Here is a 45,413-nt window from a genome sequence, read left to right as displayed (position 1 = left end):
AATCTGATCAACCACCGCCAATTTAAAAGACAGTGAGTAATCACGCTGTGTGCGCTTTACACCTTGCTCCATCTGACTCTCCGGAAATTCGGGATGGGAGGTGTAAACCTTATTCAGGACGGGACACCGGCCACAAAAAAGCCCGCAGCGATGCGGGCTTTTTTGTGGCCGGTTGAAACCGGCTCCTACGGGGCCTCAGGTCTTGATCTGGCGCTCGTGCATCCGTGCCAGCTGGCGCTCCAGCATCGACGGATACGGCTCCATCAGGCGCTCCACACAGCACGCCCCTTCAGGGCTGGCAATCGGGCGGATGCGGGCACGCTGGCGAATCAGCGCATCATCACTGACCTTGCGCTCCACCAGCAGCAGGTTGCGGCTGTGTTGCGACAACGCCAGGGCATCCTGGGCCTTGTCGGTCAGCAGCAGGTCGATCTGGCTCAGGCCGTGCAGGTCTTCACCCAGCGCCAGGCCCAGCTGCAATTGCAGGGTAATCCCGCTGTCGGCCACTTCCACCTGCAACGCATGCCCCAGGGCACGCAGCAGTTCGCCACAGCAGATGGCGTTGGTCAGGTAGTCCTCGCCGCTTTCCGAGCTGTGGAACAACAGCAGCGTGCTGCCATCGTTGAGTGTGTGCACTTCGCTTTCATACAGCGACGCGGCCTGGTCGAGGCAGTCGCGGTAGCGGTCCAGCAGTTCGGTCAGACGTGCCCGAGGCAGGCGGCGCAGTTGCTCCTGGGAGCCCAGTTGCACCGCCAGCACCGCACTGGCCTGCGGCTCGCGTGGCGCAGCGGGTATTACAGCCTGCGGCGCGGCATCGCTGTCGTCGCGCAGGTCGGCAAACGCCTCGTCGTCGTCTTCATCATGCGCTACTGGCCTGGGCAGCGCCGGCTTGGGCTCCAGCGCCGGCTCGCGCAGGTTGCGCACCTGCAAGGCCGGCTGCGCTTCATGTTCGTCGTAGTCGTCTTCTTCCTCGGGCTCTGCTTCAGGCTCCGGCGGTGGCGGGGCAAAGCGCGAATGCAGCTGGCGCGCCAGGTCGCCGATCTCGTCCTGGCGGTCGGTGGCCGGGGTGTAGGCATCCAGGTCGCGCAGCCACACCCGCAGTTGCAGCAGCGGCGTCGAAATGAAGCGCCCCAGGCGCAGGCTCAAGGCCAGAGCAAGAGCCAGCAGGATCGCCGCCAGAATGCCCATGCTCTGCAGGCTGATGGTCAGCGGCTGCTGGAACTGGCTCATGTCCAGGCTGATGCGCAGTTGCCCGGCCGTCACGTCCTGGAAGGTGATCTTGGTCTGGTACAGGCCCTCGACCTCGCCCAGCAGGCCGTTTTTCGGGCGCTGGCCGGCTTCGGCGAGGATCCGGTTGTCGACGCTGTAGATGGCGGCATGGGCCACCAGCGGGTTCTTCACCAGGTTGCCGAGCAGCACGTTGAGGCTGAGGATGTCGTTGGACACCAGCAGTTCGGTGGCAGACGTGGCGGTCTGCGTGGTCAGGCTCTGACCCAGGGCGTCGGCCTGCTCGTGCATGGCCTGCTTGAACTGCAGGCCCATGACCCCGGCGTAGATGACCAGCGCCAGCGCTACCAGAAACACGTTGTGGCAGGCGATCCGCAAGGCCAACGGCACACGGCGCTGGCGCAGGGCACGGAAGATCAGCAGGAAGAAATTGTCGGTTTTAACTGGCGTGGGCCGGTTCACAGAGCGCGGCTCTTTATGTCGGAGAAGGTGCTGCGCAGTATAGCGACAGGGCATGGGCCGGCAAAGTATCGACTGCGCCCGATGGTCTGCGAAAGTGGGTAGAATGCGCGTTTTGTCACTGTGTCGGAGCCCGTTTTGCGCGAAATCGTTCTGATTAACATCACCGGCGAGGACCGTCCGGGTCTCACCGCGGCCATTACCGGCGTGCTCGCCCAGGGCGGGGTGAACATCCTCGACATCGGCCAGGCGGTCATCCACGACACGCTGTCGTTCGGCATCCTGGTGGAAATCCCCAGCACCGAGCAGGCCAGCGCCGTGCTCAAGGACATCCTCTTCACCGGGTACAAGCTGGACCAGCAGGTGCGCTTCACCCCGGTTTCCGAGCAGGACTACCAGCAGTGGGTCGACGGCCAGGGCAAGGCCCGCCACATCGTGACCCTGCTGACGCGCAAGGTCACTGCCGAGCAGTTGCAGCGGGTGAGCTCCATCACCGCCCAGTACGGGTTGAACATCGACCATATCGACCGTCTGTCGGGTCGTATCGCGTTGGACACCCCGGCCGACCAGGGCAAGGGCTGCATCGAGTTCTCCGTGCGTGGCGAGCCGGCCGACCCGCAGGCCCTGCGTGCCGAGTTCCTCAGCGTGGCGCAGGAGCTCAACGTCGACATCGCCTTCCAGCAGGACTCGCTGTTCCGCCGCAACCGTCGCCTGGCGGTGTTCGACATGGACTCCACCCTGATCGAGGCCGAGGTCATCGACGAGCTGGCCAAGGCGGCAGGCGTGGGCGAGCAGGTGTCGGAAATCACCGAGCGTGCCATGCGTGGCGAGCTGGATTTTCGTGCCAGCTTCAAGGAACGCCTTGCGCTGCTCAAGGGCCTGGACGTCAACGTGCTGGACGAGATCGGTGCTTCGCTGCGCCTGACCGAGGGCGCCGAGGTGCTGTTCGCCGAGCTCAAGCGCCTGGGCTACAAGACCGCGATCCTGTCGGGTGGCTTCACCTACTTTGCCAAGCAGCTGCAGGCCAAGCTGGGCATCGACTATGTGTTCGCCAACGAGCTGGAAGTGGTGGACGGCAAGGTGACCGGCGTAGCCGTGGAGCCGATTGTCGACGCGCAGCGCAAGGCTGACCTGTTGACCGAGCTGGCACGCAAGGAAGGCTTGCAGATGGAGCAGACGATTGCCGTGGGCGACGGTGCGAACGACCTGCCGATGCTGGCGATTGCCGGCCTGGGCGTGGCGTTCCGGGCCAAGCCGCTGGTCAAGCAGTCGGCCAAGCAGGCGATTTCGACGCTGGGGCTGGATGGGGTGCTGTATCTGCTGGGCTTCAGGGATCGCGACGGTCGCGACTGAGAAAGCGCGGCCGCTGCGCGGGTCAAGCCCGCTCCCACAGGTTTGCCATCGCTCCAGAAGGCCGTGCAGCCCCTGTGGGAGCGGGCTTGACCCGCGATGAGGCCCGACAGCCAGGCACAAAAAAGCCCGCATCGCTGCGGGCTTTTTGTTGGGTCAGGCGTGCTGCGCCGGCAACCCCAGGCATTCGCCCATGTTCACCACCGACCCCGCACCCAGCGATTCGGCCCACTTCACCTGCTCTGGCCCGAACAGCACCACAGCCGTCGAACCCAGCTTGAAGCGGCCCAGCTCGGCGCCTTTTTCCAGGTGGATCGGTGCACGCGCTGCCTCGTCGTAGCGGAAGGTCTTCAGCTCGCGCTTGGGCGGCGTGACCAGCCCGGCCCATACCGTCTCGACCGACGCCACGATCATCGCGCCCACCAGCACCACGGCCATCGGCCCGCGCTCGGTATCGAACAGGCACACCACGCGCTCGTTGCGCGCAAACAGCTCCGGCACGTTTTCGGCGGTGGTCTGGTTGACCGAGAACAGCCGCCCCGGCACGTAGATCATCTCGCGCAGGGTACCGGCCAGCGGCATGTGCACGCGGTGGTAGTCCTTGGGCGACAGGTAGATGGTGGCGAATTCGCCGCCCATGAACGGCGCAGCATTGGCCGGGTCGCCGCCCAGCAGCTCAAGGGTGCTGAAGCTGTGGCCCTTGGCCTGGAAGATGCGGCCATGCTCGATCGGGCCCAGCTGGCTGACAGCGCCGTCGGCCGGGCACAGGATCGCCCCCGGGGTCTGGTCCAGCGGGCGTGCATCCGGCTTGAGCGCGCGGGTGAAGAATGCGTTGAAGTGCTCGTAGGCGGTCAGGTCTTCGACCTGGGCCTGGGACATGTCGACCTGGTAGCGCTTGGCGAACCACGCGGTGAAGGCATTCTTGAACCATTTCACGCGGCATTCGGCCACGCAGCCGGCCAGGCGCGACAGCAGGTGGTGGGGCAGCAGGTACTGGCTGATGATGAACAAGCGGGATTTCATTGAATTTCCTTAAACTTCTACAGGCGTGTCGGGGTGGTTGCCCCATTCGCCCCATGAGCCGGCATAGGCCTTGACCCGTGGGTAGCCCAGGTGTTTGGCCACAAGATAGGTGAAGCCGGAGCGGTGGTGGGTCTGGCAGTGGGTAATCACTTCCTTGTCGCGGGTGATGCCCAGCTGCTCGAGGATCTGGGGCATGTCCTTGCGGATGCGCAGGTGATCGTTCTGGTCCATGCCGGCCGTCCACTCGAAGTTGACCGCGCCCGGGACGTGTCCGCCCTTGGCGGCCAGCACTTTCTCACCCCGGTATTCCTGCGGGCTGCGCGCATCCCAGACCGCCAGGTCGGCAGCGCCCAGGCGGCTTTGCAGGTATTCGCGGGTGGCGGTGGGGGATTCGTGCAGGGTCAGGCTGACGCTGCCGGCAGCGGGCGCGGGCACATCGGTCGAGAGCTCGCCGGTCCAGCCCAGCGCGCCACCGTCGAGGTAGTGGTAGCGGGTATGGCCGATCACATCCAGCAACCAGATGAAGCGCCCGGCCCAGCCGCCGCCTTCGTCGTCATACACCACATACACGGCGTCCGGGTTGTGCCCCAGCTCGCCGAACAGCTTTTCCAGGTCGCCTTGGCTCGGCAGCAGCCCGGGCGCCGGTGGCTGGCCCAGCTGGGTGCGCTTGGGGTCGACGAAGCGCGCACCGGGAATGTGCCCGCTGCCATAGCGTTTCGTGCTGGTCAGGTCGACCAGGATCAGCCCCGGCGCATCCAGGCGGGCTTGCAGGTCGGCGGGTTCAATCACCAGGGGCAAGCCGGAAAAGTCAGTCATCCAGAGTCTCCAGATCGGAACAGAGTGGGCGATTGTAGCGCATGGGTCAGGTGCTGCGGTTGCTGAAGGCGGTGAGGGCGCGCTCGATGCACTGGGCGGTCTTGCCGAACGCCTGCACGCTGATCTCCGAGAACGGGCCGCCGCCCTGGTCGGCCAGCACCACCATCACCACCTTGCCGTTGCTCGACAGCGAGCGCAGCAGCAGGTGCTGGCCACGGAACAGCACGCGCAAGGTGCCGGGCAGCAGGGCACCGAACTGGGCATAGTTGTCCGGGGTCAGGCGCAGTTGTGCCGACTGGGTCAGCAGGCGTTGCAGCAGCTTGCTCTGGGCGAGCGGCACCACCAGGCCGCCGGCCTCGGCGGGCAGCCCGGCGATCTGGTGCACGCGCAGGTGGGTCATGCCCTTGTCGGCCATCAGCATCATCACCCGCTGCATGCCGCAGGCCACCAGGGCATCGCGGGCGTAGGTGGTCAGGTGCATGGCGTTGGTGAATGCACTGGGCTCTACCAGCAGGTCGGCGCAGTACTTGCGCCAGGCCCCCAGCGATTCGGTCGAGGGCACGTCGGCAGGCCGCAGGCGGCGGTGCACGTAGTGCGAGCCGGTCGGCCAGATCAGCGATTCGGCGGGGTGGTAGAGGTCGTCGTCGGCGTGCAGGCGCGCACTGTTGGCGGCCTGCTGGTGCACCTGTTGCTGCACGTCGCTCAGCGGCACCTGCAGGTACAGGCTGGTCAGGCGTTGCCAGCGCTGGCTGTGCGGGCAGTCCCAGGCGTGCTGCGCCGCCAGGGCCAGGCCGTTGGCCAGCAGCACGGTGTTGGCCGGCTGGTTGAGCCAGCGGCGCAGGGCCGGGTCGGCGTCCAGCAGCTGTTGCTGGCGCAGCGGGTTGTCGTGCAGGCGGGCGATGTGCATGACCTTGACCAGCAGGCGGCGTTCTTCGCTGAGCACGTGATAGCCCTGGGTGACCCAGTTGGGCAGGCGCCAGTAGTCGGCCAGGGCGCGGCACAGCGCCAGCAGGGGCACACCGAACAGTTCGCGCTCCACGCGCAGCGCCGGCTCGCCGCGGTGCACCACGCGCACTTCCCATTCCTCGATCAGCTTGGGGTGCGCCAGGGCCAGGGTCCACAACGGCGAGAGGAACAGCAGGCTGCCCCAGTGGATCTCCTGCCACAGCCGCGCCAGTTGGCTGGCGAACAGGCCGCTGGCCTGCTGGCTGGCATGCAGGCTGATCATCTGCAGGTGGCGCAGGGCCTTGGGGATCTGCGCCGGCGGCGCGGTGGGCAGGCGCAGCAGCAGTTCTTCGGCGCGCTTGAGGCCAAGCCGGTTGAGGGCGATTTCCAGGCTTTCGGCCGGCTCGGCCATGCTGGCGTGGGTATGCCGGTTGGCTTCGCGCATCACGCTGAGCACCAGCGCGGGGCTGTCCTGCATCAGATCGGCGATGTCACGCAGCGAGCGGCGGCTGTCGCCGATGGCGGCTTTTACCCGCTCGTGACTGTCCAGCGGCACCGGCAGTTGCACGCTGTCGAGCAGTTTGATCCAGGCGTCTAGGGTCTTTGGAATTTGAGTTGGCACGTGAGTTCACTAGGCATGCTGGGAGGTGGCCGAACTGGCTTTTCGCCTTGACTGGCTATAGTCTGGCGCAGAACTGCCGATAAGTAGAAGAAGAGTTTTACGAACTTCCGCCCCCGACCCTGACCACGACAGTAAGTGCTTCCAATCTATGGCTAAAATTATCGGCATCATTGTCGTATTCGCGAGCGTGCTTGGCGGATACGTTCTTTCTCACGGCAAGATCGCGGCCCTGATTCAGCCTTTCGAGGTGCTGATCATCGGCGGTGCCGCCTTTGGTGCGTTCCTGCAGGCCAACCCCGGCTACATGACCATGCACGTGATCAAGAAGTCGCTGAGCATGTTCGGCTCGCGCTTCTCGCACACCTTCTATATAGAAGTGCTGGGCCTGATCTACGAGATCCTCAACAAGAGCCGGCGCGAAGGCATGATGGCGATCGAGGGCGATATCGAAGACGCCACGGCTAGCCCGATCTTCGCCAAGTACCCGGCGGTACTCAAGGATGAGCGCATGACCGCGTACATCTGCGACTACCTGCGCATCATGTCCACCGGCAACATGGCCCCGCACGAGCTCGAAGGCCTGTTCGACATGGAACTGCTGAGCATGAAGGAAGAGCTCGACCACCCGTCCCATGCCGTGACCGGCATCGCCGACGGCATGCCCGGCTTCGGTATCGTGGCGGCGGTACTGGGTATCGTGGTGACCATGGCCTCGCTGGGCGAGGGCGACCAGAAGTCCATCGGCCTGCACGTGGGTGCGGCGCTGGTGGGTACCTTCTTCGGTATTCTGGCGGCCTACGGCTTCTTCGGCCCGCTGGCCACCTCCCTGGCCCACGACGCCAAGGAAGAGGTCAACGTGTACGAGGCGATCAAGGCCGCACTGGTGGCGTCGGCCTCCGGCATGCCGCCATCGCTGGCGGTGGAGTTCGGTCGCAAGGTGCTGTTCCCCAAGCACCGTCCAAGCTTTGCCGAGCTGGAACAAGCAGTTCGCGGTCGCTGATCCATGGAAAACAATCAGCCGATCATCATCAAGCGCGTAAAGCGCTTCGGCGGCGGCCATCACGGCGGCGCCTGGAAAATCGCGTTCGCCGACTTCGCCACGGCGATGATGGCGTTCTTCCTTGTGCTGTGGCTGCTGTCCACCGCCACGCCCGAGCAGAAGATCGCGATTGCCGGCTACTTCAAGGACCCGATCGGGTTCTCCGAGAGCGGCACCCCGTACATCATCGACCTGGGCGGCTCGCCAGAGCTGGCCCCGGAAAAGACCATCAACCCTGAAGTGCAGTCCGAGCCGACGCCTGACACCAGCATCCAGCTGGACAAGGACGCGGTCGAGAGCATGGCCGAGCAGGTCGAGAAAGACCGCTTGAACCTGGTGCTGCAGGAGCTGCAGAACAAGGTCGAAGAGAACCCGCAACTGCAGAAGTTCAAGGACCAGATCCTGTTCGAGATCACCCAGGACGGCCTGCGCATCCAGATCATGGACGCCGAGAACCGGCCGATGTTCGACCTGGGCAGTGCGCGCCTGCAGCCGTACTTCGAGGACATCCTGCTGGCCATGGCCGACACCATCAAGGCGGTGCCGAACAAGATCAGCATCAGCGGCCACACCGATGCCAAGCCCTACGCCGGCACCGGTGATTACGGTAACTGGGAGCTGTCGGCCAACCGTGCCAACGCGGCGCGTCGGGCGCTGGTGGCCGGTGGCTATCCGGATGCCCAGGTGGCGCGGGTGGTGGGGTATGCATCGTCGTCGCTGTTCGACCGCGAGAACCCGCTCAACCCGGTGAACCGTCGTATCGACATCATCGTGCTGACCAAGAAGGCCCAGCGCACTATCGAGGGCGAGCAGACCTCGCCGACGCCGCCGGACGCAGCCCAGCCGGGCGCGGCACCTGCGCCGGGCGCTGCGGCACCGACGCCCGAGCCCGAGCCGATGCAGCCGCGTGAACTGCGCGAGAAGCTGAACATCTTCGAGGATGGCGTGTTGAAGATGGACGAGCCCAACAAGCCGCAGTGAGCCGGCAGCCGACAACGCCCGCATGGAGTGATCCGTGCGGGCGTTGTGCTGTGTGGGGTTCGGCATTTCAGTAGCCGCGACCGATGCTGGCCTTGAGCTCGGCCTGGAAGTGCTGGGCATTGCAGCGATTGTCGCCAGGTGCGGCCTGCGTGGGCAGGTTGAGGGCACGGCCAAGGGTGTGTTCCAGGCGGTACGCGCTGACGAACAGGTCCAGGTCGGCGGCTTGCGCCATGGTCGGCAGTTCGCCCAGGTAGGTGGGGCTGGCCGGCTCGCCCAGCTGGAACGTGGCGACCCGTCGGTCGGCCAGCGCTGCGGCGCCCAGGGCGAAGGGCACCCACCAGGCGCCGCAGGTGTTGCCCGACACCAGCACGATCAGGTGGGTGCAGCCGTGCAGGCTGCGGCTGATGAGGGTGGTGAGGGTGCAGGCATCGTCGGCCTGGGGGTCGATGGCCTCCAGGCAGGTGGCCAGGCCCTCGAGGCGCAGGTGCTCGCCGATGGCCATGGCGGCGGCCAGGTCGTTGCGGCAGTAGAGGAGTGAGACTGGCATCCGGAGGTCCCTGGTGGGCGCAAATCTGGTGCGGGATACCTTTGATGATTACGACGCGTGGTGCAAGGCGTGGGATTGAATCAGGAGGTGGACTACATGCCTGGGTGAAAAGGCCTACAAATGTGTTGCGACAACTGACGCCTTCGCCGGCGAGGCCGGCTCCTACAGGTGTCCGCGTAAGGCGAATCTTCGGAATTTCCCTATTCCCTGTAGGCCCCTTCCCAATCATACTTTTGCCGCTTTCCCGCCATTGCGGTGGTCACGGTAGCGCTCTAGTCTGCGTCGCGTCGTTGGTGTTCAACGACCGGTTTTGACAGGCCGTTACTGATTTCGGACCACATGTGCATCGCTTTATGGCGGCTGTGCGTGGGGCACTTCGTGTGCGCCGAGTTCCGGTATCCTCGGTCTGTCAACCCGCGTACAGCTGCCACCTATTTGTTTGACAGCAAAGCGTGGTAGCTCCACTGATACTGGAGTTGGTCATGTTGAAAATCGTCCCCGATCCACCGCATTACGCCAATCTGCCCCTCGAAGACATCCTCTCGTGCACTGATCGCGAGCGCTGTGCGCTCGTTCGCCGGCAAGGCCGGCTCCTACAAAGGCTCGCAGTACCTGTAGGAGCCGGCCTTGCCGGCGAAGACGCCCGTAGAGCCAATTAAGAAAGTCGTCGGGAGATAACAGATGGAAAACAGCTCAGTCTTCAAGACACTAGGCGTCGGCACTTTCGGCGAAGGCGAGGGCGGCCCCACCGCCGAGCGCCTGTTTCGCGTGCAAGCCGGCCACAACGCCGACTTCGCCCTGGAACAATCAGCCCTGCTGCTCAGTTGCGCCTACAAGCTCACCTTGCAAGCCGGCATCGAGCCGGATGGCACGCTTGTCTGGGCGGCACATTACCTGAGCGGCATGTCCAAGGCCCTGGTCGAGGATGTGGCGCACGCGATGTTCATCGAACAAACGCCTGCGCCATGACGGTCAGTAGCTGTCCTGCGGCAGGCTGGCAATGATCGAGCGATAGCTGTTCATGCGCTGCTGCTGCACGCGCCCGTCTTCCAGCGCCTTGAGCAGCGCACAGCCCGGCTCGCGGTCGTGCTTGCAGTCGCGGAAGCGGCAGGTGCCGATCAGGTCGTTGAACTCGATGAAGCCGGCCTCCACGTCCGCCCGGCTCACGTGCCCCAGGCCGAACTCGCGAATGCCCGGCGAGTCGATCAGCTCACCGCCACCCGGGAAGTGGTACAGCCGCGCGGTGGTGGTGGTGTGCTGGCCCTGGCCCGACCACTCCGACAGCTCGCCTACGCGGGTGTCGACATCGGGCAGCAGGCTGTTGACCAGCGACGACTTGCCCACCCCGGACTGGCCGACGAACACGCTGATGTGCCCATCGAGCATGGTCTGCAACTGCTGCATGCCGTCGCCATGGTGCGCCGACACTTCCAGCAGCGGGTAACCCAGCTGACGGTACACCGCCAGCAGCGCATTCAGCGCCGGGGCGTTCTGCTCGTCGATCAGGTCGGCCTTGTTCAGCAGCAGCAGCGGGCGGATACCGGCATGCTCGGCGGCCACCAGGTAACGGTCGATCAGGTTGGCATGCGGCTCGGGGGCCGGGGCGAACACGATCACGATCAGGTCGACGTTGGCCGCCACCGGCTTGAGCTGGCCACGGCTGTCGGGGCGGCACAGCTCGGTGCTGCGCGGCATCTGCGCCACGATCACGCCGATACCCTGGTTGCCGGCGCGCCATACCACCTTGTCACCAGTGACCAGCGCTGGCAGGTTGGCGCGCAGGTGGCAACGGAACACCTGGCCGGCCACGTCGCCGTCCTGTGCTTCGACTTCCACCTGCACGCCGAAGTGTGCAATCACCAGGCCCAGTTGTTCAGGCCCCAGGTCGCCGCCTTCGAGGGTGTCCAGCGTGTGCTGTTCGCGTTTGGCAGCGCGGGCGGCGCGCTCACCCTGGATTTTTTCGATGCGCCAGTTCTGGCGGCGATTGAGCTGGCGTTTGGCCATGTAGGTCTCGTTTCGTCAAGCAAAGCATGTGAGGGTGCAACGGCGTCGAGTCTAGCACGCTCCACTAGGCTAAACTGCGCGCCTACCGAGGAGCAGAATCATGCAGAACCCACAGAACCTGATCTGGATCGATCTGGAAATGACCGGCCTGGATCCGGACAGCGACGTCATCATCGAGATGGCCACCATCGTCACCGACAGTGACCTGAACACCCTGGCCGAAGGCCCGGTGATCGCCATCCACCACAGTGACGAGGTGCTGGCGCGCATGGACGAGTGGAACACCCGTACCCACGGCAACTCCGGCCTGACCCAGCGCGTGCGCGAGAGCAAGGTGAGCATGGCCGAGGCCGAGGCCGAGACGATCCGCTTCCTGGAGCAGTGGGTGCCCAAGGGCAAGTCGCCGATCTGCGGCAACAGCATCTGCCAGGACCGTCGCTTCCTGTACCGCCACATGCGCGAGCTGGAGAATTTCTTCCACTACCGCAACCTGGACGTGTCCACCCTCAAGGAGCTGGCCGCACGCTGGGCTCCCGAGGTGCGCGACAGCTTCAAGAAGGGTGGCACGCACCTGGCGCTGGACGATATTCGCGAATCCATCGCCGAGCTGCGCCACTACCGCGAGCACTTCATCAAGTTCTGACCCGCACTGCGCCAACAATCGTTGGCGCGCCCCCTTTTGGTGCCTGGGGCAACTGGGTAGACTGCGCGCCTCTTTGCACGGACCTGCGCCATCATGCTGTTGATGCTCTATTTGATCGCCATTACCGCCGAAGCCATGACCGGGGCGCTGTCGGCCGGGCGGCGCGGCATGGACTGGTTCGGCGTGGTGCTGATCGCCTGCGTCACGGCCCTGGGCGGAGGCTCGGTGCGCGACGTGCTGCTGGGCCACTACCCGCTGACCTGGGTGAAGCACCCGGAGTACCTGGTGCTGACCAGCGTGGCGGCCTTGATCACCATTTTTATCGCGCCGCTGATGCGCCACCTGCGTTCGCTGTTTCTGGTGCTCGATGCGCTGGGGCTGGTGGCGTTCACCCTGATTGGCTGCATGACCGCGCTGGAAATGGGCCAGGGCATGCTGGTGGCGTCGATCAGCGGGGTGATCACCGGCGTGTTTGGCGGCATCCTGCGGGATATCTTCTGCAACGACATTCCGCTGATCTTCCGGCGTGAGCTGTATGCCAGCGTGTCGTTTCTGGCGGCGTGGTTCTACCTGGGGTGCGTGTACTTCAAGGTGCCGGGGGAGCAGGCGATTCTGCTGACGCTGTTTGGCGGGTTGCTGCTCAGGCTGCTGGCGATACGGTTTCGCTGGGAAATGCCGAAGTTCCAGTACAACGACGAGCATTGAGGGCTTCTTCGCGGGTCAAGCCCGCTCCCACAGGATCACCACTGTTCTTGAAACCGGTGCTGTCCCTGTGGGAGCGGGCTTGGCCCGCGATGGTCGCGCTGCAGACCTAAAGCCGTGCCTGATGCTGACGCAGCGCCCACTCCACATGCTCCCTCACCAGCTCCGACGGATACTCCCGCCGCGCCTGGAGCGCCTCCAGCACCGGTATGGTCGAGGGCGCATTGCCCAGCCCCACCGCCAGGTTGCGCAACCAGCGCTCATACCCCGCCCGGCGCAGCGGCGAGCCTTCGGTGCTGGCCAGAAACGTCTCTTCATCCCACATGAACAGCTCCGCCAGTCCGGCATTGTCCAGCCCGTGGCGCGGCTTGAAATCCGCTTCGCCGGTGGGCCGGGCAAAGCGGTTCCACGGGCACACGATCTGGCAATCGTCACAGCCGAACACCCGGTTGCCGATCAGCGGCCGCAGCTCTTCGGGGATCGCGCTCTTCAGTTCGATGGTCAGGTACGAAATGCAGCGCCGCGCATCCAGCACATACGGCCCCACGAAGGCCTGGGTGGGGCAGATGTCCAGGCATGCACTGCAACGTCCGCAATGCTCGGTGGCCTGCGCCTCGTCCACCGGTAGCGGCAGGTCGACGAACAGTTCGCTGAGGAAGAAGTAGCTGCCCGCCTTGCGGTTGAGCAACAAGGTGTTCTTGCCGATCCAGCCCAGCCCGGCCTGTTCGGCGATGGCCTTTTCCAGCACCGGCGCGCTGTCGACGAAGGCGCGGAAGCCGAACGGCCCGATGTCTTTCTGGATGCGCTCGGCCAGGTGCTGTACGCGCTTGCGGACCAGCTTGTGGTAGTCGCGCCCCAGCGCATAGCGCGAGATGTAGGCCTTTTCGGGCTGGGCGAGCATCTGCGCCATCTGCGTGTCGCCCGGCAGGTAGTCCATGCGCAGCGACACCACGCGCAAGGTGCCCGGCACCAGCTCGTCGGGGTGCGAGCGTTTGCTGCCATGGGCGCCCATGTACTCCATCTCGCCGTGATAGCCCTCGGCCAGCCAGCGTTCCAGGTGTTTTTCGTGTTCGCCCAGCTCCACACCGGCAATGCCGACGTGCGCAAAGCCCAGTTCACGGCCCCAATCCTTGATCGATTGGGCGAGGGCGGGTAGATCGAGGGGGGAAGCAGACATGCGAAATAGGGCAACGATGACTCAGGTGCGTATAATTCTGCCAGACATCGGAGCCGAACGACGCATGCCTCAGACCAAACACCCTGCAAATCAGCCATTGGTGCTCACCAGCGTCACCCTGGCGAGCCTCGCGCCGCGCTCGAATGCCGCACACAAGGGCGACTTCGGCCATGTGCTGGTGGTCGGTGGCGACCGTGGCACGGGCGGTGCGGTGCTGCTCAGTGCCGAGGCGGCGCTGCGCTGCGGCGCCGGCCTGGTGTCACTGGCCACCCGCAGCGAGCAACTGCCCGCCGCGCTGGCCCGCCTGCCCGAGGTGATGAGCCTGGGCGTGTATTCGGCCAACCAGTTGATGGCGTCGATTGAACGCGCCACCGTACTGGTGGTCGGACCCGGACTGGGGCAGGCCGCCTGGGGGCGCAGCCTGCTCTCGGCGGTGGTGCCGGCCAGGCACGCCCAGGTGTGGGATGCCGATGCGCTGAACCTGCTGGCGCAAGCACCCTTGCCGCTGGCGGCGGGCAGCATCATTACCCCGCATCCGGGGGAGGCGGCGCGCCTGCTGGGGATTTCCACCGAAGCGGTGCAGGCCGATCGCTCCTGGGCGGCGCTCAAGCTGGCGCGCAAGTACGCGGCGGTGTGTGTGCTTAAAGGCGCCGGCACGCTGGTGGCCGACCCGGCCGGGCAATTGGCACTGTGCCAGCGCGGTCACCCGGCCATGGCCGGTGCCGGCCTGGGCGATGTGCTCAGCGGCGTGCTGGGTGCGCTGCTGGCCCAGGGCATGCCGGCCTGGGACGCCGCCTGCCTGGGGGTGTGGCTGCACGCCTGTGCCGGCGAGCGCCTGGGCGTACAAGGTCGCGGGCTGGCGGCCAGCGACCTGATACCGGTCATTCGTCAAGTTCTGGAGGAGCATTCAGCGTGTCAGGTGTAACCCTGTTTATGGCCGACGAAGCGACCATGTGTGAGTTCGGTGCCCGTATCGCCCAGGTGACCAAGGGTCACGGCGTGATTTTCCTCGAGGGTGACCTGGGGGCCGGCAAGACCACCCTGTCACGGGGCATCATCCGTGGTCTGGGACACACCGGCGCGGTGAAAAGTCCTACCTTCACTGTGGTTGAGCCCTACGAGATTGGCGACATTCGTGCCTTCCATTTCGACCTGTATCGCCTGGTCGATCCGGAGGAGCTGGAGTTCATGGGCATTCGCGACTACTTCGAAGACGACGCACTGTGCCTGTTCGAGTGGCCCCAGAAGGGGGCGGGCATTTTGCCAAAGCCCGACCTGACCATTACCATAAGCCCCCAGGCGGACGGGCGTTCGCTGAACCTGTTGCCGCAGGGCTCTCGCGGTGAAGCCTGGTGTGCCGCTCTGGCCTTGGATATCAATTAGAAAATGGGGATAGGTATGCGCTTTCGCGCACTGTTTGGCGTTGTAGGACTGCTGCTGGCGGCAGTAACCGTCGATGCCTTCGCGATCACGCAAGTCAAGAGTGTCCGTTTATGGCGTGCGCCGGACAACACACGCCTGGTGTTCGACCTGTCCGGCCCGGTGCAGCACAGTGTGTTCACCCTGACGGCCCCGGATCGCCTGGTGATCGACATCAATGGCGCAACCCTGGGTGCGCCTTTGAACGTGTCCACCTCCAATACCCCGATCACCAGCGTGCGCTCGGCGCAGCGCACCCCTACCGACCTTCGCGTGGTCATCGACCTGAAAAAGTCGGTGACACCCAAGAGCTTCACCCTGGCGCCCAACGCCCAGTACGGCAACCGTCTGGTGGTCGACCTGTTCGATCAGGAATCCGACGCCACGCCACCCACCCCGACCCCGTCGGTGGCCACCACGCCGGCCGTGCCGGTGACCCCGACGCAGCCGGCGATCAAGCTGACCCCGGTGCCCAGCGGCAAGCGTGACATCGTGATCGCCATCGACGCCGGTCACGGCGGCGAAGACCCGGGTGCGTCCGGCTCGCGCGGCCAGCATGAGAAAGACATCGTGCTGGCCATCGCCAAGGAACTGCAGCGCCAGATCAACAGCGAGAAGGGCTTTCGCGCCGAGCTGACGCGTACCGGCGACTACTTCATCCCGCTGCGCAAGCGTACCGAGATTGCGCGCAAGAAGGGCGCCGACCTGTTCATCTCGATCCACGCCGACGCCGCGCCGTCCAAGGCGGCCTTCGGTGCCTCGGTGTTCGCCCTGTCCGACCGTGGCGCCACGTCCGAGACGGCGCGCTGGCTGGCCGACAGCGAAAACCGCTCCGACCTGATCGGGGGTGCCGGCAACGTCAGCCTCGACGACAAGGACCGCATGCTTGCGGGCGTGCTGCTCGACCTGTCGATGACCGCCTCGCTCAGCTCCAGCCTCAACGTGGGGCAGAAGGTGCTGGGCAATATCGGCCGGGTCACCCCGCTGCACAAGCGCCGCGTGGAACAGGCCGGGTTCATGGTGCTCAAGTCGCCGGACATCCCGTCGATCCTGGTGGAAACCGGGTTCATCTCCAACGCCAACGAGGCCTCCAAGCTGGCCACTGCCAGCCATCAGCAGGCCCTGGCACGCTCGATCCACAGTGGCGTGCGCCAGTTCTTCCAGCAGAACCCGCCGCCGGGCACCTACATCGCCTTCCTGCGAGACAGCGGCAAGATCGCCCAGGGCCCGCGCGAGCACACCGTGCGTCCGGGCGAGACCCTGGCCATGATCGCCGTGCGTTACCAGGTCAGCGTGGCCAGCCTGCGCAGCACCAACGGCCTTAAAACCGATGAGCTGAAGGTGGGCCAGAACCTCGACGTACCGGCCACCACGCTGGCTGGCCAGCCATGAGCAGCGGCGCTCGCATCGAGCTGCTCAGCCCGCGGCTTGCCAACCAGATCGCCGCAGGCGAGGTGGTCGAACGCCCGGCCTCGGTGATCAAGGAGCTGCTGGAAAACAGCCTCGACTCCGGCGCCCGGCGCATCGACGTCGAGGTGGAGCAGGGCGGGGTCAAGCTGCTGCGGGTGCGCGATGATGGCAGCGGTATCGCTGCCGACGACCTGCCGTTGTCCCTGGCGCGGCACGCCACCAGCAAGATCCGCGACCTGGAAGACCTCGAGCGGGTAATGAGCCTGGGCTTTCGCGGCGAGGCACTGGCGTCGATCAGCTCGGTCGCGCGCCTGACCCTGACCTCGCGCACCCGCGACGCCGACCAGGCCTGGCAGGTTGAAACCGAAGGCCGCGACATGTCCCCGCGGGTGCAGCCGGCAGCGCATCCGGTGGGTACCTCGGTCGAGGTGCGCGACCTGTTCTTCAATACCCCGGCCCGGCGCAAGTTCCTCAAGACCGAAAAAACCGAATTCGACCATCTGCAGGAAGTCATCCGGCGCCTGGCGCTGGCGCGCTTCGACGTGGCCTTTCATTTGCGCCACAACGGCAAGAGCGTCCTCAGCCTGCATGAAGCCCATGACGACACGGCCCGCGCACGGCGCGTGGCCTCGATCTGCGGCCCGGGCTTTCTGGAGCAGGCGCTGCCGATCGAGGTGGAGCGCAACGGCCTGCATCTGTGGGGTTGGGTCGGCCTGCCGACCTTCTCGCGCAGCCAGGCCGACCTGCAATACTTCTTCGTCAACGGCCGTGCCGTGCGCGACAAGCTGGTCGCCCACGCGGTGCGCCAGGCCTACCGCGACGTGCTGTTCAATGGCCGGCACCCGACCTTCGTGCTGTTTCTGGAGGTCGACCCCACCGGCGTGGACGTGAACGTGCACCCCACCAAGCACGAGGTGCGCTTTCGTGACGGGCGCATGGTGCACGACTTCCTGTACGGCACCCTGCACCGGGCGCTGGCCGATGTGCGCCCGCAGGATCACCAGCCGGGTGCAGCCGCTGCCCCCGAGGTGGAGCGCCCCAGTGGCCTGCAGGCCGGCGAGTTCGGCCCCCAGGGCGAGATGCGCCTGGCCGCCAATCTGCTCGAACAGCCCCCGGCGCAGCCGATGCTGAACACGGCGGGTAGCGCCGCGGGCAGTGGCTCGGGCGCCGGCTACCAGTACCAGTACACCCCGCGTCCGGCCCAGGCATTGCCCGCGGCCGAGGCCCAGGGGGTGTATCGCGAATTCTTCGCCCCGCTGCCCGGCAGCGAGCCGGCCAACCTGCCTCAGGGCCAGGGCGATATTCCGCCGCTGGGCTATGCGCTGGCGCAGCTCAAGGGCATCTATATTCTTGCCGAGAACGCCCAGGGCCTGGTGCTGGTGGACATGCATGCGGCCCACGAGCGGATCATGTACGAGCGGCTCAAGGTGGCCATGGCCAGCGAGGGCCTGAGCGGCCAGCCGCTGCTGGTGCCCGAGTCTCTGGCCCTGAGCCAGCGCGAGGCCGATTGCGCCGAAGAACACGCGGCGTGGTTCCAGCGCCTGGGCTTCGAACTGCAGCGCCTGGGCCCGGAAAGCCTGGCGATCCGGCAGATCCCTGCGTTGCTCAAGCAGGCCGAGGCCAATCGCCTGGTGCAGGACGTGCTGGCCGACCTGATGGAATACGGCACCAGCGACCGTATCCAGGCACACCTGAACGAGCTGCTCGGCACCATGGCCTGTCATGGCGCGATTCGCGCCAACCGGCGCCTGGCCCTGCCGGAAATGAACGGCCTGCTGCGCGACATGGAAAACACCGAGCGCAGCGGTCAATGCAACCATGGCCGACCGACCTGGACCCAGATGGGCCTGGACGATCTGGACAAACTGTTCCTGCGCGGTCGCTGATATGGCAGTTCGCAATCCCCCGGCCATCTTCCTGATGGGCCCCACCGCCGCCGGCAAGACCGACCTTGCCATCGAGCTGACCAAGGTGCTGCCGTGCGAGCTGATCAGTGTCGATTCGGCGCTGGTCTACCGCGGCATGGACATCGGCACCGCCAAGCCGTCCAAGGCGTTGCTGGCCGAGCACCCGCACCGGCTGATCGACATCCTCGACCCGGCCCAGAGCTATTCGGCAGCCGATTTTCGCCGCGATGCGCTGCAGGCCATGGCCGAGATCACCGCGCGCGGCAATATCCCGCTGCTGGTGGGCGGCACCATGCTGTATTTCAAGGCGCTGCTCGAAGGCCTGGCCGATATGCCTGCGGCCGATGCGCAGGTGCGTGCCGAGCTTGAAGCCGAGGCTGCACAGCTGGGCTGGCAGGCCTTGCACGCCCAGCTGGCGGCGGTCGACCCCGAATCGGCGGCGCGCATTCACCCCAACGATCCGCAGCGGTTGGTACGGGCGCTGGAGGTGTACCGGGTCAGCGGCATGACGATGACGTCACATCGCGAGCGTCAATCGGCGCAAAGTAGCGTCGCAGGCGCTTCGGGCCAGGAACAATTGCCCTATACTGTCGCCAGCCTGGCAATCGCCCCGCAGGATCGAAAGGTGCTGCACGAGCGAATTGCGCTACGATTTGGGCAAATGCTGGAACAGGGCTTCGTCGACGAGGTCCGATCACTGCGTGCCAGAAGTGACTTGCATGCAGGGCTGCCGTCTATACGGGCAGTCGGTTATCGCCAGGTCTGGGATCACCTTGATGGCAAGTTGAGTGCAGCTGAAATGCAGGAGCGCGGCATCATTGCCACTCGCCAATTGGCGAAGCGGCAGTTTACCTGGTTGCGCAGTTGGGCCGATCTGCACTGGTTGGACAGCCTGGCTTGCGACAATCTGCCACGCACCTTGAAATACCTGGGATCGGTCTCCATATTGGGCTGAGTCCCTGCAATTGCCGTCTACTCTTGGGGGTGGGGCGGCCTGAGCCATCATATTTCTTTGATTTTTTACTATTGATCCTTACAGGAGTGCGGCATATGTCAAAAGGGCATTCGCTACAAGACCCTTACTTGAATACTTTGAGAAAAGAGAAGGTCGGCGTTTCGATCTATCTGGTCAACGGCATCAAGCTGCAGGGCACGATCGAGTCGTTCGACCAGTTCGTGATTCTGCTGAAGAACACCGTCAGCCAGATGGTCTACAAGCACGCGATCTCGACAGTGGTGCCGGTTCGTCCGATTCGTCTGCCAAGCGCAGCCGACGCCGAACAGGGCGACGCTGAGCCAGGTAACGCCTGATAGGAGTCTGCTTTGTTCTTTGAGCGCCACGGTGGTGGTGAACGGGCAATCCTCGTTCACTTGGAAGGTCAGAGCCCTGAGGCGCGCGAAGACCCGCAGGAGTTCCGCGAGCTGGCCCTGTCGGCCGGTGCCGATATTGTCGCGTTCGCCAATGTGGCGCGACACCAGCCTACCGCCAAGTTCCTGATTGGCAGCGGCAAGGTCGAGGAATTTCGCGACCTGGTCAAAGCCGAACAGGCCGATTTGGTCATTTTCAATCACACCCTCACGCCCAGTCAGGAACGTAACCTCGAACGTATCTTCGAGTGTCGCGTGCTTGACCGCACGGGTCTGATTCTCGACATCTTCGCCCAGCGGGCACGTACCCACGAAGGCAAGCTGCAGGTCGAACTGGCCCAGCTCGAGCACATGAGCACGCGCCTGGTGCGCGGTTGGACTCACCTCGAGCGGCAGAAGGGCGGTATTGGTCTGCGCGGGCCGGGTGAAACCCAGCTCGAAACCGACCGGCGCCTGCTGCGCATACGCCTGCGCCAGATCAAGGGCCGCCTGGAGAAGGTGCGCAGCCAGCGCGAGCAGGCACGGCGCGGGCGCAAGCGCGCGGATATCCCCTCGGTGTCGCTGGTGGGGTACACCAACGCCGGCAAGTCCACTTTGTTCAATGCGCTGACCCAGTCCGAGGTGTATGCGGCCGACCAGCTGTTCGCCACCCTCGACCCGACCCTGCGTCGGCTCGAGCTGGATGACGTCGGGCCGGTGGTGCTGGCCGACACCGTGGGCTTCATCCGTCACCTGCCGCACAAGCTGGTCGAGGCATTTCGGGCTACGCTCGAAGAGTCGAGCAACTCCGACCTGCTGCTGCACGTGATCGACGCCCATGAGCCGGAGCGCATGGAGCAGATCGAGCAGGTCATGGCGGTGCTCGGCGAGATCGGTGCCGAAGGCTTGCCGATCCTCGAGGTGTATAACAAACTCGACCTGCTCGAAGGGGTCGAGCCGCAGATCCAGCGCGATGCCGACGGCAAGCCGCAGCGGGTATGGGTATCGGCCCGTGACGGTCGTGGCCTGGAGCTGGTGGGGCAGGCGATTGCAGAACTGCTGGGGGATGACCTGTTCATCGGTACCCTGCGCCTGGAACAGCGTTTCGCGCGGTTGCGCGCGCTGTTCTTCGACCTGGGGGCGGTGCAGAGCGAAGACCATGACGAAGACGGCAACACCCTGCTGGCGGTACGCTTGTCCCGGGTCGAGTTCAATCGCCTGGTAAGCCGCGAGGGGATGAAACCGCTGGAGTTCATCGAGCAACACACTTTGCAATACAAGCCCGACCTCGCGGTCGGGCAGCCGTGACAGGCATTCTGTAGCATTGGACGGCGCGCCGTGGGCGCGTCTTTGCTTTATCAGATGGAGAGCGCTATGGCTTGGAATGAGCCGGGTGGCAACTCGAACAATCAGGATCCTTGGGGTGGGCGCCGTGGTGGCGGCGACAAGAAGGGACCACCGGATCTCGACGAGGCCTTCCGCAAGCTGCAGGATAGCCTGAACGGCATGTTCGGCAGTGGCAAGAAACGGGGCGGCGACAGCGGCTCCGGCAAGGGTGCCGGTTTCGGTCTGCTGGGTATCGGCCTGGCCGTACTGGCGGCCATATGGCTGTACAGCGCCGTGTACGTGGTGGACGAACAGGAGCAGGCCGTGGTGCTGCGCTTCGGCAAATACTACGAAACCGTAGGGCCGGGCCTGAACATCTACTTCCCGCCGATCGATCGCAAGTACATGGAGAACGTCACCCGCGAGCGTGCTTATACCAAGCAGGGCCAGATGCTGACCGAAGACGAGAACATCGTCGAAGTGCCGCTGACCGTGCAGTACAAGATCACCAACCTGCAGGATTTCGTGCTGAACGTCGATCAGCCTGAAGTCAGCCTGCAGCACGCGACCGACAGTGCCCTGCGCCACGTGGTGGGTTCCACCTCGATGGACAAGGTGCTGACCGAAGGTCGTGAGCAGATGGCCGTGGAAATCAAGGAGCGTCTGCAACGCTTCCTCGACACCTACCGTACCGGTATCACCGTGACCCAGGTCAACGTGCAGAGCGCGGCAGCCCCGCGTGAAGTGCAGGAAGCCTTCGACGACGTGATCCGTGCCCGTGAAGACGAGCAGCGTGCGCGCAACCAGGCCGAGTCCTACGCCAACGGCGTGGTGCCGGAAGCCCGTGGTCAGGCGCAGCGCATCATCGAGGATGCCAACGGCTACCGCGATGAAGTGGTCTCGCGTGCCAAGGGTGAGGCCGACCGCTTCACCAAGCTGGTCGCCGAGTACCGCAAGGCTCCAGAGGTGACCCGTCAGCGTCTTTACCTGGACACCATGCAGGAAGTGTATAGCAACACCAGCAAGGTCCTGGTATCCGGCAAGGACGGTCAGAGCAACCTGCTCTACCTGCCGCTGGACAAGATGATCGACAGCCGCCGCAGTGGCAGCACCCCGGTCACCAGCGTCACGCCGTCGGCCAATGACGCCGCCAACCGTGCCGCCGCAGACCTGCAACAGCAACAGCGCGAGACGCGCTCCAGGGAGAGCCGCTGATGAGCAATAAATCCCTGATCGCCGTGATCGTCGCCGTGGTGCTGGCGATCGTCGCCTGGAACAGCTTCTACATCGTGGCCCAGACCGAACGCGCCGTGCTGCTGCAATTCGGCCGTGTGGTACAGGCCGATGTGCAGCCTGGCCTGCATGTGAAGGTTCCCTACGTCAACCAGGTGCGCAAGTTCGACGCGCGGCTGATGACCCTTGACGCACCGACCCAGCGGTTCCTGACCCTGGAGAAGAAAGCGGTGATGGTCGATGCCTACGCCAAGTGGCGCGTGCAGGACGCCGAGCGTTTCTACACCGCGACTTCGGGCCTCAAGCAGATCGCCGATGAACGTCTGTCGCGCCGTCTGGAAAGCGGCCTGCGCGACCAGTTCGGCAAGCGCACCCTGCATGAGGTGGTATCCGGTGAACGTGACGCGCTGATGGCTGACATCACCGCTTCGCTGAACCGCATGGCCAGCAAGGAGCTGGGCATCGAAGTGGTCGACGTTCGCGTCAAGGCCATCGACCTGCCCAAGGAAGTGAACCGCAGCGTGTTCGAACGCATGAGCACCGAGCGTGAGCGTGAAGCTCGCGAGCACCGCGCCAAGGGTAACGAGCTGGCCGAAGGCATCCGTGCCGACGCCGATCGTCAACGCCGCGTGTTGCTGGCCGAAGCCTATCGCGAGTCGGAAGAAACCCGTGGTGATGGTGATGCCCAGGCAGCAGCCATCTACGCCAAGGCCTATGGCCAGGACCAGGAGTTCTACGCGTTCTATCGCAGCCTGAAGGCCTACCGCGAGAGCTTCGCCGACAAGAGCGACGTGCTGGTGCTGGACCCGAGCAGCGAGTTCTTCCGCTTCATGGGCAAGACCAAACCGTAAGCATGCACACCCCGCCCGGCGGCTAAAACGTCGGGCGGGGTGCCTCCCGCGAGAAAACGGGTGTATGATGCGGCAGCCGGGAAATTCCCGGCTTTTTTGCGTCTGCAAGATCGATTGGCCTTTATCGGGCCCGGGCTTGTGGCGCACTTCAGGTTTTACGAGGGTATCGGTACTGCGGTTTCGCTGGAATCAGCGCTGCCCGTCATTGTGTGCCGATAGCTGCTTCACTCAAGGCTCGCCCGCGGGCAGGCCGCCCGGACCATAGGGGAAATGGCGTAATGGCAACGGTAGACCGCTGGCTGCTGCCAGATGGCATCGAAGAAGTACTGCCACCTGAGGCGGCGCGTATCGAGATCGCGCGTCGTCAGGTGTTGGACCTGTTCCAGAGCTGGGGTTACGAGTTTGTCGTGACCCCGCATATCGAGTACCTGGAATCGCTGCTCACCGGTGCCGGCCAGGACCTGGATCTGCGCACCTTCAAGGTCATCGACCCGCAATCCGGGCGGCAGATGGGCTTTCGGGCCGACATCACGCCACAGGTGGCGCGCATCGACGCGCACACCCTGCGCCGTGAAGGGCCGAGCCGCCTGTGCTATGCCGGCAGCGTGCTGCACGCCTTGCCACGTGCGCTGTCGACCTCGCGCAGCCCGATTCAGCTGGGCGCCGAGCTGTACGGCGATGCCAGCCCGGTCAGCGACGTCGAGGTCATCAGCCTGATGCTGGCCATGCTGCAACTGGCCGACGTGCCGGATGTGCACATGGACCTCGGGCATGTCGGTATCTACCGCGGCCTGGCCCGGGCGGCCGGCTTGTCGGGCGCGGTCGAGCAGCAGTTGTTCGACGCCCTGCAGCGCAAGGCCATCGACGAAGTGATCGAGCTGACCGCCACGCTGCCGGCTGACCTGGCCGGCATGCTGCGTTCGCTGACCGAGCTGTGCGGTGGGCGCGAAGTGCTCGAGCAGGCACGTGTGCGCCTGGGCCGTGCCCCGGCCGCAGTGCTGGCGGCGCTGGATGACCTGATGGCGATCGCCGAGCGCCTCGCCACGCGTTACCCCGAGCTGCCGCTGTATTTCGACCTGGGCGAGTTGCGCGGCTACCACTACCACACCGGTGTGGTGTTTGCCGCCTTCGTGCCAGGCGTCGGCCAGTCGATCGCCCAGGGCGGTCGTTATGACGACATCGGAGCAGACTTTGGCCGGGCACGCCCGGCTACCGGTTTCTCCACGGATTTGAAGACCCTGGTCACACTGGGGCGAGCCGAGGTGGTGTTGCCGTCTGGCGGGATCTGGATGCCCGACAGCAGCGATGCAGCACTTTGGCAGTTGGTCTGCCAATTGCGCAGTGAGGGCCAGCGGGTGGTTCAGGCCTTGCCTGGGCAGCCGCTGACCGCCGCCGTCGAGGCGGATTGCGATCGGCAATTGATTCAGCAAAACGGGCTTTGGCAGGTTCTGCCGCTGGCCATTTGAGATTCCACGCCGGCACGAGCCGGCGCCAAGTTTGCGCGAATGAGGACAAGTGTTATGGGTAAGAATGTCGTAGTCCTGGGCACCCAGTGGGGTGATGAGGGCAAAGGCAAGATCGTCGATCTGCTGACCGAACATGCTGCCGCCGTAGTGCGCTACCAGGGTGGCCACAACGCCGGCCACACCCTGGTGATCGACGGTGAGAAGACCGTGCTGCACCTGATCCCTTCGGGCGTGCTGCGCGAAGGCGTGCAGTGCCTGATCGGCAACGGTGTGGTGGTTGCTCCCGACGCCCTGCTGCGCGAGATCACCAAGCTGGAAGAGAAGGGCGTACCGGTGCGCGAGCGCCTGCGCATCAGCCCGTCCTGCCCGCTGATCCTGTCCTTCCACGTGGCCCTGGACCAGGCCCGCGAAAAGGCCCGTGGCGAGCTGAAGATCGGCACCACCGGTCGCGGCATCGGCCCGGCCTACGAAGACAAGGTTGCGCGTCGTGGCCTGCGTGTGGGCGACCTGCTCAACATGCCACGCTTCGAAGACAAGCTGCGCGAGCTGGTGGACTACCACAACTTCATGCTGGTGGGTTACTACAAAGAGCCGGCCATCGAGTTCGAAAAGACCCTGGCCGAGTGCAAGGAATACGCCGAACTGCTCAAGCCGCTGATGCTGGACGTGACTGCCGAGCTGCACGACCTGCGTCGCGCCGGCAAGGACATCATGTTCGAAGGTGCCCAGGGTTCGCTGCTGGACATCGACCACGGTACCTACCCCTACGTGACCAGCTCCAACACCACCGCCGGTGGCGTTGCGACCGGTTCGGGCGTTGGTCCGATGTTCCTGGACTACATCCTGGGCATCACCAAGGCCTACACCACCCGCGTGGGTTCGGGCCCGTTCCCGACCGAGCTGTTTGATGACGTTGGTGCGCACCTGGCCAAGCAGGGCCACGAATTTGGCGCAACCACCGGCCGTGCCCGTCGTTGCGGCTGGTTCGACGCCGTCATCCTGCGTCGCGCCATCGACGTGAACAGCATCTCGGGCATCTGCCTGACCAAGCTGGACGTGCTCGATGGCCTGGAAACCATCAACATCTGCGTCGGCTACAAGGACGCAGAGGGCAAGGACGTTGCCCCTACCGACGCCGACAGCTACGTGGGCCTGCAGCCTGTGTACGAAGAAGTGCCGGGCTGGAGCGAGTCGACCGTGGGCGCCAAGACCCTGGAAGAACTGCCGGCCAACGCCCGTGCCTACATCAAGCGTGTGGAAGAGCTGATCGGTGCGCCGATCGACATCGTCTCCACCGGCCCGGACCGCAACGAGACCATCGTGCTGCGCCATCCGTTTGCCTGATTCGCTGTAGGCAGTAAAGAACGCCGCTGTCCCTTCGGGTCAGCGGCGTTTTTTTTGGCCAGTTGGTGAAAGGGTCATAAAGGTCAGCCCTGGCTATGAATTTGACCGGTATGCCTGCTGCCCGGCACGGCCTTTGCTGTAAGAATCGTCCTATAAGGTGCCATCACTATAATGGCCCCGCGATACGGAGGGTTCTTGTGTGTCGGCCGTTCTCTCATTGTTACGAAGCCGCCTGTTGCGGCCTGTCTTTGTTGCGTTGGGTATCGCTCTTTTGGTGCAGGTGCTGGTTGCGGTCGCGCTGACGCGGAGCACGGTGACTGCGCTGGAGGCCGATCTGGGTAATCGCCTGGGTGCAGACAGCCAGAAACTGTCGGGTGAACTGGAACAAGCCGGGCGTGAGCTCAGCTCGGGCCTGGACAGCCTTTCGGCCAGTACCCGCCAGCGTTTGTCCGCCGGGCTATCCGCACGCCTTCAGGAGGAGCAGGCGCAACTGCGCGTCACCCTCGAAAAAAGCCTCAAGGAGTCGGCCAATCACATGGCCGAACTGCTGGCATCGGTTGCGCCGCGGGCCATCTGGGATGACGACATACCGGCACTGTCGGAGTTTTCCCGGCGCGCCCAGCGCAATGCCAACGTGCTCTTCGTGGTCTACGACGACGCCCAGGGCCAGCACCTGACCCGCTACCTGAACCGGCAGAACCCGATCAACCAGGCCCTGATGGAAAAGGGCCAGGGCGAACGGGCGCTCGACAAGGTGCTGGATGCGGCGCGCAACGACCCGGCGGTGTACATGATCGAAGCCTCGATCAACCCCAACGGCACCGAGATCGGCAAGGTGGTGATGGGCGTCTCCACGGCGTCGGTCGACAACGAGCTCAAGGCGCTGGACGCGCGCTTCTCGGCGCTGATCGCCAGCGGCGACCAGTTGGTCGGCGACAGCCTGGTGGGCGCTGCGGCCGACAGCAACAAGGCCCTGAGCGCCCGCCTGCAGGCGGCCCAGGCCAGTGCCGCGGCGATGCAGGCCAACACCTCGCAGACCGTGCAGCAAGCGGCGGCGACCCTGCGCTGGAACATCGGCCTGGGGCTGGTGGCGGTGGGCTTCGGCGTATTGCTGGTGGTGGCCGTGGTACTCGGCCGGCGCGTGCTGAGCAAGCTGCGCCTGCTGATTGCCGCGCTCAACGACCTGGCGGCCGGCGACGGCGACCTGACCAAGCGCGTACCGATCGACAGCCGAGACGAGATCGGCGACATGGCTGCAGCGGTCAACCAGTTCGTCGACAAGCTGCAGCCCATCGTGCGCGAAGCGGGCGAGGTGGCGCAGCGCACCGGGGTCGAGATCGGCACCATGGCGCAGAACAACGCGGGCGCCGATGCGGCGGCCGCTTCGCAGCGCGATGAGGTGGCCGAGAGCCTGCGTGCCCTGTCGAGCATGGCCGATGAGGCCCAGGCCGAAAGCCAGGCCATGCAGGCAGCGTTGCAGCAGGTGGTGGACATTCGCCAGGCCACCGACGAGAACAGCCGTACCTCGGCCCAGGTGGCCAAGCTGATCGAAGCGTTGGCCGGGCAGGTGGGGGCGGGCTCCAAGGTGATCGAGCGGCTGGCCGAGCAGAGCCAGCAGATCGAGGTGGTGCTGGAGGTGATCCACGGGATTGCCGAGCAGACCAACCTGCTGGCGCTCAATGCCGCCATCGAGGCGGCGCGGGCTGGCGAGACCGGGCGCGGGTTTGCCGTGGTGGCCGACGAAGTGCGGGCGCTGGCGAGCAAGACCCAGAGCTCGACCGGCGATATCCAGGCGCACATCGGTGCCTTGCAGCAGGGCGCGCGAGAGGCGGTGGCAGCCATCAGCCAGGCCGGGCGTCAGGCCAGCGAAGGCTTGACCGTGCTCAAGGACAACGCGCGCCTGCAGCAGTCGGTGCAGGTGTCGGTGGAGCAGGTGCATGCGGCGATCGGCCTGGCCACCCGGGCGGCCGAGCAGCAGGCGCAGGGGGCGCAGGCGGTGCGTGGGCGGGTCGAGACGATTCATGCCCAGGCCGAGCGTGCAGCGCAGGTGGTGATGCAGACCACGGCCAGCAGCAAGGTGCTGGATGACCTGGCGGCGCAGTTGAAGGCCAGCCTGGGGCAGTTCAGGGCCTGAGATAGTGTCGTTTGTATCGCGGGTCAAGCCCGCTCCCACAAGGGCCTCATCGATCCTTGTGGGAGCGGGCTTGACCCGCGATGCCTTTCAGGCGCGGTTCAGGTACATCCGCGTCGTCAGCAGGTACACCGGCAACCCCGACACCACAATCAACAGCGCCGCGTAGGGCGCCGCCGCCGCGAATTCGACGTTGGCGGTATGCGCCCACACTTCGGTCGCCAGCGTGGTCATGCCGGTGGGGCTGAGCAGCAGGGTGGCGGTCAGCTCCTTCATCGCATCCAGGAACACCAGCGCAAACGCTGCCGCCAGGGCCGGGAAGATGATCGGCAGGGTCACCTTGCAGAACGCCTTGAACGGCGTCGCGCCCAGGGTGCGCGCCGCCTCTTCCAGCTGTGGTGCGGCCTTGGTCAGCGCGGTACGCACCGGCGCCTGCGCCAGCGGCAAGAACAGCAGCGCATAGGCCAGCAACAGCAGGCCGGTGGTCTGGTACAGCGCCGGCACATAGTGCAGGGCGAAATACACCAGGGTCAGCGCAATCACCAGCCCCGGCAGCGCGTGCAGCAAGTAGGGCAGGCGCTCGGCCCAGATCGCCAGGCGGCCCTTGTAGCGTACCACCAGAAAGCTCACCGGTAACGCCAGCAGCAGGCTCACCCCCGCGCCGCCCAGTGCCAGCGACAGCGACGAGAACAGCGCCCGGCTGATGTCGGCCACCGGGAAGGCCGCCGACGATCCCACGCTCAGCCAGTAGCCCAGCATGCCCAGCGGGATGCCGCTGCCCAGCACTGCCAGCAGCAGGCAGCTCAACTGCCCCAGTATGCTCCAGCCACCCAGGCGGATCGGCTTGGCGCGGCGTGCCACGCCCTGGCCGATGCGCACGTGCCGCGCCTTGCCGCGTACCCGCAGCTCGAACCACAGCAGCAACAGGCACATGAACAGCAGCACCGCCGAGAGCATCGCCGCATTGGCGTTGCTGAACTCCAGCTCGAACTGCTGGTAGATCGCGGTGGTGAAGGTCTGCAGGCCCAGGATCGACAGCGCGCCGAATTCCACCAGCATGTGCAAGGCAATCAGCAGGCTGCCGCCCAGGATCGACGGCCACAGCAGCGGCAGGGTGACCCGGCGGAACACACCCCAGCGGTTGTAGCCCAGGGTGCGGGCCGATTCTTCAAGCGAGGTGTCGAGGTTGCGCAGGGTCGCGGCCACCGGCAGGAACACCAGTGGATACTTGGACAGCGCCATCACCAGGATCGCCCCGCCCAGCCCCTCGAAGCGCGGGCTCAGCGAGACCCAGGTGAAGCCGCTGACGAACGCCGGCACGGCAAACGGCAGGCACAGGATCACGCCCCACAAACGCCGCCCGCGCAGGTCGCTGCGCTCCAGCAGCCAGGCCAGGGCCAGGCCGACCGCGGCGCAGGCCACGGTCACCCCGGCCATCAGCAGCAGGGTGTTCTTCATCAGGCCCCAGACGAAGGGCCGCCACAGCAGGTACAACGCCTCGCGCCAGCCGGCCTGCCAGGCCTTGAGGCCCACGTACAGCAACGGCAGCAGGCTCAGGCCCACCAGCAGCAGCACCGGCAGCACCACCCAGATCGAGGGGCGCTTGCGGCGCGGAACATAACGCGCCACAGACGGCGCAGGCAGCACGGCTTCCATCAGAGCAGGCCGACCTCGCGCTCAAGTTCCAGGGCTTCCTCGGCATTGCCCAGGTCGGCCGGGGTGATCTTCGGCGGGCGCAGGTCTTCGAACGGCTTCAGGCCCTGGTCCGAGACCATGCCCTTGTGCAGCGGATACTCGGCGGTGGTCTGGGTGATCACGCGCTGGCCTTCTTCGCTGGCCATCCAGGCGAGCAGGGCCTGGGCTTCCTTGGGGTGCTTGCTGGCCTTGACCGCCGCGGCGCTGGAGATGGTTACCAGGCCACCGACGTCGCCGTCGGCCAGGTAGTAGAGCTTGGAGTCCAGTTGGCCGCGCTCTTTCTTGAGGGCGTACCAGTAGTAGTTGTTCACCAGTACGGCAGCCACTTCGCCGTTTTCCACGGCCTTGAGGGCAACCATGTTGTTGGTGTAGGTCTTGCCGAAGGCCTTGAGGCCGGTCAGCCATTCTTCGGCCGCTTCACGCCCGTGCAGCTTGAGGATGGCCACGGCCTGTTCCTGGAACGCGCCGCTGGTGGGCACGAAGCCGACCTTGCCGTCCCACTCGGGGTCGGCGAAGTCCATCACCGATTGGGGCAGGTCTTTTTCGTCGATCACCTTGGGGTTGAAGGCCACCACGCGGGTGCGAGCGGTCACGCCCATCCAGGTGCCGTTGCTGGCCACGTATTCCTTGGGCAGCACTTGCAGGGTCGAATCGTCGATCTTGGCCAGCAGGCCTTTCTCGCCCAGGTTGTTCAGCGGCGGCGATTCTTCGGTATAGATGACGTCGGCCGGGGAGCGTGCGCCTTCTTCCTCGATCTGGCTGGCCAGCTGGTTGCTGCTGCCCTTGCGGATATTGATGTGAATGCCGGTCTTGGCCTCGTAGGCCTTGGCGATGGCTTCGCCGATTTCCTTGTGCTGGCCGTTGTACAGGGTCAGCGTCACAGGGTCGGCGGCCATGGCGGCGGGTGCTGCGAGCACCAGGCTGAACACGGAAACGGCCAGGCCGCGCAAAATCGGGTTGATGCGGATCGTCATGCGGGTGGTTCCTCGCTTGCGGGCTACAAATCTTGAAACAATGATAAACGATATAGTTTCTCAAGTACGCCCGTGAGGAAAAATTCATGAGCTGACTATCGGTTAACTCACTTGATTTGTTGGGCAGGGCGGGGTGGCAACGCAGCGTCCGAATGGGCGGCAGTGGGGTGAGCTCGAATCGCAGGCACAAAAAAACCCGCTTTCGCGGGTTTCTCTAGAATATGGTGCCCAGAAGAAGACTCGAACTTCCACGACCGTAAGGTCACCAGCACCTGAAGCTGGCGTGTCTACCAATTTCACCATCTGGGCAAAGTTGAAGCATTGAAACATGAAACGGTGTAGCGTGTGTTGCGTAAATTCCAGACAGGCAAGCTAATCTGAAACTTGAAAATTGGTGCCCAGAAGAAGACTCGAACTTCCACGACCGTAAGGTCACCAGCACCTGAAGCTGGCGTGTCTACCAATTTCACCATCTGGGCATATCGTCGAGGCTTCATGATGCTTCACATCGCGCCGCTTCTCAACTATAACGACGCTGTCCGTCGTTGTGGTGCGCACTATACGGATGCCCTCGAAGGCTGTAAAGCCCCGTTCAGAAAAAATCTCAAAAATTTCAAGTCGTTGTTCCTTGGGCTGTTTTGGCATCACTCAAGGGCCCTGACGGGGCTGTCAAAGCCTCGGATTTCCGGTTTCAATACGGCTATGCCAAACTAACCCTATATAGACAAGGTGAACCCCTACTAATGGCCGATTGGCAGACCCTCGATCCCGAGGCCGCTCGTGAAGCGGAAAAATACGAAAACCCCATTCCTAGCCGTGAGCTGATCCTCCAGCGCCTTGACGAGCGCGGCTCTCCCGCCGCCCGCGAGCAACTGGTGGAAGAGTTCGGCCTGCAGACCGAGGACCAGATCGAGGCCTTGCGTCGCCGCCTGCGCGCCATGGAGCGCGACGGCCAGCTGATCTACACCCGGCGCGGCACCTATGCCCCGGTAGACAAGCTGGACCTGATCCTGGGTCGCATCTCGGGCCACCGCGACGGTTTCGGTTTTCTCGTCCCCGACGATGGCAGCGACGACCTGTTCCTGAGCCCGGCGCAGATGCGCCTGGTGTTCGATGGCGACCGAGCGCTGGCGCGCGTGTCCGGGCTTGACCGGCGCGGCCGGCGTGAAGGCGTGGTGGTCGAAGTGATCTCCCGTGCCCACGAAAGCATCGTGGGGCGCTACTTCGAGGAAGGCGGGGTGGGCTTCGTGACCCCCGACAACCCCAAGGTCCAGCAGGAAGTGCTGGTGACCCCGGGCCGCAATGCCGGCGCCAAGGTCGGCCAGTTCGTCGAGGTGAAGATCACCCACTGGCCGACCCAGCGCTTCCAGCCGCAGGGCGATATCGTCGAAGTGATCGGCAACTACATGGCGCCGGGCATGGAAATCGACGTGGCGCTGCGCAGCTACGACATTCCCCATGTATGGCCCGAGGCGGTCATCAAGGAAGCGCGCAAGCTCAAGCCTGAAGTCGAAGAGAAGGACAAGGAACACCGCATCGACCTGCGTCACCTGCCGTTCGTCACCATCGACGGCGAAGACGCACGGGACTTCGACGATGCCGTGTACTGCGAAAGCCTGGGCAAGCTGCGCCTGTTCTCCGGTGGCTGGCGCCTGTTCGTGGCGATTGCCGACGTGTCCAGCTACGTGCGCCTGGGCTCTGCCCTGGACAACGAAGCCCAGGTGCGCGGCAACTCGGTGTACTTCCCCGAGCGGGTGATCCCGATGCTGCCCGAGGAACTTTCCAACGGCCTGTGCTCGCTGAACCCGAACGTCGACCGGCTGGCGATGGTCTGTGAAATGACCATCAACAAGTCCGGCCAGATGGTCGATTACCAGTTCTACGAAGCGGTCATCCACTCCCACGCGCGCCTGACCTACAACAAGGTCAGCAGCATGCTCGAACATGCCCGTACCCGTGAAGGCAAGGCGCTGCGTGAGCAGTACAGCCACGTGGTGCCGGACCTCAAGCAGCTGTATGCGCTGTACAAGGTGTTGCTGGCGGCCCGTCACACCCGTGGCGCGATCGACTTCGAAACCCAGGAAACCCGCATCATCTTCGGTGCCGAGCGCAAGATCGCGGAAATTCGCCCGACCGTGCGCAACGATGCGCACAAGTTGATCGAAGAATGCATGCTCGCGGCCAACGTGGCGACGGCCGAGTTCCTCAAGAAGCACGAGATCCCTGCGTTGTACCGCGTGCACGACGGTCCGCCGCCGGAGCGCTTGGAAAAACTGCGCGCCTTCCTCGGCGAGCTGGGGCTTTCGCTGCACAAGGGCAAGGATGGTCCGTCGCCCAAGGACTACCAGGCGCTGCTGTCGCAGATCGCCGGTCGCCCTGACTTCCACCTGATCCAGACCGTGATGCTGCGCTCGCTGAGCCAGGCGGTGTACAGCGCCGACAACAACGGCCACTTCGGCCTGAACTACGAGGCGTACACCCACTTCACCTCGCCGATCCGGCGTTACCCCGACCTGCTGACTCACCGTGCCATCCGCAGCGTGATCCGTTCGCGCCAGGAAACCCCGCACGTCAAGCGGGCCGGCGCGATGAGCATTCCCAAGGCGCGCATCTACCCGTACGACGAGGCGGCCCTGGAGCAGCTGGGCGAGCAGTGCTCGATGAGCGAGCGACGCGCCGACGAAGCCACCCGCGACGTGACCAACTGGCTCAAGTGCGAGTACATGAAGGATCGCGTGGGCGAAAGCTTCCCGGGTGTGATCACCGCGGTGACCGGTTTCGGCCTGTTCATCGAACTGACCGACATCTACGTCGAAGGCATGGTGCACGTCAGTGCCTTGCCGGGTGACTACTACCACTTCGACCCGGTACACCACCGCCTGGCGGGCGAGCGCACCGGTCGCAGCTTCCGCCTGGGCGACACGGTCGAAGTGCGCGTGATGCGCGTGGACCTCGAACAGCGCAAGATCGATTTCGAGATGGCCGAAAACACCCTGAATGCGCCGATCGGTCGCAAGCAGCGTGGTGCCGAGCCTGCCGCCAAGGGCAAGACGGGCGCTGCCCCGGCCAAGTCCAATGGTGCCGCCAAGCCCTACAGCGCGCCTGCCAAGGCCGCCAAGGTCGAAGCGGCGCCGGCCGAGCCGCCGCGTCGCAGCCGCAAGAACGAAACCTCCGAAGCCTATTTCCCGGCCGATGCCGCAGCCAAGAACGCCGAAGTGCGCAAGAGCCGGGAAATGAAGAAGGCGTTGCTGTCCGATGCCAAGAACGCCGTGGGCAAGCCTGCGGCCAAGAGCTCGAAGACGTCTTCGGAGAAACCGAGCAAGCACCGCAAGGGGCCGCCAAAAGCCGGTTCCGCTTCACGTAAACCCAAGGGCAAGTCATGAGTCAGCTGGAAAAGATCTACGGTGTGCATGCGGTGGAGGCCTTGTTGCGCCACCACCCCAAGCGGGTCAAGCAGATCTGGCTGGCCGACAGCCGCAGCGAGCCGCGGGTGCAGGCCCTGCTGGAGCTGGCCGCACAGAACCGAGTGACGGTCGGCCAGGCTGAACGCCGCGAGATGGACGCCTGGGTCGAGGGCGTGCACCAGGGCGTGGTCGCCGAGGTCAGCCCGAGCCAGGTGTGGGGCGAGGCGATGCTCGAAGAGCTGCTGGACCGCACCGAAGGCGCGCCGCTGATTCTGGTGCTGGACGGTGTGACCGACCCGCACAACCTGGGCGCCTGCCTGCGCACCGCCGATGCGGCCGGTGCGCTGGCGGTGGTGGTGCCCAAGGACAAGTCGGCGACCCTGACCCCGGCGGTACGCAAGGTGGCGTGTGGCGCTGCCGAGGTGATTCCGCTGGTGGCCGTGACCAACCTGGCGCGTACCCTGGAGAAGCTCCAGCAGCGCGGCCTGTGGGTGGTGGGCACGGCGGGGGAGGCCGAACAGGAGCTGTATCAGCAGGACCTGACCGGCCCGACCATCCTGATCATGGGCGCCGAGGGCAAGGGCATGCGCCGCCTGACCCGCGAGCACTGCGATTTTCTGGTGAAGCTGCCGATGGCCGGCAGCGTCAGCAGCCTGAACGTGTCGGTGGCCACGGGCGTGTGCCTGTTCGAGGCGGTGCGTCAGCGTCAGGCCAAGCGCAAGGCCTGATAAGGCGTTGCCACTTTCGCGGGTCAAGCCCGCTCCCACAGGGCTTTCGGTGGCCTGTGTGGGGGCGGGCCTGGCCCGCGATGCTTTCAAGGCTGTTCAAATAATCACCAATTGCCTTGCGTGCGCCCCGGCGCTTCTCTACAATTGCGCCCCTTGCCCCGCTGGCAGGCGCGCATGCGCCCACCGCACAAGGCAAGACAAACAGTGTCATTCACTCCTTGTCTGACCACCCTGGTGGCAGACTACAACCCGTAAGGAGCATTCATGCGTCATTACGAAATCATCTTTCTGGTCCACCCTGACCAGAGCGAGCAAGTCGGCGGCATGGTTGAGCGTTACACCAAGCTGATCGAAGAAGACGGCGGCAAGATCCACCGTCTGGAAGACTGGGGCCGTCGTCAACTGGCCTACGCAATCAACAATGTTCACAAGGCTCACTACGTGATGCTGAACGTTGAGTGCACCGGCAAGGCCCTGGCCGAGCTGGAAGACAACTTCCGCTACAACGATGCCGTGATCCGTAACCTGGTCATCCGTCGCGACGAAGCCGTTACCGGCCAGTCCGAGATGCTCAAGGCTGAAGAAAACCGCAGTGAGCGCCGTGAGCGTCGCGACCGTCCTGAGCACGCTGACAACGCCGAAGGCGATGACAGCGACAACAGCGACAACAGCGATAACGCTGACGAGTAATCCACGGACCTTTTGAGGAGCCTATTACATGGCACGTTTCTTCCGTCGTCGTAAATTCTGCCGCTTCACTGCTGAAGAAGTGAAAGAGATCGATTACAAAGATCTCAACACCCTGAAAGCTTATGTATCCGAAACCGGCAAGATCGTTCCAAGCCGTATCACCGGTACCAAAGCTCGTTATCAGCGTCAGCTGGCTACCGCTATCAAGCGCGCCCGCTTCCTGGCCCTGCTGGCCTACACCGACAGCCACGGCCGCTGAGACCGGGTCGTCGACAGGTAGCAAGGGATAAAGTGCATGCGAGCGTTAGCTGATTTCATCATGCGCGGTCGCGTGCAGGCCACTCTGGTAGTGGTCGGTTGTGCGGCATTGCCGCTGTTGTTCTGGTTGAGTGCCGCCGCCGGGAGCCTGGTGTTCCTGCGGCGCGGTTTCAAGGACGCCTCCGGGATCCTCGCCTGGGCATTGCTGCCCGCGCTGGTCTGGTGGTTCTTCGGTGAACCGCGCACCTTGATGGTGTTGCTGGGAACCTTCGGTCTGGCTGCGTTGCTACGCGCCGGACAGTCCTGGAGCCGGGTGCTGTTGTTCAGCATCGCCTGGGGCCTGGTGTATGGCGTCATCCTGGGTTCGGTGTTCCGCGAACCGATCGAAGCGCTGGCGCAGGTGCTTGAAAAAGCCCTGCCGCAGATGCTCGACGGTCTCTACCAGCAGTTGACGGTAGAAGAGCGGGCCCGCCTGGGGAGCGTGATCGCACCGGTGCTTACCGGCCTGATTGCGGCATTGCTGCAGGCAGTCAGTCTGCTGGCCCTGATGTTGGGTCGCTACTGGCAAGCCGCGTTGTACAACCCGGGAGGCTTTGGCAGCGAGTTTCGCGCCATACGGCTCCCGCTGGTACCGGCGCTGTTGCTGCTGGTGTGCATGCTGATAGCGCCGAATTTCGGCAGCGAACTGGCGATGTTGACACCGTTGTGCAGCGTACCGCTGGTGTTCGCCGGGCTGGCTCTGATTCACGGGCTGGTCGCGCAGAAGCGCCTGGCCAGGTTCTGGCTGGTGGGGATGTACGTGACGCTGGTGCTGTTCATGCAGCTGATTTATCCGTTGCTCGTGGTTCTGGCCATTGTCGACAGCCTGATTGATTTTCGCGGTCGTTCTGCATCGAAAGATGCCGGTGACGCGAACGGTGAAGGTTAAAAGTTAAGAGGTTTATACCTAATGGAACTGATCCTGCTGGAAAAAGTCGCCAACCTGGGCAACCTGGGCGACAAGGTAAATGTTAAGGCCGGTTACGGTCGTAACTTCCTGCTGCCATTCGGCAAGGCTACCGCTGCGACCGCTGCCAACCTGGCTGCGTTCGAAGAGCGTCGCGCCGAGCTGGAAAAACTGGCTGCTGACAAGAAAGCTTCGGCTGAAACCCGCGCTGCCCAACTGGCCGAGCTGGAAGTGACCATCACTGCCACCGCCGGTGACGAAGGCAAGCTGTTCGGTTCGATCGGCACCCACGACATCGCTGACGCCCTGACCGCCTCCGGCGTTGAAGTGGCCAAGTCTGAAGTGCGTCTGCCGAACGGCACCATCCGCAACGTTGGCGAATTCGACGTAGCCGTGCACCTGCACAGCGACGTAGAAGCCACCGTTCGCGTGGTTGTCGTCGCAGCCTAAGCTGGACCAATCGACTGGCACCCTGGGTGCCAGCCGGTTAACATCGGGCACGATCCTGCATTGCAGGTCGTGCCCTTTGTCTTTTTCAACACCCTGATTCCCAAGTGGCCATGAACGAGATAACCGCCCCCGAGCAATATGATCTGCAAACCGCTGCCCTGAAGGTGCCGCCGCATTCCATCGAGGCCGAACAGGCCGTACTCGGTGGCCTGATGCTGGACAACAACGCCTGGGAGCGCGTGCTCGATCAAGTCTCCGACGGCGACTTCTACCGGCATGACCATCGCCTGATCTTCCGCGCCATCTACAAGCTCGCCGACCTCAACACCCCGTTCGACGTGGTGACGCTGCACGAGCAGCTCGACAAGGAAGGCCTGAGCTCCCAGGTCGGTGGCCTGGGTTACCTGGGCGAGCTGGCCAAGAACACCCCGTCGGTGGCCAACATCAAGGCCTATGCGCAGATCATTCGCGAGCGCGCCACACTGCGCCAGCTGATCAGCATCAGCAGCGAGATCGCCGACAGCGCGTTCAACCCCCAGGGCCGCAACGCCGCCGAGATCCTCGACGAGGCCGAACGGCAGATCTTCCAGATCGCCGAAGCACGGCCCAAGACCGGTGGCCCGGTAGGGGTCAACGAACTGCTGACCAAGGCCATCGACCGCATCGACACGCTGTTCAACTCCGACAGCGCCATCACCGGTATTTCCACCGGTTACACCGACCTGGACGAGAAGACCAGCGGCCTGCAGCCGGCCGACCTGATCATCGTGGCCGGCCGTCCGTCGATGGGTAAGACCACCTTCGCCATGAACCTGGTGGAGAACGCCGTGTTGCGCAGCGACAAGGCGGTGCTGGTGTACTCCCTGGAGATGCCAGGCGAATCGCTGATCATGCGTATGCTCTCCTCGCTGGGGCGCATCGACCAGACCAAGGTGCGTTCCGGCCAGCTGGACGACGACGACTGGCCGCGCCTGACTTCGGCGGTCAACCTGCTCAATGACCGCAAGCTGTTCATCGACGACACCGCCGGCATCAGCCCGTCGGAAATGCGCGCACGTACCCGGCGCCTGGTGCGTGAGCATGGCGAGATCGCCATGATCATGATCGACTACCTGCAACTGATGCAGATCCCGGGCTCCAGCGGTGACAACCGTACCAACGAGATTTCCGAGATCTCGCGCTCGCTCAAGGCCCTGGCCAAGGAATTCAACTGCCCGGTCATCGCCCTGTCGCAGCTCAACCGCTCCCTCGAGCAGCGCCCCAACAAGCGCCCGGTGAACTCCGACTTGCGTGAATCGGGTGCGATCGAGCAGGACGCCGACGTGATCATGTTCGTGTACCGCGACGAGGTGTACCACCCCGAGACCGAGCACAAGGGCATCGCCGAGATCATCATCGGCAAGCAGCGTAACGGCCCCATCGGCTTCGTGCGCCTGGCGTTCATCGGCAAGTACACGCGCTTCGAGAACCTGGCACCGGGCAGCTACAACTTCGACGACGACGAATAAGGTACCGATGGCCAATTCCGACTTCTGACGTCGGAATTGGTCAAAATTTGTGCTATATTCCGCGCCCGCGATTTCCCTGATACCAAGAACCGGTCACTGACATGCAAGCAGCCAAACCACTTTTCGACTATCCCAAGTACTGGGCCGAATGCTTCGGGCCAGCGCCATTCCTGCCGATGAGCAGGGAGGAGATGGATCAGCTCGGCTGGGATTCCTGCGACATCATCATCGTGACCGGTGACGCCTACGTCGACCACCCGTCGTTCGGCATGGCCATCATCGGCCGGCTGCTCGAAGCCCAGGGCTTCCGGGTGGGCATCATTGCCCAGCCGAACTGGCAGAGCAAAGACGACTTCATGAAGCTGGGCGAGCCGAACCTGTTCTTCGGTGTCGCGGCCGGCAACATGGACTCGATGATCAACCGCTACACCGCCGACAAGAAGATCCGCTCGGACGACGCCTACACTCCGGGCGGCCTGGCCGGCAAGCGCCCCGACCGTGCCAGCCTGGTCTACAGCCAGCGCTGCAAGGAAGCCTACAAGCACGTGCCGATCGTGCTGGGTGGCATCGAGGCCTCGCTGCGCCGCATCGCGCACTACGACTACTGGCAGGACAAGGTGCGGCACTCGATCCTGATCGACGCCTGCGCCGACATCCTGCTGTACGGCAACGCCGAACGCGCGATCGTCGAAGTCGCCCAGCGCCTGTCCTACGGCCACAAGATCGAAGACATCACCGACATCCGCGGCACCGCCTTCGTGCGCCGCGACACCCCGCAGGGCTGGTACGAAGTGGACTCCACGCGTATCGACCGGCCGGGCAAGGTCGACAAGATCATCAACCCGTACGTGAACACCCAGGACACCCAGGCCTGCGCCATCGAGCAGGAGAAGGGCCCGGTCGAAGACCCGCAGGAAGCCAAGGTGGTGCAGATTCTGGCCAGCCCGCGCATGACCCGCGACAAGACCGTGATCCGCCTGCCGTCCTACGAGAAGGTGCGCAGCGATGCGGTGCTGTACGCCCACGCCAACCGCGTGCTGCACCTGGAAACCAACCCGGGCAACGCCCGTGCGCTGGTGCAGAAGCACGGCGAGGTGGACGTGTGGTTCAACCCGCCGCCCATCCCGATGACCACCGAAGAGATGGACTACGTGTTCGGCATGCCCTATGCGCGCGTCCCGCACCCGGCGTATGGCAAGGAGAAGATCCCGGCCTACGACATGATCCGCTTCTCGGTGAACATCATGCGTGGCTGCTTCGGTGGCTGCACCTTCTGCTCGATCACCGAGCACGAAGGCCGCATTATCCAGAACCGTTCCCACGACTCGATCATTCGCGAGATCGAAGAAATCCGCGACAAGGTGCCGGGCTTTACCGGGGTCATCTCCGACCTGGGCGGGCCGACCGCCAACATGTACCGCATTGCCTGCAAGAGCCCGGAAATCGAATCTGCGTGCCGCAAGCCGTCGTGCGTGTTCCCCGGCATCTGCCCCAACCTGAACACCGACCACTCGGCGCTGATCCAGCTGTACCGCAGTGCGCGTGACCTGCCGGGGGTGAAGAAGATCCTGATCGCCTCGGGCCTGCGCTACGACCTGGCAGTCGAGTCGCCGGAGTACGTCAAGGAGCTGGTCACCCACCACGTGGGCGGCTACCTCAAGATTGCCCCGGAGCATACCGAGGAAGGCCCGCTGAACCAGATGATGAAGCCTGGTATCGGCAGCTACGATCGCTTCAAGCGCATGTTCGAGAAGTACTCCAAGGAGGCGGGCAAGGAGCAGTACCTGATCCCGTACTTCATCGCGGCGCACCCGGGCACTACCGACGAAGACATGATGAACCTGGCCCTGTGGCTCAAGGGCAATGGCTTTCGCGCCGACCAGGTGCAGGCGTTCTACCCGTCGCCGATGGCCTCGGCCACTGCCATGTACCACTCGGGCAAGAACCCGCTGCGCAAGGTCACCTACAAGAGCGACGCGGTGACCATCGTCAAGAGCGAGGAGCAGCGCCGCCTGCACAAGGCGTTCCTGCGTTACCACGACCCCAAGGGCTGGCCGATGCTGCGCGAAGCCCTGCAGCGCATGGGGCGTGCCGACCTGATCGGGCCGGCCAAGCACCAGTTGATCCCGCTGCACCAGCCGGCGACCGACAGCTACCAGAGTGCGCGGCGCAAGAACTCGACGCCGGCGGGCAGCCACAAGGTGGCCAAGGAAACCAAGATCCTGACCCAGCACACCGGCTTGCCGCCGCGTGCCAGCGACGGTGCCAAGCCGTGGGACAAGCGCGAGCAGGCCAAGGCGGCCGCCTTTGCGCGTAACCAGGAAGCGGCCAAGGCACGCAAGGACGCCGCCAAGGGTGGCAAGGGCAAGGGCAAGAAGACCCGCGAGCCGGTGTTGCCACGCTGATACGCGTCGCGACCATCGCGGGTCAAGCCCGCTCCCACAGGTACAGTGCAGATCCATAGGCCACTGACTATCCTGTGGGAGCGGCTTGACCCGCGATGAGGCCCGCAAGGCCACATCCATCCTTCTCCCCATCCCCGCCACACGCTACCCTGCATCACCTGCCGTCACCGAGCACGCCCATGGCTGACCCGCTGGCCTCACCAAGCCCTGCCTCCTACCACGAGATGTTCGCGGCGGATGGCAGCGTGCGCCCGCATTGGCAGCGCCTGCACCAGCACCTGCAACGCAGCGGCCCCACCCAGCTGGCACAGCGCCAGGCCCAACTGGCGCGCCATCTGCAGGAAAACGGCGTCACCTACAACATCTACGCCGACCCCGACGGCACCGATCGCCCGTGGGAGCTGGACCTGCTGCCGCAGCTGATCCCCGCGCAGGAGTGGCAGGCGCTGGCGGCGGGCATCGCCCAGCGCGCGCACCTGCTCAACGCGGTACTGGCCGACATCTATGGCCCGCAGCGCCTGATCGGCGAAGGCCTGCTGCCGTCCGAGCTGGTGTTCGGCCACAACAATTTTCTCTGGCCGTGCCAGGGCATCACGCCGCCCGGCTCGACCTTCCTGCATGTGTACGCTGCCGACCTTGCCCGCGGCCCCGATGGGCGCTGGTGGGTCACCGCCGACCGCACCCAGGCGCCCTCCGGGGCCGGCTTCGCGCTGGAGAACCGCACGCTGGTCACGCGCACCCTGCCGGACCTGTACCGCGACCTGCACGTGCAGCACCTGGCCGGCTTCTTTCGCAACCTGCAACAGAGCCTGCTGCGCCTGGCACCCAGCGGCCAGGAACCGCCACTGGTGGTACTGCTGACCCCGGGGCGCTTCAACGAAAGCTATTTCGAGCACCTGTTCCTCGCCCGCCAGCTGGGTTACCCACTGGTCGAAGGCAGCGACCTGACCGTGCGCGATGCCACGGTTTACCTCAAGACCCTGGGCGGGCTGCGCCGGGTGCACGCGATCATGCGCCGCCTGGACGACGATTTCTGCGACCCGCTGGAACTGCGTACCGACTCGGCCCTCGGCGTGCCCGGCCTGCTCGACGCGGTACGCCAGGGCCGCGTGCTGGTGGCCAATGCGCTGGGCAGCGGGGTGCTCGAATCTCCCGGCCTGCTCGGCTTTCTGCCGGCCATCAACCAGCACCTGTTCGGCGAGGCCCTGAGCCTGCCGTCGATCGCCACCTGGTGGTGCGGCGAGCCGCCTGCGCTGGAGCAGGCCCTGGCCAGGCTGCCGGAACTGCTGATCAAGCCGGCGTTCCCCTCGCAGAGTTTCGCTGCGCTGTTCGGGCGCGACCTGGACGACGCGGCGCGCGATGCCTTGGCCGGGCGCATCCGTGCACGCCCGTATGCCTACGTGGCACAGGAACTGGCGCAGTTGTCCCAGGCACCGGTATGGCAGGGCACGCTGCAGGCGCGGCCGATCGGCATGCGGGTGTATGCGGTGGCCACCGCCGATGGCTACCGGGTGCTGCCCGGCGGCTTGACCCGGGTGGCCGCCCTGGCCGATGCCGAGGTGGTGTCGATGCAGCGCGGCGGGGCCAGCAAGGACACCTGGGTACTCGGCGAGGCGGCCCCGGTCGGCGAACAGTGGCAGGCCAGCCGCACCCTTGGCGTGGCCGATCTGATCCGCCAGGACCCGTACCTGCCGTCGCGGGTCGTGGAAAACCTGTTCTGGTTCGGCCGCTATTGCGAGCGCTGCGACACCAGCGCGCGCCTGCTGCGCATTCTGCTCAGCCGCTACCTGGATGGCGAACATCCGTCCACCTGGCAGGCGGCGGTGGCCCTGGCCGAAGAGCTTGAGCTGCTGCCCCCCGAGGGCACCCTGGCCGAGCGCCTGCGCGCCGCCTTGCTCGATGCCGACTGGGCGTTCAGCCTGCGCGCCAACCTGCAGCGCCTGCAATGGACCGCCGCCCAGGTGCGCGGCAAGCTCTCGCGGGAGAACTGGCAGGCGCTGGTGGAGTTGCAGCACGAAGCCCAGGCGCTGGGTGGGCAGACGGCGGACTTCGGCGAGCTGCTGGATTTTCTCAACCGCCTGGTGATGTCGCTGGCGGCGCTGTCCGGCTTTGCCCTGGACGACATGACCCGCGATGAAGGCTGGCGCTTTCTGATGATCGGGCGGCGCATCGAGCGCCTGCAAGGCTTGAGCCTGAGCCTGGCCAGTTTTCTGCGCGGCCCCGGCGCCTTCGACCAGGCGGGTTTGGAATGGCTGCTTGAACTGGGCAACAGCAGCATCACCTACCGCTCGCGCTACCTGGCGGTGGCGCAGTTGATCCCGGTGCTGGACCTGCTCCTGCTCGACCAGCAGAACCCCCATGCGGTGCTGTTCCAGCTCAAGCTGCTGGTGCGTGCCCTGGAGCGATCCAGCGATGAGTTCGGCAGCCCGCCAGACCCGACCCTGGCCCTGCTGGCCGAGCGCCTGTACCACTTCGACCTGGGCAGCCTGGAGCACGCGCTGTTCGGCAAGGCCAGCGTGCGCGCGGTGCTCGATGGCCTGGCCGAGTTGCTGGGCGAGATCGCCAAGGCCAGCCTGCAGGCCTCCGAGCGACTGGCGCTGCGCCACTTCGTGCATGTCGATGACATCAGCCAGCAGACGGTGTCGGCCTGATGAGCGCGCGCTACCAGGTACTGCACGACACCCATTACCGCTATGACAGCCCGGTGTCCCTGGCCCAGCAACTGGTGCATCTGTGGCCACGGGCCTGTGCCTGGCAGCAGTGCGAAGACCGGCAATTGCAGGTCGACCCGCTGCCGACCCGGCGGCGCGACGAGCTCGACGGCTTCGGCAACCCGCTGACCCGGCTGGCGCTGGAGCGCCAGCATGATCAACTGCGCGTGGTGACGCGGGTGCAGGTGAACGTGCTGTCGCGCGCCGCGCCGGTGTTGGCTGCCTCGCCGCCGTGGGAACAGGTGTGCCAGGCGCTGGCATATTCGGGGCAGGCGCTGCCTGCGGCCACGCTGGAGGCGTGCCGCTTTCGTTTCGAATCGCCGTATGTGCGGCTGAAGCAGCGTTTCGTCGTGTTTGCCGAGCCGTGTTTCGCCCCGGGCCAGCCGTTGCTGCTGTGCGTGCAGGCCCTGATGCAGCAGATTTTCAGCCAGTTCACCTTCGATGCCGGTGCCACCCAGGTGGCCACCCCGCTGGTGGAGGTGCTGCAGCGTCGCCGCGGCGTGTGCCAGGACTTCGCCCACCTGATGCTCGCGTGCCTGCGCTCGCGCGGGCTGGCGGCGCGCTATGTCAGCGGCTACCTGCTGACGCGCCCGCCGCCCGGGCAGGCCCGGCTGATCGGGGCCGATGCCTCGCATGCGTGGGTGTCGGTGTATTGCCCGGTCAACGGCTGGGTGGATTTCGACCCCACCAACAACCTGCTGCCGGCGCTGGAGCACATCACTCTGGCCTGGGGCCGGGATTTTTCCGATGTGTCACCGCTGCGTGGGGTGATTCTGGGCGGGGGCAGCCATGACCCGCAGGTGCAGGTGACAGTGTTGCCGCTGGATGAAGGCCCGGCGTGACGGCCCATCACTCCGGGCGCGCGAATTCGACGTTGCTGCCAGTGGCACCGCAGGCATAGGCAGCCAGCAGGCTGCGCATCAGACTACCAAGGGACATGTCCTGTACTCCTAATTGAGAGGTTGTCTCATCGTCCCTGAATGGCGCATGATGGTCCTGCGGATTTTGTGTATACAATCCATAGCGAAAATTTACTACCAGCGCGCCTAACCTGCCCCTTGACTCATATCAGGCCGGTGGGGGACGCTCTGGGGCAGTATAGAAACGGATAAAAAACCCCTGCCAAGGAGATTCACGATGTTTGCCAAAGCTGTTGCGGTATCCCTGCTGACCCTCGCCAGTGCCCAGGTCTTCGCTGCCGATTGCAAGGTCACGGTCGATTCCACCGACCAGATGTCCTTCAACACCAAGGCCATTGAGATCGACAAGAGCTGCAAGACTTTCACCGTCGAATTGACCCACTCGGGCAACCTGCCGAAGAACGTCATGGGCCACAACCTGGTGATCAGCAAAGAAGCTGACATGCAGCCAATCGCCACCGACGGCCTGAGCGCCGGTATCGACAAGGATTACCTGAAGGAAGGTGATGACCGCGTGATCGCCCACACCAAGGTGATCGGTGCTGGTGAGAAGGACTCGGTGACCTTCGATGTTTCCAAGCTCAAGGCTGACGAGAAGTACGGCTTCTTCTGCTCGTTCCCTGGCCACATCTCGATGATGAAAGGCACTGTTACCCTGAAGTAACGCGGCGTTGCCAATCGCGGGTCAAGCCCGCTCCCACAGGTACAACACTGGTCTTGAAGGCAGTGATGTACCTGTGGGGGCGGGCTTGACC

General features: G+C 64.7%; 38 protein-coding genes and 2 tRNA genes. 29 read left to right on the top strand and 11 right to left on the bottom strand.

Annotated elements, in window-relative coordinates:
- Positions 1 to 195: 195 nt before the first annotated feature.
- Positions 196 to 1,689, bottom strand: a complete 1,494-nt coding sequence (locus tag QMX96_RS19555) for a histidine kinase (RefSeq protein ID WP_282362253.1) — start codon at positions 1,687 to 1,689, stop codon at positions 196 to 198.
- A gap of 135 nt (positions 1,690 to 1,824) precedes the next feature.
- Between QMX96_RS19555 and serB the strand changes: the two genes are divergently transcribed.
- Positions 1,825 to 3,039, top strand: a complete 1,215-nt coding sequence (gene serB / locus QMX96_RS19550; RefSeq protein WP_043863552.1) for a phosphoserine phosphatase SerB — start codon at positions 1,825 to 1,827, stop codon at positions 3,037 to 3,039.
- A 153-nt stretch (positions 3,040 to 3,192) separates the two neighbouring features.
- Here serB and asd read toward each other — a convergent pair whose 3' ends face one another.
- Genes asd through QMX96_RS19535 form a run of 3 tightly spaced genes read right to left on the bottom strand, consistent with a single transcriptional unit; the run spans position 3,193 to position 6,442 of the window.
- Complete coding sequence (asd, locus tag QMX96_RS19545) at positions 3,193 to 4,059, bottom strand: archaetidylserine decarboxylase (RefSeq protein WP_282362252.1); 867 nt, start codon at positions 4,057 to 4,059, stop codon at positions 3,193 to 3,195.
- A 9-nt stretch (positions 4,060 to 4,068) separates the two neighbouring features.
- Positions 4,069 to 4,875 (bottom strand): rhodanese-like domain-containing protein, encoded by an 807-nt coding sequence (locus QMX96_RS19540; RefSeq protein WP_282362251.1) that lies wholly within the window; start codon positions 4,873 to 4,875, stop codon positions 4,069 to 4,071.
- Positions 4,876 to 4,921: 46 nt separating this feature from the next.
- Positions 4,922 to 6,442: an HDOD domain-containing protein gene (locus QMX96_RS19535; RefSeq protein WP_054916178.1), complete on the bottom strand. Its 1,521-nt coding sequence runs from the start codon at positions 6,440 to 6,442 to the stop codon at positions 4,922 to 4,924.
- Positions 6,443 to 6,590: 148 nt separating this feature from the next.
- On the opposite strand from QMX96_RS19535, the gene motA reads away from it, so the two are divergent.
- Together motA and motB are read left to right on the top strand one after the other, a co-directional pair.
- A complete protein-coding gene (gene motA, locus QMX96_RS19530; protein WP_282362250.1) occupies positions 6,591 to 7,442 on the top strand; it encodes a flagellar motor stator protein MotA in 852 nt (283 codons plus the stop codon).
- A gap of 3 nt (positions 7,443 to 7,445) precedes the next feature.
- Positions 7,446 to 8,462 (top strand): flagellar motor protein MotB, encoded by a 1,017-nt coding sequence (gene motB / locus QMX96_RS19525; RefSeq protein WP_043863547.1) that lies wholly within the window; start codon positions 7,446 to 7,448, stop codon positions 8,460 to 8,462.
- A gap of 67 nt (positions 8,463 to 8,529) precedes the next feature.
- On the opposite strand, the gene QMX96_RS19520 is transcribed toward motB, so the two are convergent.
- Positions 8,530 to 9,009, bottom strand: a complete 480-nt coding sequence (locus QMX96_RS19520) for a toll/interleukin-1 receptor domain-containing protein (protein WP_078479874.1) — start codon at positions 9,007 to 9,009, stop codon at positions 8,530 to 8,532.
- Positions 9,010 to 9,690: 681 nt separating this feature from the next.
- Here QMX96_RS19520 and QMX96_RS19515 point away from each other — a divergent pair.
- Positions 9,691 to 9,978 (top strand): DUF3077 domain-containing protein, encoded by a 288-nt coding sequence (locus tag QMX96_RS19515; protein ID WP_043863545.1) that lies wholly within the window; start codon positions 9,691 to 9,693, stop codon positions 9,976 to 9,978.
- A 3-nt stretch (positions 9,979 to 9,981) separates the two neighbouring features.
- Here the strand turns inward: QMX96_RS19515 and rsgA are convergent, their stop codons facing one another.
- A complete protein-coding gene (rsgA, locus tag QMX96_RS19510; protein WP_196932997.1) occupies positions 9,982 to 11,013 on the bottom strand; it encodes a small ribosomal subunit biogenesis GTPase RsgA in 1,032 nt (343 codons plus the stop codon).
- A gap of 100 nt (positions 11,014 to 11,113) precedes the next feature.
- Between rsgA and orn the strand changes: the two genes are divergently transcribed.
- Positions 11,114 to 11,656 (top strand): oligoribonuclease, encoded by a 543-nt coding sequence (orn, locus tag QMX96_RS19505; RefSeq protein WP_043863543.1) that lies wholly within the window; start codon positions 11,114 to 11,116, stop codon positions 11,654 to 11,656.
- Between the two features lie 90 nt (positions 11,657 to 11,746).
- The gene (locus QMX96_RS19500) at positions 11,747 to 12,361 is read left to right on the top strand and encodes a trimeric intracellular cation channel family protein (RefSeq protein ID WP_173925102.1); all 615 of its coding nucleotides are present in this window, start codon (positions 11,747 to 11,749) and stop codon (positions 12,359 to 12,361) included.
- Positions 12,362 to 12,467: 106 nt separating this feature from the next.
- Here the strand turns inward: QMX96_RS19500 and queG are convergent, their stop codons facing one another.
- Entirely contained in the window at positions 12,468 to 13,535 is a 1,068-nt protein-coding gene (gene queG, locus QMX96_RS19495; protein WP_043863541.1) for a tRNA epoxyqueuosine(34) reductase QueG, read from the bottom strand.
- Between the two features lie 64 nt (positions 13,536 to 13,599).
- Here queG and QMX96_RS19490 point away from each other — a divergent pair, with 64 nt between their 5' ends.
- From QMX96_RS19490 to QMX96_RS19435, 12 genes are all read left to right on the top strand, one after another.
- Positions 13,600 to 14,460 (top strand): NAD(P)H-hydrate dehydratase, encoded by an 861-nt coding sequence (locus tag QMX96_RS19490; RefSeq protein WP_123753295.1) that lies wholly within the window; start codon positions 13,600 to 13,602, stop codon positions 14,458 to 14,460.
- Entirely contained in the window at positions 14,448 to 14,918 is a 471-nt protein-coding gene (gene tsaE / locus QMX96_RS19485) for a tRNA (adenosine(37)-N6)-threonylcarbamoyltransferase complex ATPase subunit type 1 TsaE (protein ID WP_282362249.1), read from the top strand. The genes QMX96_RS19490 and tsaE overlap by 13 nt, the downstream gene beginning before the upstream one ends.
- A gap of 3 nt (positions 14,919 to 14,921) precedes the next feature.
- Complete coding sequence (locus tag QMX96_RS19480) at positions 14,922 to 16,346, top strand: N-acetylmuramoyl-L-alanine amidase (RefSeq protein ID WP_196932996.1); 1,425 nt, start codon at positions 14,922 to 14,924, stop codon at positions 16,344 to 16,346.
- Positions 16,343 to 18,250 carry a DNA mismatch repair endonuclease MutL gene (gene mutL / locus QMX96_RS19475; RefSeq protein WP_043863537.1) on the top strand — a complete coding sequence of 636 codons (1,908 nt, stop codon included), beginning with the start codon at positions 16,343 to 16,345 and terminating at the stop codon, positions 18,248 to 18,250. Before QMX96_RS19480 ends, mutL begins: the two co-directional genes overlap by 4 nt.
- Position 18,251: 1 nt before the next feature.
- Positions 18,252 to 19,226 carry a tRNA (adenosine(37)-N6)-dimethylallyltransferase MiaA gene (gene miaA, locus QMX96_RS19470; protein WP_043863536.1) on the top strand — a complete coding sequence of 325 codons (975 nt, stop codon included), beginning with the start codon at positions 18,252 to 18,254 and terminating at the stop codon, positions 19,224 to 19,226.
- A 95-nt stretch (positions 19,227 to 19,321) separates the two neighbouring features.
- Positions 19,322 to 19,582: an RNA chaperone Hfq gene (hfq, locus tag QMX96_RS19465; RefSeq protein WP_043863535.1), complete on the top strand. Its 261-nt coding sequence runs from the start codon at positions 19,322 to 19,324 to the stop codon at positions 19,580 to 19,582.
- 12 nt (positions 19,583 to 19,594) lie between these two features.
- Complete coding sequence (gene hflX / locus QMX96_RS19460; RefSeq protein WP_058541590.1) at positions 19,595 to 20,926, top strand: ribosome rescue GTPase HflX; 1,332 nt, start codon at positions 19,595 to 19,597, stop codon at positions 20,924 to 20,926.
- Positions 20,927 to 20,992: 66 nt separating this feature from the next.
- Entirely contained in the window at positions 20,993 to 22,159 is a 1,167-nt protein-coding gene (hflK, locus tag QMX96_RS19455; RefSeq protein ID WP_043863533.1) for an FtsH protease activity modulator HflK, read from the top strand.
- Positions 22,159 to 23,028, top strand: coding sequence for a protease modulator HflC (gene hflC / locus QMX96_RS19450; protein WP_043863532.1), 870 nt, complete (start codon positions 22,159 to 22,161; stop codon positions 23,026 to 23,028). The genes hflK and hflC overlap by 1 nt, the downstream gene beginning before the upstream one ends.
- 278 nt (positions 23,029 to 23,306) lie before the next feature.
- The gene (locus tag QMX96_RS19445) at positions 23,307 to 24,494 is read left to right on the top strand and encodes an ATP phosphoribosyltransferase regulatory subunit (RefSeq protein WP_043863531.1); all 1,188 of its coding nucleotides are present in this window, start codon (positions 23,307 to 23,309) and stop codon (positions 24,492 to 24,494) included.
- A 54-nt stretch (positions 24,495 to 24,548) separates the two neighbouring features.
- A complete protein-coding gene (locus tag QMX96_RS19440; protein ID WP_058541589.1) occupies positions 24,549 to 25,838 on the top strand; it encodes an adenylosuccinate synthase in 1,290 nt (429 codons plus the stop codon).
- 199 nt (positions 25,839 to 26,037) lie between these two features.
- On the top strand, positions 26,038 to 27,972 hold the full coding sequence (locus QMX96_RS19435) for a methyl-accepting chemotaxis protein (protein ID WP_043863529.1): 1,935 nt from the start codon (positions 26,038 to 26,040) through the stop codon (positions 27,970 to 27,972).
- 87 nt (positions 27,973 to 28,059) lie between these two features.
- On the opposite strand, the gene QMX96_RS19430 is transcribed toward QMX96_RS19435, so the two are convergent.
- The 4 genes from QMX96_RS19430 to QMX96_RS19415 all read right to left on the bottom strand — a co-directional run bounded on the left by QMX96_RS19430 (position 28,060) and on the right by QMX96_RS19415 (position 31,117).
- On the bottom strand, positions 28,060 to 29,625 hold the full coding sequence (locus tag QMX96_RS19430) for an iron ABC transporter permease (RefSeq protein WP_282362247.1): 1,566 nt from the start codon (positions 29,623 to 29,625) through the stop codon (positions 28,060 to 28,062).
- On the bottom strand, positions 29,625 to 30,638 hold the full coding sequence (locus tag QMX96_RS19425; RefSeq protein WP_043863527.1) for an extracellular solute-binding protein: 1,014 nt from the start codon (positions 30,636 to 30,638) through the stop codon (positions 29,625 to 29,627). The genes QMX96_RS19430 and QMX96_RS19425 overlap by 1 nt, the downstream gene beginning before the upstream one ends.
- A gap of 222 nt (positions 30,639 to 30,860) precedes the next feature.
- A tRNA-Leu gene (locus QMX96_RS19420) sits at positions 30,861 to 30,947 on the bottom strand.
- A gap of 83 nt (positions 30,948 to 31,030) precedes the next feature.
- Positions 31,031 to 31,117 (bottom strand) — tRNA-Leu (locus QMX96_RS19415).
- 264 nt (positions 31,118 to 31,381) lie between these two features.
- Between QMX96_RS19415 and rnr the strand changes: the two genes are divergently transcribed.
- The 11 genes from rnr to azu all read left to right on the top strand — a co-directional run bounded on the left by rnr (position 31,382) and on the right by azu (position 45,322).
- Positions 31,382 to 34,021, top strand: a complete 2,640-nt coding sequence (gene rnr / locus QMX96_RS19410) for a ribonuclease R (RefSeq protein ID WP_282362246.1) — start codon at positions 31,382 to 31,384, stop codon at positions 34,019 to 34,021.
- Positions 34,018 to 34,770 carry a 23S rRNA (guanosine(2251)-2'-O)-methyltransferase RlmB gene (rlmB, locus tag QMX96_RS19405; protein ID WP_043863525.1) on the top strand — a complete coding sequence of 251 codons (753 nt, stop codon included), beginning with the start codon at positions 34,018 to 34,020 and terminating at the stop codon, positions 34,768 to 34,770. Before rnr ends, rlmB begins: the two co-directional genes overlap by 4 nt.
- 264 nt (positions 34,771 to 35,034) lie before the next feature.
- Positions 35,035 to 35,460, top strand: coding sequence for a 30S ribosomal protein S6 (rpsF, locus tag QMX96_RS19400; protein WP_043863524.1), 426 nt, complete (start codon positions 35,035 to 35,037; stop codon positions 35,458 to 35,460).
- A 28-nt stretch (positions 35,461 to 35,488) separates the two neighbouring features.
- Positions 35,489 to 35,719, top strand: coding sequence for a 30S ribosomal protein S18 (gene rpsR / locus QMX96_RS19395; RefSeq protein WP_003171373.1), 231 nt, complete (start codon positions 35,489 to 35,491; stop codon positions 35,717 to 35,719).
- Between the two features lie 36 nt (positions 35,720 to 35,755).
- A complete protein-coding gene (locus QMX96_RS19390) occupies positions 35,756 to 36,646 on the top strand; it encodes a hypothetical protein (protein WP_043863523.1) in 891 nt (296 codons plus the stop codon).
- A gap of 21 nt (positions 36,647 to 36,667) precedes the next feature.
- Positions 36,668 to 37,114 carry a 50S ribosomal protein L9 gene (gene rplI, locus QMX96_RS19385; RefSeq protein ID WP_043863522.1) on the top strand — a complete coding sequence of 149 codons (447 nt, stop codon included), beginning with the start codon at positions 36,668 to 36,670 and terminating at the stop codon, positions 37,112 to 37,114.
- A 110-nt stretch (positions 37,115 to 37,224) separates the two neighbouring features.
- Positions 37,225 to 38,622 (top strand): replicative DNA helicase, encoded by a 1,398-nt coding sequence (dnaB, locus tag QMX96_RS19380; RefSeq protein ID WP_043863521.1) that lies wholly within the window; start codon positions 37,225 to 37,227, stop codon positions 38,620 to 38,622.
- Between the two features lie 101 nt (positions 38,623 to 38,723).
- Positions 38,724 to 41,027, top strand: a complete 2,304-nt coding sequence (locus QMX96_RS19375; protein WP_043863520.1) for a YgiQ family radical SAM protein — start codon at positions 38,724 to 38,726, stop codon at positions 41,025 to 41,027.
- A 179-nt stretch (positions 41,028 to 41,206) separates the two neighbouring features.
- Entirely contained in the window at positions 41,207 to 43,678 is a 2,472-nt protein-coding gene (locus QMX96_RS19370) for a circularly permuted type 2 ATP-grasp protein (RefSeq protein ID WP_058541586.1), read from the top strand.
- Positions 43,678 to 44,580: a transglutaminase family protein gene (locus QMX96_RS19365; protein ID WP_043863518.1), complete on the top strand. Its 903-nt coding sequence runs from the start codon at positions 43,678 to 43,680 to the stop codon at positions 44,578 to 44,580. The genes QMX96_RS19370 and QMX96_RS19365 overlap by 1 nt, the downstream gene beginning before the upstream one ends.
- 295 nt (positions 44,581 to 44,875) lie before the next feature.
- Complete coding sequence (gene azu, locus QMX96_RS19360; protein WP_043863517.1) at positions 44,876 to 45,322, top strand: azurin; 447 nt, start codon at positions 44,876 to 44,878, stop codon at positions 45,320 to 45,322.
- The last annotated feature ends 91 nt before the right edge of the window (positions 45,323 to 45,413 follow it).

The sequence above is a fragment of the Pseudomonas sp. PS01300 genome, assembly GCF_029960155.1.
In the GTDB taxonomy this organism is placed as follows: Bacteria; Pseudomonadota; Gammaproteobacteria; order Pseudomonadales; family Pseudomonadaceae; genus Aquipseudomonas; species Aquipseudomonas palmensis.
Note: the sequence above shows the minus strand (reverse complement) of the source record. Positions and strands in the feature narration are given on the sequence as shown.

Coding starts and splice junctions, on each gene's coding strand:
- mutL (WP_043863537.1), top strand. CDS start 16,343: ATGAGCAGCGGCGCTCGCATCGAGCTGCTCAGCCCGCGGCTTGCCAAC.
- queG (WP_043863541.1), bottom strand. CDS start 13,535: ATGTCTGCTTCCCCCCTCGATCTACCCGCCCTCGCCCAATCGATCAAG.
- QMX96_RS19365 (WP_043863518.1), top strand. CDS start 43,678: ATGAGCGCGCGCTACCAGGTACTGCACGACACCCATTACCGCTATGAC.
- rsgA (WP_196932997.1), bottom strand. CDS start 11,013: ATGGCCAAACGCCAGCTCAATCGCCGCCAGAACTGGCGCATCGAAAAA.
- QMX96_RS19515 (WP_043863545.1), top strand. CDS start 9,691: ATGGAAAACAGCTCAGTCTTCAAGACACTAGGCGTCGGCACTTTCGGC.
- hflC (WP_043863532.1), top strand. CDS start 22,159: ATGAGCAATAAATCCCTGATCGCCGTGATCGTCGCCGTGGTGCTGGCG.
- dnaB (WP_043863521.1), top strand. CDS start 37,225: ATGAACGAGATAACCGCCCCCGAGCAATATGATCTGCAAACCGCTGCC.
- QMX96_RS19520 (WP_078479874.1), bottom strand. CDS start 9,009: ATGCCAGTCTCACTCCTCTACTGCCGCAACGACCTGGCCGCCGCCATG.
- motA (WP_282362250.1), top strand. CDS start 6,591: ATGGCTAAAATTATCGGCATCATTGTCGTATTCGCGAGCGTGCTTGGC.
- asd (WP_282362252.1), bottom strand. CDS start 4,059: ATGAAATCCCGCTTGTTCATCATCAGCCAGTACCTGCTGCCCCACCAC.
- miaA (WP_043863536.1), top strand. CDS start 18,252: ATGGCAGTTCGCAATCCCCCGGCCATCTTCCTGATGGGCCCCACCGCC.
- QMX96_RS19490 (WP_123753295.1), top strand. CDS start 13,600: ATGCCTCAGACCAAACACCCTGCAAATCAGCCATTGGTGCTCACCAGC.
- rlmB (WP_043863525.1), top strand. CDS start 34,018: ATGAGTCAGCTGGAAAAGATCTACGGTGTGCATGCGGTGGAGGCCTTG.
- rplI (WP_043863522.1), top strand. CDS start 36,668: ATGGAACTGATCCTGCTGGAAAAAGTCGCCAACCTGGGCAACCTGGGC.
- rpsR (WP_003171373.1), top strand. CDS start 35,489: ATGGCACGTTTCTTCCGTCGTCGTAAATTCTGCCGCTTCACTGCTGAA.
- rnr (WP_282362246.1), top strand. CDS start 31,382: ATGGCCGATTGGCAGACCCTCGATCCCGAGGCCGCTCGTGAAGCGGAA.
- QMX96_RS19445 (WP_043863531.1), top strand. CDS start 23,307: ATGGCAACGGTAGACCGCTGGCTGCTGCCAGATGGCATCGAAGAAGTA.
- QMX96_RS19390 (WP_043863523.1), top strand. CDS start 35,756: ATGCGAGCGTTAGCTGATTTCATCATGCGCGGTCGCGTGCAGGCCACT.
- motB (WP_043863547.1), top strand. CDS start 7,446: ATGGAAAACAATCAGCCGATCATCATCAAGCGCGTAAAGCGCTTCGGC.
- QMX96_RS19540 (WP_282362251.1), bottom strand. CDS start 4,875: ATGACTGACTTTTCCGGCTTGCCCCTGGTGATTGAACCCGCCGACCTG.
- hfq (WP_043863535.1), top strand. CDS start 19,322: ATGTCAAAAGGGCATTCGCTACAAGACCCTTACTTGAATACTTTGAGA.
- QMX96_RS19375 (WP_043863520.1), top strand. CDS start 38,724: ATGCAAGCAGCCAAACCACTTTTCGACTATCCCAAGTACTGGGCCGAA.
- QMX96_RS19440 (WP_058541589.1), top strand. CDS start 24,549: ATGGGTAAGAATGTCGTAGTCCTGGGCACCCAGTGGGGTGATGAGGGC.
- azu (WP_043863517.1), top strand. CDS start 44,876: ATGTTTGCCAAAGCTGTTGCGGTATCCCTGCTGACCCTCGCCAGTGCC.
- rpsF (WP_043863524.1), top strand. CDS start 35,035: ATGCGTCATTACGAAATCATCTTTCTGGTCCACCCTGACCAGAGCGAG.
- orn (WP_043863543.1), top strand. CDS start 11,114: ATGCAGAACCCACAGAACCTGATCTGGATCGATCTGGAAATGACCGGC.
- QMX96_RS19480 (WP_196932996.1), top strand. CDS start 14,922: ATGGGGATAGGTATGCGCTTTCGCGCACTGTTTGGCGTTGTAGGACTG.
- QMX96_RS19430 (WP_282362247.1), bottom strand. CDS start 29,625: ATGGAAGCCGTGCTGCCTGCGCCGTCTGTGGCGCGTTATGTTCCGCGC.
- QMX96_RS19425 (WP_043863527.1), bottom strand. CDS start 30,638: ATGACGATCCGCATCAACCCGATTTTGCGCGGCCTGGCCGTTTCCGTG.
- QMX96_RS19370 (WP_058541586.1), top strand. CDS start 41,207: ATGGCTGACCCGCTGGCCTCACCAAGCCCTGCCTCCTACCACGAGATG.
- hflK (WP_043863533.1), top strand. CDS start 20,993: ATGGCTTGGAATGAGCCGGGTGGCAACTCGAACAATCAGGATCCTTGG.